The organism is Cytobacillus luteolus (assembly GCF_017873715.1).
Classification (GTDB): Bacteria; Bacillota; Bacilli; order Bacillales; family Bacillaceae_L; genus Bacillus_BV; species Bacillus_BV luteola.
The window spans coordinates 1-43,827 of sequence record NZ_JAGGKM010000012.1; the positions used below are offsets into that span (position 1 = coordinate 1).

44 protein-coding genes are annotated in these 43,827 nt (G+C 37.3%); 40 read left to right on the forward strand and 4 right to left on the reverse strand.

From position 1 onward, the window contains the following. Positions 1 to 283 precede the first annotated feature (283 nt). The 9 genes from hutI (at position 284) to J2Z26_RS21100 (ending at position 9,382) form a co-directional block, all read left to right on the forward strand. Entirely contained in the window at positions 284 to 1,561 is a 1,278-nt protein-coding gene (hutI, locus tag J2Z26_RS21060) for an imidazolonepropionase (RefSeq protein WP_193538723.1), read from the forward strand. Then, the gene (locus J2Z26_RS21065) at positions 1,561 to 2,547 is read left to right on the forward strand and encodes an agmatinase family protein (protein ID WP_193538721.1); all 987 of its coding nucleotides are present in this window, start codon (positions 1,561 to 1,563) and stop codon (positions 2,545 to 2,547) included. Before hutI ends, J2Z26_RS21065 begins: the two co-directional genes overlap by 1 nt. A gap of 79 nt (positions 2,548 to 2,626) precedes the next feature. Continuing rightward, positions 2,627 to 3,958, forward strand: coding sequence for a YjiH family protein (locus J2Z26_RS21070; protein WP_193538719.1), 1,332 nt, complete (start codon positions 2,627 to 2,629; stop codon positions 3,956 to 3,958). A 120-nt stretch (positions 3,959 to 4,078) separates the two neighbouring features. Beyond that, a complete protein-coding gene (gene hutP, locus J2Z26_RS21075; protein WP_193538717.1) occupies positions 4,079 to 4,531 on the forward strand; it encodes a hut operon transcriptional regulator HutP in 453 nt (150 codons plus the stop codon). 124 nt (positions 4,532 to 4,655) lie between these two features. Then, positions 4,656 to 6,188, forward strand: coding sequence for a histidine ammonia-lyase (hutH, locus tag J2Z26_RS21080; RefSeq protein ID WP_193538715.1), 1,533 nt, complete (start codon positions 4,656 to 4,658; stop codon positions 6,186 to 6,188). 357 nt (positions 6,189 to 6,545) lie between these two features. Beyond that, on the forward strand, positions 6,546 to 7,721 hold the full coding sequence (locus J2Z26_RS21085; RefSeq protein WP_193538713.1) for an acyl-CoA dehydrogenase family protein: 1,176 nt from the start codon (positions 6,546 to 6,548) through the stop codon (positions 7,719 to 7,721). Positions 7,722 to 7,748: 27 nt separating this feature from the next. Further along, on the forward strand, positions 7,749 to 8,513 hold the full coding sequence (locus tag J2Z26_RS21090; protein WP_193538711.1) for an SDR family NAD(P)-dependent oxidoreductase: 765 nt from the start codon (positions 7,749 to 7,751) through the stop codon (positions 8,511 to 8,513). 18 nt (positions 8,514 to 8,531) lie between these two features. Continuing rightward, entirely contained in the window at positions 8,532 to 8,981 is a 450-nt protein-coding gene (locus J2Z26_RS21095) for a MaoC family dehydratase N-terminal domain-containing protein (RefSeq protein ID WP_193538709.1), read from the forward strand. After that, positions 8,978 to 9,382 carry a MaoC/PaaZ C-terminal domain-containing protein gene (locus tag J2Z26_RS21100; protein ID WP_193538707.1) on the forward strand — a complete coding sequence of 135 codons (405 nt, stop codon included), beginning with the start codon at positions 8,978 to 8,980 and terminating at the stop codon, positions 9,380 to 9,382. Before J2Z26_RS21095 ends, J2Z26_RS21100 begins: the two co-directional genes overlap by 4 nt. Before the next feature lie 51 nt (positions 9,383 to 9,433). Here the strand turns inward: J2Z26_RS21100 and J2Z26_RS21105 are convergent, their stop codons facing one another. Next, a complete protein-coding gene (locus J2Z26_RS21105) occupies positions 9,434 to 9,646 on the reverse strand; it encodes a methionine aminopeptidase (RefSeq protein WP_193468351.1) in 213 nt (70 codons plus the stop codon). 164 nt (positions 9,647 to 9,810) lie between these two features. On the opposite strand from J2Z26_RS21105, the gene J2Z26_RS21110 reads away from it, so the two are divergent. Together J2Z26_RS21110 and J2Z26_RS21115 are read left to right on the forward strand one after the other, a co-directional pair. Beyond that, positions 9,811 to 11,361, forward strand: coding sequence for an ABC-F family ATP-binding cassette domain-containing protein (locus tag J2Z26_RS21110; protein ID WP_193538705.1), 1,551 nt, complete (start codon positions 9,811 to 9,813; stop codon positions 11,359 to 11,361). 743 nt (positions 11,362 to 12,104) lie between these two features. Further along, positions 12,105 to 12,983 carry a CAP domain-containing protein gene (locus tag J2Z26_RS21115; protein ID WP_406565571.1) on the forward strand — a complete coding sequence of 293 codons (879 nt, stop codon included), beginning with the start codon at positions 12,105 to 12,107 and terminating at the stop codon, positions 12,981 to 12,983. Positions 12,984 to 13,095: 112 nt separating this feature from the next. Here J2Z26_RS21115 and J2Z26_RS21120 read toward each other — a convergent pair whose 3' ends face one another. Next, complete coding sequence (locus J2Z26_RS21120) at positions 13,096 to 14,031, reverse strand: 3'-5' exonuclease (RefSeq protein WP_193538702.1); 936 nt, start codon at positions 14,029 to 14,031, stop codon at positions 13,096 to 13,098. Positions 14,032 to 14,320: 289 nt separating this feature from the next. Here J2Z26_RS21120 and J2Z26_RS21125 point away from each other — a divergent pair, with 289 nt between their 5' ends. From J2Z26_RS21125 to J2Z26_RS21160, 8 genes are all read left to right on the forward strand, one after another. Further along, positions 14,321 to 15,298 carry an alpha/beta hydrolase gene (locus J2Z26_RS21125; RefSeq protein ID WP_193538701.1) on the forward strand — a complete coding sequence of 326 codons (978 nt, stop codon included), beginning with the start codon at positions 14,321 to 14,323 and terminating at the stop codon, positions 15,296 to 15,298. Between the two features lie 146 nt (positions 15,299 to 15,444). Further along, the gene (locus J2Z26_RS21130; protein WP_193538699.1) at positions 15,445 to 18,027 is read left to right on the forward strand and encodes a DEAD/DEAH box helicase; all 2,583 of its coding nucleotides are present in this window, start codon (positions 15,445 to 15,447) and stop codon (positions 18,025 to 18,027) included. Positions 18,028 to 18,088: 61 nt separating this feature from the next. Next, the gene (gene dacB, locus J2Z26_RS21135) at positions 18,089 to 19,507 is read left to right on the forward strand and encodes a D-alanyl-D-alanine carboxypeptidase/D-alanyl-D-alanine endopeptidase (protein WP_319638083.1); all 1,419 of its coding nucleotides are present in this window, start codon (positions 18,089 to 18,091) and stop codon (positions 19,505 to 19,507) included. A gap of 144 nt (positions 19,508 to 19,651) precedes the next feature. Further along, the gene (locus tag J2Z26_RS21140) at positions 19,652 to 20,203 is read left to right on the forward strand and encodes a TVP38/TMEM64 family protein (RefSeq protein ID WP_193538697.1); all 552 of its coding nucleotides are present in this window, start codon (positions 19,652 to 19,654) and stop codon (positions 20,201 to 20,203) included. A gap of 63 nt (positions 20,204 to 20,266) precedes the next feature. Then, positions 20,267 to 20,872, forward strand: coding sequence for a hypothetical protein (locus J2Z26_RS21145; RefSeq protein ID WP_193538695.1), 606 nt, complete (start codon positions 20,267 to 20,269; stop codon positions 20,870 to 20,872). Positions 20,873 to 21,204: 332 nt separating this feature from the next. After that, positions 21,205 to 21,933 carry a nucleotidyltransferase domain-containing protein gene (locus J2Z26_RS21150; RefSeq protein ID WP_193538691.1) on the forward strand — a complete coding sequence of 243 codons (729 nt, stop codon included), beginning with the start codon at positions 21,205 to 21,207 and terminating at the stop codon, positions 21,931 to 21,933. A gap of 114 nt (positions 21,934 to 22,047) precedes the next feature. Continuing rightward, positions 22,048 to 22,389, forward strand: a complete 342-nt coding sequence (locus J2Z26_RS21155) for a DUF952 domain-containing protein (protein ID WP_193538689.1) — start codon at positions 22,048 to 22,050, stop codon at positions 22,387 to 22,389. Positions 22,390 to 22,919: 530 nt separating this feature from the next. Beyond that, the gene (locus J2Z26_RS21160) at positions 22,920 to 23,150 is read left to right on the forward strand and encodes a hypothetical protein (RefSeq protein ID WP_193538685.1); all 231 of its coding nucleotides are present in this window, start codon (positions 22,920 to 22,922) and stop codon (positions 23,148 to 23,150) included. Between the two features lie 49 nt (positions 23,151 to 23,199). Here J2Z26_RS21160 and J2Z26_RS21165 read toward each other — a convergent pair whose 3' ends face one another. Both J2Z26_RS21165 and J2Z26_RS21170 read right to left on the reverse strand, forming a co-directional pair. Further along, positions 23,200 to 23,346 (reverse strand): hypothetical protein, encoded by a 147-nt coding sequence (locus J2Z26_RS21165; protein ID WP_193538683.1) that lies wholly within the window; start codon positions 23,344 to 23,346, stop codon positions 23,200 to 23,202. A 44-nt stretch (positions 23,347 to 23,390) separates the two neighbouring features. Beyond that, complete coding sequence (locus tag J2Z26_RS21170) at positions 23,391 to 23,630, reverse strand: hypothetical protein (protein ID WP_193538681.1); 240 nt, start codon at positions 23,628 to 23,630, stop codon at positions 23,391 to 23,393. 104 nt (positions 23,631 to 23,734) lie between these two features. Between J2Z26_RS21170 and J2Z26_RS21175 the strand changes: the two genes are divergently transcribed. The 21 genes from J2Z26_RS21175 (at position 23,735) to J2Z26_RS21275 (ending at position 43,579) form a co-directional block, all read left to right on the forward strand. Further along, on the forward strand, positions 23,735 to 24,223 hold the full coding sequence (locus tag J2Z26_RS21175; protein WP_193538679.1) for a hypothetical protein: 489 nt from the start codon (positions 23,735 to 23,737) through the stop codon (positions 24,221 to 24,223). A 101-nt stretch (positions 24,224 to 24,324) separates the two neighbouring features. After that, positions 24,325 to 25,812, forward strand: a complete 1,488-nt coding sequence (locus J2Z26_RS21180) for an amidase (RefSeq protein WP_227413815.1) — start codon at positions 24,325 to 24,327, stop codon at positions 25,810 to 25,812. A 213-nt stretch (positions 25,813 to 26,025) separates the two neighbouring features. Beyond that, a complete protein-coding gene (locus J2Z26_RS21185; RefSeq protein ID WP_193538677.1) occupies positions 26,026 to 26,391 on the forward strand; it encodes a Na-translocating system protein MpsC family protein in 366 nt (121 codons plus the stop codon). A gap of 132 nt (positions 26,392 to 26,523) precedes the next feature. After that, positions 26,524 to 27,531, forward strand: a complete 1,008-nt coding sequence (locus tag J2Z26_RS21190) for a sodium-dependent bicarbonate transport family permease (protein WP_193538675.1) — start codon at positions 26,524 to 26,526, stop codon at positions 27,529 to 27,531. A gap of 288 nt (positions 27,532 to 27,819) precedes the next feature. Then, positions 27,820 to 28,656: a polysaccharide deacetylase family protein gene (locus J2Z26_RS21195; RefSeq protein ID WP_193538673.1), complete on the forward strand. Its 837-nt coding sequence runs from the start codon at positions 27,820 to 27,822 to the stop codon at positions 28,654 to 28,656. A gap of 125 nt (positions 28,657 to 28,781) precedes the next feature. Next, positions 28,782 to 29,699 carry a CBASS cGAMP-activated phospholipase gene (locus J2Z26_RS21200; protein WP_193538671.1) on the forward strand — a complete coding sequence of 306 codons (918 nt, stop codon included), beginning with the start codon at positions 28,782 to 28,784 and terminating at the stop codon, positions 29,697 to 29,699. 237 nt (positions 29,700 to 29,936) lie between these two features. Next, positions 29,937 to 30,893 (forward strand): 1,2-phenylacetyl-CoA epoxidase subunit PaaA, encoded by a 957-nt coding sequence (gene paaA / locus J2Z26_RS21205; RefSeq protein ID WP_193538669.1) that lies wholly within the window; start codon positions 29,937 to 29,939, stop codon positions 30,891 to 30,893. Positions 30,894 to 30,915: 22 nt separating this feature from the next. Next, positions 30,916 to 31,263, forward strand: a complete 348-nt coding sequence (gene paaB / locus J2Z26_RS21210) for a 1,2-phenylacetyl-CoA epoxidase subunit PaaB (RefSeq protein ID WP_193468317.1) — start codon at positions 30,916 to 30,918, stop codon at positions 31,261 to 31,263. Further along, positions 31,260 to 32,054 carry a 1,2-phenylacetyl-CoA epoxidase subunit PaaC gene (gene paaC, locus J2Z26_RS21215; protein WP_233459470.1) on the forward strand — a complete coding sequence of 265 codons (795 nt, stop codon included), beginning with the start codon at positions 31,260 to 31,262 and terminating at the stop codon, positions 32,052 to 32,054. The genes paaB and paaC overlap by 4 nt, the downstream gene beginning before the upstream one ends. 27 nt (positions 32,055 to 32,081) lie before the next feature. Then, positions 32,082 to 32,576, forward strand: a complete 495-nt coding sequence (gene paaD / locus J2Z26_RS21220) for a 1,2-phenylacetyl-CoA epoxidase subunit PaaD (RefSeq protein ID WP_193538665.1) — start codon at positions 32,082 to 32,084, stop codon at positions 32,574 to 32,576. Positions 32,577 to 32,655: 79 nt separating this feature from the next. Continuing rightward, positions 32,656 to 32,964 (forward strand): EthD family reductase, encoded by a 309-nt coding sequence (locus tag J2Z26_RS21225; RefSeq protein ID WP_193468312.1) that lies wholly within the window; start codon positions 32,656 to 32,658, stop codon positions 32,962 to 32,964. Continuing rightward, positions 32,957 to 33,736, forward strand: coding sequence for an enoyl-CoA hydratase-related protein (locus J2Z26_RS21230; protein WP_193538663.1), 780 nt, complete (start codon positions 32,957 to 32,959; stop codon positions 33,734 to 33,736). The genes J2Z26_RS21225 and J2Z26_RS21230 overlap by 8 nt, the downstream gene beginning before the upstream one ends. A gap of 15 nt (positions 33,737 to 33,751) precedes the next feature. Continuing rightward, positions 33,752 to 34,525, forward strand: coding sequence for an enoyl-CoA hydratase/isomerase family protein (locus J2Z26_RS21235; protein ID WP_193538661.1), 774 nt, complete (start codon positions 33,752 to 33,754; stop codon positions 34,523 to 34,525). Between the two features lie 21 nt (positions 34,526 to 34,546). Further along, positions 34,547 to 36,064 (forward strand): aldehyde dehydrogenase family protein, encoded by a 1,518-nt coding sequence (locus J2Z26_RS21240; RefSeq protein ID WP_193538659.1) that lies wholly within the window; start codon positions 34,547 to 34,549, stop codon positions 36,062 to 36,064. A 71-nt stretch (positions 36,065 to 36,135) separates the two neighbouring features. Next, positions 36,136 to 37,002 carry a 3-hydroxyacyl-CoA dehydrogenase gene (locus tag J2Z26_RS21245; protein ID WP_193538657.1) on the forward strand — a complete coding sequence of 289 codons (867 nt, stop codon included), beginning with the start codon at positions 36,136 to 36,138 and terminating at the stop codon, positions 37,000 to 37,002. After that, positions 37,003 to 38,211 (forward strand): 3-oxoadipyl-CoA thiolase, encoded by a 1,209-nt coding sequence (locus J2Z26_RS21250; RefSeq protein WP_193538655.1) that lies wholly within the window; start codon positions 37,003 to 37,005, stop codon positions 38,209 to 38,211. Positions 38,212 to 38,400: 189 nt separating this feature from the next. Next, on the forward strand, positions 38,401 to 39,276 hold the full coding sequence (gene paaX, locus J2Z26_RS21255) for a phenylacetic acid degradation operon negative regulatory protein PaaX (RefSeq protein WP_193538653.1): 876 nt from the start codon (positions 38,401 to 38,403) through the stop codon (positions 39,274 to 39,276). Positions 39,277 to 39,359: 83 nt separating this feature from the next. Then, positions 39,360 to 40,307: an NAD(P)H-dependent flavin oxidoreductase gene (locus tag J2Z26_RS21260; protein ID WP_193538651.1), complete on the forward strand. Its 948-nt coding sequence runs from the start codon at positions 39,360 to 39,362 to the stop codon at positions 40,305 to 40,307. Positions 40,308 to 40,776: 469 nt separating this feature from the next. Beyond that, complete coding sequence (locus J2Z26_RS21265) at positions 40,777 to 41,766, forward strand: ABC transporter substrate-binding protein (RefSeq protein ID WP_193538649.1); 990 nt, start codon at positions 40,777 to 40,779, stop codon at positions 41,764 to 41,766. Between the two features lie 15 nt (positions 41,767 to 41,781). Beyond that, a complete protein-coding gene (locus tag J2Z26_RS21270; RefSeq protein ID WP_193538647.1) occupies positions 41,782 to 42,810 on the forward strand; it encodes an ABC transporter permease in 1,029 nt (342 codons plus the stop codon). Continuing rightward, complete coding sequence (locus J2Z26_RS21275; RefSeq protein WP_193538645.1) at positions 42,785 to 43,579, forward strand: ABC transporter ATP-binding protein; 795 nt, start codon at positions 42,785 to 42,787, stop codon at positions 43,577 to 43,579. The genes J2Z26_RS21270 and J2Z26_RS21275 overlap by 26 nt, the downstream gene beginning before the upstream one ends. Positions 43,580 to 43,827 lie beyond the last annotated feature (248 nt).

Genomic DNA, 43,827 nt, shown 5'->3' on the forward strand with positions numbered 1-43,827 from the left:
GGCTCATAAATCCATTTATGTGACCTCACTTGCTGAAAAAACAGAAGTAGAGGGCTCATAAATCCATTTATGTGACCTCACTTGCCGAAAAAACAGAAGTAGAGGGCTCATAAATCCATTTATGTGACCTCACTTGCTGAAAAAACAGAAGTAGAGGGCTCATAAATTCGTTTATGTGACCTCACTTGCCGAAAAAACAGAAGTAGAGGGCTCATAAATTCTTTCATGTGACCTCACTTTGCCGAAATCAGAAAAAGATTAAATTGAAGAAAGGAGTTTCAAGATGACACAAAAACCAATATTTATTAGACATGCAAACCAGCTGATAACGATAAAAGATAGTTCAACTGCACCTTTAAAAAGACAGGACATGAACGAACTACACATTATTGAAGATGGTAGTGTGTGGCTTGAGAATGGCATCATACAAGCGGTTGGGACAGATGTAGAAGTCAGCAAATTATACAAAAATCGCCTTGCTGAAGCAGACATTATCGATGCTACCGGAAAAATTGTTACACCAGGGTTAGTTGATCCGCATACCCATCTTGTCCATGCAGGAAGCCGTGAAAATGAATTTAATATGAGACTTCAAGGCGCATCTTATATGGAAATCATGAATGCGGGTGGAGGTATCCATTCAACAACTAGTGCTACTCGAGAAGCAACTCATGAAGAACTATTTGAACAAAGCTATAAACGCCTAAATCAATTTCTACTTCACGGAGTTACAACTGTAGAAGCGAAAAGTGGCTATGGTCTAGCATGGGAGCATGAATTAAAGCAATTAGAAGTAGCAAATTCTCTAAATGAGAAGCATCCAATTGATATTGTAAGTACTTTCATGGGTGCACATGCAGTTCCGGCAAACTACAAGGAAACTCCCGAAGAATTTGTGGACTTAGTCATAAATGAAATGATTCCTAAAGTGGCAGAGTTAGGCTTAGCAGAGTTCAACGATGTATTTTGTGAGCGAGGTGTGTTTACACCAGAACAATCCAAACGCATTTTAGAGGCGGGTGTTAAACACGGGCTGTTAGCAAAAATTCATGCTGATGAAATTGAACCATATGCCGGAGCGGAATTAGCTGCAGAGGTTGGAGCAGTTTCTGCTGACCATTTATTACGTGTATCCGATGAAGGAATTCAGGTGATGGCTGAAAAGAATGTAATCGGTGTCCTCTTACCTGGTACAGCCTTTTTCCTCATGGCTGATTTTGCAAATGGTCGTAAAATGATTGATGCAGGCGTACCGATTGCATTATCAACAGATAGTAACCCAGGTTCATCACCAACGATTTCCTTGCCATTTATCATGAACTTAGGCTGTCTGAAAATGGGGATGACTCCAGCTGAAGTATTGGTTGCTACAACTATTAATGCGGCTCATGCAATTAAGAGAGGTCATGAGGTAGGAAGTATTGAACAAGGGAAGAAAGCAGATATCACGATTTTCAACGTGCCTAATTTCTATCAATTAATCTATCATTATGGAATGAACCATACAGATACAGTTGTTAAAGCAGGGAAATTAGTTGTTCAGAACGGGAGACTACTATGATGCAATATCCGTATCCATTATTGAATCCACCTAATTTTAAGTGGCGAAAGAGTGATGGAATTACAGAACCTAAGGTCAATGAGTGGATAAAAACACTCAATGAAGGCGAAACTCCGGATTGGTCCCAGTATGATGTAACCCTCCTGGGGGTTCCACTTTCTCGGTCTTCCATTAGTGCATCAGCGGCAAGTGAAAATCCTGATGCAATAAGAAGAGCGTGGAAGTCGTTTTCTACCTATAACCTTGATTATGATGTTGATTTAGTGAAATTAAATGTAGTTGATCTAGGAGATGTAAGACAGCACGTAACAGATATTGCTTTATGTCATCGAAACATTGTTGAGGCAATGGAAGGAATGCGCACGAACCATCCGTCAACCTTTCCACTTGTGATAGGAGGGGACCACTCAATCACAGCCAAGCTGATTAAAGGCTGGAAAAAGTCCCACCCACATGAAGAGATAGGGATTCTGCAATTTGATACTCACTTCGATCTACGTGACATGAAAGAGTTTGGTCCAGCAAATGGCACTCCAATTCGGAACGTAATTGAGAGTGGATATGTTAAAGGCGAGAACATTTACAATATTGGTTTACATGGCTTCTTCAATTCGAAGTCATTAAAACACTATGCTGATGAAGTTAAGCTAAATTATATTACATTAAAGGAAGCTCGAAGAAGGGGCATAGAAGCAACTGTTCAAGCAGCCCTTGATGAACTTTCGGAAAAAGTAGACACAATTTACTTAACAGTTGATATGGATGTTCTTGATATAGGGATTGCTCCGGGGGCACCTGCTTCTTCTCCAGGCGGGATGAGAACAGATGAATTATTCGAAGCAGTTACTATTGCTGGCCAATATTCTAAGGTAAAGGCGATGGACATTGTATGCCTTGACCCGAATAAAGATGTTGGGGAAGCAACGGTAAAAGCTGGGGTACATGTGATGTTGTCGTTTTTGACAGGATTTGCGATGAGGTCTTAAAAGTAGTGTTCATCACTACTTTTCTAAAAAGAGTTTTCAGAAATATCAGAAATAAATAAAAGAAGGTGAGGTAGAGTTTATGGAAAATAAGACAAATTTAAATGTTGGTTACAATCCAGACCTTAACAAAGGGTCAAATTTAGTGAAGTTTTTCTTATTTAGTGCAATTGGGATTTTCATGTTTTTTATTCCTATTACAATTGGAGAAAAATCCTCAATTCCACTAGATCACTTAGTAACATGGATTAACACCACATTTTCAACTGCAGTACCGTATTATGCATTGATTGTCATTTTGCTAGGTGCAATTTATCCGTTTTACACAAGAACATGGAATAAAAATAAGGTGAATACCCTATTTTCAATGTTTAAAGTAGTTGGATTAGTTGTTGCAATCATGCTTGTTTTCAAAGCAGGCCCTGAGTGGTTATTTGCCCCAAGTATGGGACCTTTTCTGTACGAAAAACTAGTTATACCTGTTGGAGTGCTAGTGCCAATTGGTTCTGTCTTTTTGGCTTTACTTGTTGGGTATGGCTTATTAGAGTTTATCGGAGTGTTATTACAACCTGTAATGAGACCAATTTGGAAAACACCAGGAAGATCTGCAATTGACGCTGTCGCTTCATTTGTAGGGAGTTATTCTATTGGTTTACTAATTACAAATCGCGTTTTTAAGGAAGGAAAATATACAATTAAAGAAGCGACAATTATCGCTACTGGGTTTTCAACAGTTTCAGCAACTTTTATGATTGTTGTTGCTAAAACGCTAGGACTAATGGAAATTTGGAATGTGTATTTTTGGTCAACCTTAGTTGTTACATTCTTAGTGACTGCGGTTACAGTTCGAATCTGGCCACTGAAAAGCATTAGTGAGGAATATTATAATGGCAAAGGTAGCCCCGAAGAAGTTATAAAAAAGGACCGTTTAAAAACTGCTTGGAGATATGCAATGAATGCATCTCAAAATTCGCCTAGCCTAGTAAAAAATATCGTTGCTAACTTAAAAGATGGATTTGTTATGACAATGGGCATTTTACCATCTATTTTATCAGTAGGGTTATTGGGTCTAGTCCTTGCGGAGTATACCCCGGTATTTGATATTCTTGGTTATATTTACTACCCGTTCACCTTATTATTACAAATTCCTGAACCATTACTAGCTGCAAAAGCTTCAGCTATTGAGATAGCTGAAATGTTCTTGCCGGCACTTTTAGTAGTTGATGCACCTATGATAACTAAATTTGTCATTGGAATTGTGTCTGTATCAGCAATTCTATTTTTCTCAGCTTTAATACCTTGTATTTTATCAACAGAAATTCCAATAAGTATTCCAAAACTATTAGTCTTATGGGTTGAAAGAACAATTCTTACTTTAATTTTTGCTACACCTATAGCATATATATTCCTGTGAGTTTTTCTAATATTTTTACTACTCACATTGACATTCTAATGGTCCATCTATAAAATTGTAAGTAGACATTAGGTATTAGATTATAAGATTAAAATAAACATAGAATTGTGTGATTAAGGAATGGATGTAAAACCAGATCATCGAATTGGCAAAAATGCCATGCACTTAGCACTTTTCGGTCCAGACGAGGTTAATCAGGAATATATTAAAGATTTAAGAATACAAGGTTTTGTATTCTGCCAGGGTAAAACAGGTTCAATGGAAACCAATAAGATTGTGGCTGCAATTGAAACCGCTGCCAAGAGAAATGGCGTCATTGAAAATGATGTGTATCGTGAAACGCATGCCTTATATCATGCAATTATGGAGGCACTACACGGTGTAACAAGAGGGCAAGTTCTTCTTGGAACAGTCTTGAGATCCGTTGGCTTAAGTTTTTCTGTAGTTAGAGGAAAGCCTTACCAATCAGATGCTGAAGGAGAATGGATTGCAGTTGCACTCTATGGAACCATCGGAGCTCCGGTAAAAGGGGCCGAACACGAGGCAATTGGCCTTGGAATAAATCATATATAAAATTACTAGCCCATAGTAATTAGTCAATAGGGGGCTATACCAAAAATGATTCTTAGAATCATTACTTTGGTATGGCTCCCTTTTTGTTATATTTTAACGAATATGAAGAGGGAGCGGTTTTAAGATGAAACTTACAGGAAATTCATTAACCATTGATAAAGCACAAAAAGTGATCTACGAGTTTGAAATAGTAGAAGTTCCAGAAAATGTATGGGACCAAGTGGAAGCAAGTCGAAAAGCGGTTGATGACATCGTCGAAGACAAAAGAGTAGTTTATGGAATTACTACTGGGTTTGGTAAGTTCAGTGATGTATATATAGACCAGTGTGATGTAGACGAATTACAACTAAATTTAATTCGTAGCCATGCGTGTGGGGTAGGCGAACCATTTCCGGAGCATGTTTCAAGAGCAATGGTAATGCTCCGAGTTAATGCCCTATTAAAAGGTTTCTCAGGGATTCGTAGGGAGGCTGTTGAGTTATTAATTGATTTATTAAATCACAGAATACATCCAGTCGTACCACAGCAAGGTTCATTAGGAGCTAGTGGTGATTTAGCCCCTCTATCACATATTGCCTTATGCTTAGTAGGGGAAGGGGAAGTTGTATATCAAAGCGAGAGAATGACAACGGCTAAAGCGTTTGAGATGGCAGGTTTACAGCCGATCTCATTAAAGGCGAAGGAAGGTTTAGCGTTAATCAATGGTACTCAAGCTATGACAGCGATGGGCTTGATTAATTACATTGAAGCTGCAAACTTAGCTTTACAAGCGGATACGATTGCGGCTTTAACATTAGAAGGTTTACAAGGAATTGTTGATGCCTTTGATGAAGATATCCATACAGCAAGAGGCTATAAGGAACAAATTGAAGTAGCCGAGCGAATTCGTAGTTTTATAGACGGCAGTAAATTAACAACAAGGCAAGGTGAGATTAGAGTTCAGGATGCTTATTCCTTGAGGTGTATACCTCAAGTACATGGGGCGTCACTTCAAGTATTAGGCTATGTTAGAGAAAAGTTAGAAATTGAAATGAATGCTGCAACCGATAATCCACTTATTTTTGATGGTGGTAATAAAGTGCTGTCAGGCGGGAACTTTCATGGACAGCCAATCGCCTTTGCAATGGACTTTCTAAAAATAGGAATGGCTGAGTTAGCAAACATCTCGGAGCGACGAATTGAACGGATGGTTAACCCACAGCTAAATGATTTGCCGCCATTCCTAAGTCCACAGCCTGGATTACAATCTGGAGCTATGATTATGCAATATGCAGCGGCCTCTCTTGTGTCAGAAAATAAAACACTGGCTCATCCGGCAAGTGTTGATTCTATTCCATCCTCAGCCAACCAAGAGGATCATGTGAGTATGGGAACAATCGGTTCGAGACATGCTTATCAAATTATTGCTAATGTCCGAAGGGTATTAGCAATTGAGTTGATGTGTGCTATGCAAGCCGTTGAATATCGCGGAATAGAGAATATGGCACCACTTACGCGTAGTGTTTTTGAAGAGGGGCGTAAAATGGTTCCTTCGATTACCAAGGACCGTGTGTTTTCAGCAGATATTGAAAGATTAACAAAATGGTTATTGAAAACTAACTTTAAAACACTTTTAGATGAAAAAAAAAGCATAAGTAGTGCCCAAATACAGCATTAATTGATTAAAAAGCCCCTAAGTTAGGGGCTTTTTAATGTTACGATAGAAAATTCCCATGAAAAAGTGTGCTAAACCCGGACTGTTTTATCCATTTATTTACAATACTTAATTAAAAAGACCAAATACTTAACAAAGACGATAAAATACTTAACTAATTCTCGAAAATACTTTCCTTTTCACTCAAAATACTTAATCAATCTTTAAAAATACTTAATTAACCAAAATTTTTTTATATCTTTTTCTAAAAAAAAGAATGTTATTTTCTGAAATATCAAATAAAATAGAATTATACATACTAACCGTTTGGTATGGAAGGTATTTTCAAATCTAATATCGAATTAGAATGGGGAGGATGCTATGCACTTACGTTTGACTGAGGAACAGCGAATGGTTCAGAAAACGATCCGTAGGTTTGTTGAGAATGAATTAATGCCTCTGGAAAATGATGTTCTTAGAAATGAGAGAGAAGGAAGACCAAGCCTACCGCCTGGAAAGATTGAAGAGCTTCAGCTTAAAGCAAAGGAATTTGGTTTCTGGGGAATTAATACTCCTGCTGAATATGGAGGGGCAGATCTTGGGCAAATGATGTTAGCTCTCGTAACAATGGAAACGTCAAAAACCTTCGTGCCCTTTAGATTTGGTGGCTCAGCCGACAACATTCTTTATTACGCAAATGATGAACAGAAAGAAAAATACCTACTTCCAACGATTAACGGTGAGAAAAAATCATGTTTTGCGATGACAGAACCGGATGCAGGTTCAGATACGAGAAACATTAAGATGACTGCAGTTAAGGATGGCAATGAATGGGTATTAAATGGTGAAAAAACATTTATAACAGGTGGAAATGAAGCCGACTTTGTAATGGTCATTGCAATCACGGACAAAGAAAGGCACCAAGCGACTGGAAGAGAGGGTGTAACTTGTTTCATAGTTGACCGTGAAATGGGCTGGAAGTCAGAGTTTATCCCGACAATGGGAGAGGGAGGACCAGCTGGTTTAGTGTTCGATAATGTCCGAGTTCCTGAGAGTCACATATTAGGAGAAATTCATGGAGGCTATAAGTTAGGACTAGAGTGGATTGGTTTTGCAAGATGGATTGTCGGGGCACGCGCAGTTGGAGCTGCTGAGAGATTACTTCAAATGGCGATTGATTACTCGAAGGAACGAATCACATTTGGAGAACCAATCGCCGAAAGACAAGCCATTCAATGGATGATTGCGGACTCTGCTACAGAGATTGAAGCGGCAAGATGGCTTACTTTAAATGCGGCTTTCACGCTTGATCAAGGTGAGGATAACCGTCATCTAGCTTCGATAGCAAAACTATATGGATCAAATATGGGAAATAGAGTAGTAGACCGAGTCCTTCAAATCCATGGCGGAATGGGTTACACAAAAGAACTTCCAATTGAGCGTTGGTACCGTGAGGCAAGGTTATGGAGAATTTATGATGGAACAGATGAAATTCAGCGTTTAATTATTGCTCGTAATCTATTAAAAGGAAATGTAAAGGTTGGGCAATTTATTTAATAGAATAATTTAAAGGGGGAAATAAGAATGACAAGTAGATTTACAGGAAGAGTGGCATTTGTAACAGGTGGGAGTAGAGGGATTGGTAAAGCAATTGTTGAACAATTTGCAGGAGAAGGAGCAAAGGTTGCCATTATTGATGTAAATGAAGAAGCTTTAACAGAAACAGCAGCTGAATTAAGGGAAAAAGGTTATGAAGTTTTTGCAAAGGTTGCCAATGTTGTTGATGCCGCACAAGTTGAAGCTGCGATGGAAGAAGTAGTCTCTGAGTTTGGATCTCTTGATATACTCGTAAATAATGCAGGTGTTATTCGTGACAATCTTTTATTTAAAATGACTGAATCAGACTGGGATACCGTAATGGATGTTCATTTAAAAGGCTCGTTTAATGCAACGAAAGCAGCTCAGAAATACATGGTAGAACAAAAGTACGGTAGAATTATTAACATATCTTCTACATCTGCCCTCGGAAACCGCGGTCAGGCAAATTATGCTACGGCAAAAGCAGGACTTCAAGGTTTAACGAAAACATTGGCCATTGAATTAGGTAAGTATGGAATTACAGCAAACTCTGTTGCACCGGGTTTTATTGAAACAGAAATGACAAAGGAAACAGCAGCGAGAATTGGTATTCCTTTTGAGGAGTTAATTAAATATAGTGTAGCCCAAATACCAGTAGGGCGCAGTGGCAAACCAACTGATATCGCTAATGCAGTAGCCTTTTTTGCTGATGAAAGATCATCTTTTGTGAGTGGTCAAGTGATGTATGTTGCTGGTGGGCCTAAAAACTAAATTGAGAGGTGAATAAGTATGTTAAAAGAGGCAGTTGGGAAACGCTCAAATCCAGTAAAAAATATTATTGAACGTGGTGCTGTAAAGAAATTTGCAGAGTCAATCGGAGACCTTCACCCCTTATTCATTGATGAGGATACAGGTAAAAATTCAAGATATCAGCAAAATATAGCACCTCCAACTTTTCCAAGGGTTTTAGATTATGGGACAATCGAGGGATTTAACCTCCCTAATAAGGGATTGATTCATGGTGAACAGGTCTACCATTATAATCGACCACTATTAGTTGGCGAGGAAGTTCAGTGCTATACAGAGGTTGAAAGTGTATACGAAAGGTCGGGTAGCCAAGGTTCTATGATATTTTTAGTTTTAAAAAATTACGGTGATGACATAGAGGGTAATAACATTTTTAGTGAGAAAATGGTTATTATCATCAATGAGGCTGTAAGAAAGGCGATGGGATTATGAAAACGATAGAAGTGTTTCAAGTCGGCGAATCCTTAGAAGAAGTTCAATTATCACCTGTAACTAGAATTGACTTAATAAAATATGCTGGTGCTTCAGGTGATTATAATCCTATTCATACGATTGATGAGGAAGCAACCAAGGTAGGGTTACCTGGAATCATTGCACATGGAATGTGGACAATGGGGAATCTATCAAAGTTATTTACTCCATATCTTGAGGAAGGTTTTATTGAAAATTACACAATCCGATTTAGGGGTATGGTTTTTCTAAAAGATGTGATTACATTGAAAGCGAAAGTTGTTGAGACTGCTGAAAATAAAGTTCATTTTGATGTAGCGGCTGTAAATCAAGATGGTGCCCCAGTGATAAAAGGTAAGGTTGTATTTTCTAAATATTTGTAAGCGATTACGAAAAAGGTCTGATGCCTAGTGTTAGGAATCAGACCTTTAAATTTATTGTTCGTTCCCATCATACCAATCCGTGTAATTACCACTTCCGTAACATCCTGCGCATTCCACTGGCTCAGCATAATAATATTCATACATTGAAAATGAATTAAAGCCTTTTCCATTACACATCGGGCAACGCCCTAATGATTCCATCTCAAGTACTCTTCGTTCATGCCTTGCCGCAAACCAATCAGATACAGAGTTTAAAATACCCATTGTGACACACACCTCTTTACTCTTATGTAATATATATTATGATGTGGAAAATAAAGGGTTTTTATTCTATTAAATTTTTCATAAAATAGCCTATTTACTTTTTAGCCTATATCATGTTCAATTAAGCATAATAAATTGGTTTTAGTAACAAGGAGTATGTAACGATGAGTATAGTAAATGTTGAGAACTTAACACACTATTTTGGTGATAAATTAATTTTTAAAGATATAGAATTCAGACTGCTAAATTTAGAAAGAGTAGGATTAGTTGGACCAAATGGTGCTGGCAAGTCAACACTTCTACAGATTTTAACTGGATCTATCCAACCTGATAAAGGAAAGATTGACTATCATCCAAATGTACGGATTGGGTACTTAGAGCAGCATATAGACTTAACTGAAGGTATGACTATCAAAGAGTATTTGCAAAGTGCTTTTAAATACTTATATGAAGCTGAGCAAGAAATGTTGGAACTCTCTAGTAAAATGGGAGGACTTGAGGGGGAAGAACTAGAACAGCTTTTAAAGAGATTTGCAGAAGTGCAACAGTTACTTGAAAGTCATGACTTTTATATGCTTGATCCTAGGATTGAAGAAGTTGCCAGTGGGTTAGGGATCACTGCGTTAGGAATGGACACAGATGTCAGTCATCTCAGCGGTGGTCAACGGACAAAGCTGTTGCTTGCTAAACTACTACTTGAGGAACCTGGAATTTTAATGCTCGATGAACCTACGAACTACCTTGATTTTGAGCATATAGAATGGTTGAAGGATTATTTGAAAAATTACCCTAGATCATTTATTTTAATATCCCATGATACCTCCTTTTTGAATGAAGTGGTGAATGTGATTTATCATTTAGAACATAAGCAATTAACACGATATATTGGAAATTATAATAAATTTGAAGAGGCTTATGAATTAAGAAAGCACCAAATTTTCACTGCTTATGATCGACAACAGGCAGAGATTAAGAAATTAGAAACATATATTCAAAAAAATAAGGTGAGGGCTTCAACGTCTAGGCAGGCAAAAGATCGTGAAAGGAAACTCATGAAAATAGACCGAATTGAAAAACCTTCACTTAGTCCTAGGCCTAGATTCTCATTTAATGTGAGTGAGCGACCAGGTAATGTCGTCCTGGAGGTAAAAAGTTTAGAGATAGGCTATGTAAAACCACTATTACCGCCATTTTCCTTCAAGTTGCAGCGGGGGGAGAAGGTTGCGATTACTGGTTATAACGGTATTGGTAAATCAACAACATTAAAAACATTTATTGGTGAAGTGACACCACTAAAAGGAACTGTTTCTTTTGGATCAAATGTCAATCCTTCCTATTTTGCACAGGAGTGGAATACGACTAGTGAACAAACGCCACTTGAATTTATTTGGTCACTTCATGAAAAAATGACTCAAAAAGAAGTACGGCGAGTTTTAGCAAAAAGTGGTTTAAAGACTGACCATATTTATCAACCACTTCAGTCCTTAAGTGGTGGTGAGCAAACAAGGGTTAGACTTTGTCAGCTAATGTTAGAACGCAGTAATTGGCTTATTTTGGATGAACCAACAAACCATCTAGATTTTCAAGCTAAAGAAGCATTAGCAATTGCATTAGAAAAATATGAAGGAACAATCATAGTTGTATCCCACGAACCAGAATTCTATAAAAGTTGGGTGACACAAGTATGGGATTTAGAACAATGGCAACTGAAATAAGGATTTGACCAGATCTGTAAAAAGATTTGGTCTTTTTTATTCTCTTCTTTTTCCATTAATACTTTTTGAGAAAGTAAAGAAAAATATACGTGTAAGACCATTTTTTTAGAAAAGAGGAGGCGTAACAAATGATAAGAAATAAGATACTTAGTGTTGTTACATGTTCTTTATTAGTTGGCTTAGTAGCATGTAATAACGCCGACAACAATGCATTAGATGATAGAGTAAATAACGGCTATGGTGCATTGGAGAATAGGTATAACGATGACATTCTAAACACGAGAGATAATAATCGTGTAGGAGTGTTAGACACTAGAAATAACAATAATAACAGAACAAATGTAAATGACCATGATCGTTTATTCGGTACAAGAGATACGAATCGTGATAATGGTATGTATGGGGTAAGAGGAAACAATCCGGATCGAACTCGAAATGATAATGGTAGTCGAGGATTGTATGGAACTAGAAATGCTGATGATAATGCTATTTATGGTAATAGAAACAATAATGGGAATAACACCACTTTTGGGAACGGAAATACTTATGATAATGAGGTCTTAACTAATAATGACCGTTACAATAGACATACAGGTATTTTTGGAACAGACCGTGGCATGGGTGGTAATGACTATAACAATGCAGCTGAAGACCGTAACAATAATGACCGTCCATATTATGGAGGAAGCAGATGGGATTATGCTAACAGTCCGTTAGGTCTTAGAGGTTCAGAAGCCTATGATATGGGTCGTGAAAATAATGTTGTGATTGAAGAGGAAATGGGTACAACTTCAATTTCAAATGATAAAACAAATATCCCGAGCTCAAAGTTTCCACATACAAAAGCAGTATTAATTCAAGAAGCAAAGTTTAAGTTTGTGAAGTCAGGTGAAGGTCAAGGTCAAGGCAAAGCACAAGGCCAAGGTAACCGTAACTTTAAATTTTTAACTGGTGCACAAGGGAAACATGGTGCAACAGGTCAACAGCAGCAACCAGCGCAAAAACAAGAGCAACAACAACCAGCACAGCAACAAGAGCAACAACAACCAGCACAGCAACAAGAGCAACAACAACCAGCACAGCAACAAGAGCAACAACAACCAGCACAACAACAAGAGCAACAACAGCCAGCGCAGCAACAGGAGCAACAACAGCCAGCACAGCAACAAGAGCAGCAGCAACCAGCTCAACAAGAACAACCGGCACAAGAGCAAGAAACAGCAAAACAAGCTCCTGCACAGGGCATTAGCCAGGCAGAGCAAAAAGTAATTGATTTAACGAATGCAGAAAGAAGAAAAGCGGGCTTACCTGACTTAAAAGCAGATACATCATTAAGCAATGTTGCTAGAGAAAAGTCGAATGATATGCAAAAGAATAACTACTTCTCACATACAAGTCCAACGTATGGATCACCATTTGATATGATGAGGGATTTCGGTGTTAGCTATAAAACTGCTGGGGAGAACATTGCGCAAGGCCAACAAACTCCAGAGCAAGTTGTACAAGCGTGGATGAACAGTGAAGGACACCGTAAAAACATTATGAGCAAAGACTTTACACATATCGGTGTTGGGTACCAACAAAGTGGGCACCATTGGACACAAATGTTTATCGGAAAATAATAAATGTCTAGAATCGGTAGAAATACCGGTTCTTTTAAGTGGGTTTTAGTAGGAGGTTTAGGTAGCTACTTCATTTTTTTAATTAAAGCAATATGTATGAAGCAAGCAGGTATTATCCTTGCTTCAGGAGTTGGTCTTTGTGTGACTTCATCATATAATCATCTAAGATCATAATTTTTGAAGCATACGCAGCATGTTCTTCATAGGAAAGAAGAAGATCATGATAAAACCGTATAAAAATAGTGATTTTGATACTCAATTGTTCTGAAAAAATGTTTGCTCGGTTTACAACAATATTTTCATATTTATCAACTAGCTTCTTTGTCCTCTTAATAACCTTATATGCATCCTTCATTCGATACATATCACGAAGTTCTGAAAAATAGATAGCACAGTCCTCATTAAACTGGTTTTTTATTTCTCTGTGGATTTGCTCGTATTTATACTCTTTCCCTTCAAATACATAATGATGAAGCATTATAAGATCAGATTTGAAAGGATTATTAAGAAACTCCAAATAGATCCGAAGGGTGTTAAAAGCATCATACATAGGATTATGTGCATCACCAAAAAATGAAAGGTCGTAAAGTTTAAGGGCATTCTCTACTGAATAGTTTGTTTTGGTTACTCGCTTTGTGAAAATGTCTTGAAAATCAACATATCTTTTTTCAATTTTAGAAATAGTCGTCTCAGGTAATTTATGTAACATTGCATCAAGTCTCAAGCGCATCAAATCACTCTTGGACCATGAAAAGAAACGAGACTTCTTTATTCCGCCTACCCAGGTTAAAAATTCCTCAAACACAACTGAAAAACAGTTAGCACCTACCAAATCCGTATCTGATATCCCTGTTAACTTCCTACAAAAAACTGAAAGAGGTTCATTACTTAAAGGTTTTATAAAACGGTCGAAAAATGCCGTTTCCTTTGTTTCTATGTTATAGATTACTGCTCCAAGACGAATTGCCTCCATCTTCTCAAAAGGCATTCCTCGATTGGAACAAAGCATTTCAAAGTCAAAAAAGACAAATTGCTTTGTATCTGCCAAAAGTATCACCTCCTATGATTCAACAGGTAATTATACGTTATATACATATGTATAAATAGGCCCAATTATATCCAAGGTGAAAAGGGAGTATTTATTACAAATATTTCAGGAAATTATTCTGGAATAAAAAGGCAATTAATTAGAATATTTTAAAAATTTGTGAATTTATTGTGAATTAGCCTACCCAAAAAAGCATTATTAGAATATAATAATAATAAGAAGTAGTTTAGTCCTATGTGGAAAGTTGGGTTTACTTGTTTCTCAAGGGAATTTGATAGGAGGGATAGTGATGAATTTAGTATTCCGGAAAAGTTTTAACTTTAAAAGAATTGTAACATTTACAGCACTTTCTATTTTACTAATAATTTCATTATTTATTTCTTCTGCCATTTTAATTGGGTATAAAGTTACAAATCCAATGATAAAGGATATTGACCAAGTTCCAACAGATTATGGGTTAGAGTATGAAGAAATAAAAATCTACAATGTCATGGACAATATAACACTTAGTGGATGGTGGATCCCAACAAAAAATACACCTATTTTACAAAATGAAAAAGCGGTTATCTTTGCTCATGGTTATGGATATAACCGAACTAAGATGCCTTTTGATAGCTTAGAATTGGCGAAGCGTTTATCAAATGAGGGGTACCATGTTCTGATGTTTGACTTCAGAAACTCAGGGCTTTCTGAAAAAAGTCCTACTACCATCGGCTACAAGGAAAAAACCGATTTATTAAGTGCTATTAACTTTTCGAGTTATGAAAAAGGGGTTAAAAATATTGCTTTAATGGGTTGGTCAATGGGTGCTGCAACTTCTATTTTAGCAGGGATCGAATCAGAAGAAGTGAAGGCTGTTATCGCGGATAGTGCCTTTGCTGACCTTGCAACTTATACAAGAGAGAGCTTCTCTTACTGGACTGGATTACCTGAGTTTTTAGCAGTTGGATTTACAACAATTGCTGAATACTTGTTCCCAGAATTTAAAATAAGTGAGGTTAAGCCAATTGCAGTAGCGGACGATTATCCGCCTGGTAAAGGTCTCTTCTTTATTCATAGTAAAAAAGATGGAGCAATCCCTTATAGTCAGTCTCAATTATTACATGAAAGTTCACAGAATAGTGAATTATGGATGCCTCCGAAGGGTGGGCATATCCGAAGCTATAAGCATTTTAAAGAAGAATACGAGGAAAAAGTTTTGCTGTTCTTAGATAACTATTTCTTACGTGAAAACATCGTAGACCGTCCATTTTATTTAATTTCGTAGCAAAGCTCTCTGTGGTTTGTCCCACTTAGAGCTTTTTTGTTTATCTTGGTACAAATATTTAGTATCTTAATACAAATACTAAAGAATAATTTATACCGAATTTCAAGGTAGAATTGGGTAAATGTTGTAATAAAAGGAGTAACTTAATGGAACAGTTAAATGCAATTCATCAAAATGCAGTAGAACATACGAAACGAAAAGTACTTGAAGATCTTGATCGGTTTTTCGAGTTGAGGCCGGAATTACCTTCATATGAGGAATATATAGAAGAGCGGAACCATTACATAGATCAAATTTGGCTAAATGTGTGGCTGAATAAAAGCACAAATGCTGTATCAAAACATCTTAAAAAAGTACACCTTCAGGAAGTAGGCTATGATGTCGAGGGTCTTGATAGAAGATTAATTATCAAATTATTTCGAACTGAGATGAGAAAATATCGACCATTTGATGTAAATGAATGGTTTACATCAACCTATAAGTCAAATTCAGATCTCTGGGTAGAATCTTATTCAAAAGCGAGAATTCAATTTATTAAACGGCAAAAAGAAACAGAGGAACAGGAAAAACAAGAAGCTATTAAAGAGCGAGTAACAAGAACGTCTTTAAAATTAATTCGCAAAAAGCAAGAAGAACTTTATCTCTATCTACGTTACTTTGTTGCGTGTAAGTTAAAAAGTGATATTAAGAGCAAGCCGATGTACGAAACAATTGACCCAGTCAAAATTGAGGAATCTTTAACTGAGATCGAAGCCTTTGAGATTATCTATAATACAAGAGTTTCTGATTTTTTGGAAACGTTAACAGGGAGTGTTCATAAGGTTTCTCTTGAATGGGAGAAAAGACATTACGAATATGAAACGTATTTTTATGTTTATCAAAGACTGATTACGAATTACTTGTCAGAATTTATACCTAAATGGTTGGTTTCCCAGCTATCACCTAACATTTTAAGTCAATATCAGGATAGCTTTAATGAAGCTCTAACCGAAAAAGTAATGGGTTCTTTGATACTTGAGCAAATGTATGACTATATTGAATCTTTCTTTTATCGAATAAATGATGAATACCTTTCAGATCTTCTTAATGTTGCGGATTTACCATTCGATGTAGAAATTCATAGAGAGAAACTTGAGCAAGACCTTGCAGAAAGAGAAAGAAAAATTGCTGAAGAAAAAGCCGAACTTGAACGTAAGAAGCAAGAAGAAAAACGCATGCTTGAGGACATTTTTGGAAGAGAATACAGTCCACCAGCTGGCAGGAATATAAGGTATGTCCTACATGTAGGTGAAACAAATACCGGAAAGACCTTTCAGGCATTAAAAAGAATGAAGGAAGCGGATAGTGGATTGTACTTAGCTCCATTACGCCTTCTAGCATTAGAAGTATATGATAAATTAAATGCAGACGGAATTCCATGTTCTTTAAAGACTGGTGAAGAAGAGAAACTCACTAAAGGAGCCAATCATATCTCTAGTACGGTTGAGATGTTCCATGAAAAGGAATCCTATGACATTGTTGTCATTGATGAAGCACAGATGATTTCCGATAAGGACCGAGGCTTTTCTTGGTATAAGGCAATTACAAAAGCGAATGCAAATGAGGTTCATATTATCGGAAGTAGAAACATGAAACAAATGATTCTGCAGCTTTTAGGTGATTCAGATATTGAAATTAAGGAATATGAACGTGAAATTCCATTAGAGGTTGAACAAAAGACCTTTAACATTAAAGATACAAAAAAAGGAGATGCACTCGTCTGCTTTTCGCGAAAGCGTGTATTGGAAATTGCCTCTCATCTTCAAAACACTAAACGATCTGTTAGTATGATCTATGGAAGTATGCCGCCTGAAACACGAAAAAAGCAGATGCAACGTTTTATAAATGGTGAAACCAATGTAATTGTATCAACGGATGCCATTGGAATGGGATTGAATTTACCGATTCGCAGGATTGTTTTTTTAGAAAATGAGAAGTTTGACGGAACAAGAAGAAGAAGATTGACTTCCCAAGAAGTGAAGCAAATTGCAGGTAGAGCTGGGAGAAAAGGCATATATGACATTGGGAAGGTTGCTTTTACCTCGGATATAAAAGCAATGACAAAGCTTCTTGAGAAGGAGGATATCTCTATTTCATCTTTTGCAATTGCACCAACTTCAAGTGTATTTGAACGTTTTCAGCGTTATTCACGAAAACTAGGTGCATTCTTTGAACTATGGGAAAAGTTTGAAAGCCCAAAGGGAACAAAAAAGGCATCGCTCGCTGAAGAACGTGAACTATACGAGATGGTTAGAGATACTGATATAGAAGCAAGACTTTCGGTGCAAGAGCTGTATGGTTTTCTGCATTTACCTTTTTCACCACATGACCCTGGGTTGGCAGATCAATGGAAGGAAACCATGTATGCAATTATTAATCGAGAGGAATTACCTGAACCACGAATTAAGACAGGTTCACTTGAAGAACTTGAGCTTTCCTATAAAGCTGTCGGATTACATCTTCTCTTTTTGTATCGGTTAGAAAGGCGTACAGAGGCGCTCTATTGGGAACGAGTGCGAGAAGAAATTAGTGATGGGGTGCATGATAGCCTAATTACCGAAGTGAAAAAAATCAAGAAGAAATGCAGGAAATGTAATAAGCAGCTTCCATGGGACTTTTCATTTCAGATATGTAATGAATGTCATGCAGACCGTTCACAATCTCGATATAAGAACTATTACCATAGATGATTGAAAGGTGGTATAAGTCATCAGAAAGATAATTCGTAAAAAGATAATCCTTCTATTGTTAGTGGGTTTTATCTATAGTGTACCAATTCAAACAGTGCAAGCAGCAGAAATAGGCTCGTTAACCTCCGAGCTCAACCTCTTTTTGGAAAATGAGCCAGATTTAAAAGGAACCATTGTAGGAGTTAGTATTCGATCGGCAACAACAGGGGAGCTAATTTATCAGCATAATGGCAATACAAGGCTGCGGCCCGCTTCTAACATGAAGTTGTTAACAGCTGCCGCTGCCCTGTCAGCGCTTGGAGAGAATTACACATTTAAGACAGAGATCCTAACAGATGGAAAAGTTCGAAATGACACATTAAAAGGGAATCTTTTTTTAAAAGGAAAAGGGGACCCAACCCTATTAACAGAAGACTTTGATCAGATGGCTTCTGAGCTTTCGAAAAAGGGAATTAGATATATTCGTGGTGATCTGATAGCTGATGACAGTTGGTATGATGATGTTAGATATTCGGTAGATTTACCATGGAGTGATGAAACTGCTTATTACGGTGGACAAGTTTCTGCTCTAACAGCTGCTCCGGATAAGGATTATGATACAGGAGCAGTACGAATTAGCGTCCGACCTGGTGATAAAGCGGGAAAAAAAGCTATCATTAAAGTAACACCTAAAACGAACTATGTGGTTATCAAAAACCGGGTTATAACAGTAGAGAATGAAGAAAAGAAGCAGCTCGAAATTACCCGTAAGCATGGATCGAACGAAATATTAATACAAGGAAGGATACCGATTGACTCGAAGCCTTACAAAGAATGGGTCGCCGTTTGGGAGCCGACTGGCCTAGCTTTAGACCTTTTTAAACAAGCCTTGAATAAAGAAGAAATTAAAGTAGTAGGTAAATCAAGATTTGATAAGACCCCGAATGAGGCAACACCAATCACTGATCACCATTCAATGCCGTTAAAGGACTTATTCATTCCTTTTATGAAGCTTAGTAATAATGTCCATGCTGAAACGCTGGTTAAGGAAATGGGTCGGGTAATAAAAGGTTCTGGTACCTGGGAAAGTGGACTCGATGTCATGAATTCAGAGATGTCAAAACTTGGACTGAATACAGCTTCGTGTGTTATTCGAGATGGGTCGGGTATATCTCATATCAATTTAATATCGACGAATGAGGTCTCAAAGCTACTTTTCAATAGCCAATCGCAACCCTGGTTTCCTGTTTATCTTCAATCACTACCTGTTGCTGGTAATATGGATAGGATGACTGGAGGAACTTTACGACATCGTCTAAGTACTGTTGGGAATGTCTATGCTAAAACAGGTACTTTGACAACTGTAAGTTCAATATCAGGTTATATTGATACGAAAAGTGGAAATAAGCTGATCTTCTCAATTATTCTGAATAATTTATTAGAGGACACAAAGGGAAAAGCGATTGAAGATAAGATGATTGAGTTGATTTCAAACTATTAAGGTAGACTCTTGTTAATGGTTGAGGTGTCACATATACAGTTGACAGGTGCGAAATTTTTGAAAAATTGTATAATTAGTTAAAGGACAACTCAAGTTGGGTTGTTCTTTTTTTACAATATAAATTTAGTATAGAATGGTGATTTCATGGAAGAAAGACTATTAGATTTGTTTTTTCAATATAGGGAGATGGCAATACTAATTAGTTTGCTAGCAAGTGTGCTTGTTGCAGTTTTAGGAATTGTTCCCAGTGTCTTTGTTACAGCTGCAAATATTTTGTTCTTTGGTTTTGTTCAAGGAACTTTAATTTCTTTTGCTGGTGAAGCAATTGGTGCACTAGTTGCATTCTTATTATATAGAAAGGGTTTTAAGAATATTTCTAAGAAACATTTAGAAAAATATCCTAAGCTAGGTAAGTTAATTCAATCTGAAGGTAAAGATGCATTTTTGCTTATTCTCTCACTAAGGTTGCTACCATTTGTTCCATCTGGACTCGTAACGTTTGCAGGAGCAATTGGAAAGGTATCTATTGGATTATTTACCGTTGCTAGTACCGTTGGCAAAGTTCCAGCATTGTTAATAGAGGCTTATTCTGTTAATTTTGTATTTCAAATGGAATGGCAACAAAAATTAGTTTTTTCAATTATATCACTTGGAATCTTGGCTTTTGTACTTTTCAAAAACAAGCGAAAACTGTAAAAATTTCTATTTTCTCTCTTGTCCACATATACTGAACTATCTACAACAAGGGGGAAACGAACTATGTCTGCCGGTTTGCTATCGATGATTTTGGTCGTATGCTTTATTTTAAGTACTCTTTTTTACATAAGCTTTCAAAATAAAAGCAAGGTTTCTTTGATGTCAGGTATGGTTGTCGCAATGGGGATTGGTATGATTATCGGTCTCTTATGTGGAGTCATTTTCGGAATTGCATTTAAGGGTAACTTGTTTATATCAACTGTTTATAGTGTCAGTTTTGGCGTCATAATTGGTGGTGCATTAGGCTCGCTTTATGGTATTATTGCTTTTCTAGATGGTATTTTATCAGGATTAATGGGTGGAATGATGGGTGCGATGTTGGGTGAAATGGTATTGCCACAGTATCATGAACTATCCACTCGATTACTCTTTGTTTTCTTCCTAGTATTGTCATTTATCTTACTTTATTTAATTGTAAGAGAATCTAATAATAATGGCTTGATTGCCCGTTTTTGTCAAAACCCTCTGAACATTACTATTATGTTTGTCTTGATTTTACTACTATCAAACTTGTTTGGCCCTGTATGGAGTGACATTGATGAAACTAAACATAATCATCATTCGTCTTCCTATAATGAACCCTTTTACAGTATTAGAACGTATGTATAGAGACATACTTGAGGAAAAGGAGTGTTCATATGCAGGTTAATTATAAGCCTAATGTGAAGACAAATAGTCAAACAAAAAAAACTTAAACTTACGTGCAGTTTTAAATTATATAGGTGTATTACTAACTATAAGTTTGTTGCTTACCATTTTCACTGTCCCTTTATCACTTAATGATGAGTTAGAATTCTACTATAATACTGAATTACTATTAAAAGAGTATAAGCTTATTAATTTCATTGCTTTTAGTATTGGATCTGCAGTTATCTACTTTTTAGCAGTGAATATCTATTGTTTATGGTCAAAGCAAAATCGATAATAGAGGAGAGTTTAATGTGGGTGAGGAGAAGATCATTAATCCATTTCAAGCAGCAGAAATGTTTGTAAACATGTATTATCCTGATTGTAATGGAGCCTTGCTAGCGGGGAGTGTTGTAAGAGGGGAAGCTACGGATACATCAGATCTTGATATTATTGTGTTTGATAGCAAAATGGATTCTTCCTACAGGGAATCTAGCATTAAGTTTGGGTGGCATATCGAACTATTTGTACATAATTTAGACTCGTACAAATCCTTTTTTATAAGTGATTGTGAAAGAGCTAGACCTTCATTACCCAGGATGGTTTCAGAAGGTTTTGTTTTAAAGGATGATGGCATAATTAGCTCTATAAAGAATGAAGCATGCCTACTGTTAGAGAACGGTCCCGAAGAGTGGTCGTCAGACATCATAAGGATCAAACGCTATTTTATAACTGATACGTTGGATGACTTTATAGGAAGTGAACAACGAGCTGAAGAGATTTTTATAGCTGGAACACTCGCTGAAATGGTAAGTGAATTTGTATTAAGAACGAATAAGAACTGGATCGGTACATCTAAATGGATTTACCGGTCATTAAAGGAATATGATAAAGAGTTTGCAAAACGTTTTGTAGACGCTTTTGACTGTTATTATCAAACGGGTGAAAAACATAAAGTAATTCAAATCGTAGATAGTGTACTTGAACCCCATGGCGGAAGATTGTTTGAAGGGTTTTTACTAGGGAAGAAAAACAATAAGTAGTAAGCGACCTATGTAGGGTCGCTTTTTTGTGACTAAAATAGATTACTTATATGGTATAATTTACAAATATATTTTGTTGAAGCATTTAAATATCAATAGAAACGAGGTAAATAGATGATTTTACATATTTTAGAGGTAGATACATGGTTAAAGGCAAAAAATGAAGGGATGTACACCCCTTCAAGTCTTGAAGATGAAGGCTTTATCCATTGTTCTACAAAAGATCAGGTGTTAGAAGTAGCAAATTTTTTATATAAGGGACAGGAAAACTTAGTTTTACTATGCATTGACTCTATTAAAGTTAGAGCAGAAATTGTGTATGAGGATTTATATGAAACTGGAAAACTCTACCCACATATTTATGGTGGTATGAACGTTGACGCAGTTGCAAATGTCGTTCCATTCTTACCTAATAGTGATGGAACATTTAGACTACCTAAAGAATTAAAGGAATAAAACACATAATAATTTTTATTACAGGTGGAAGGAGTATTTATGCTTTTTATATAAATTATTCTTTTAGTATTCATCAGTATTGCCTGTTTTGTTGAAGGGACCAATGAACGTAAAGGGCTCAAATTAACAATAAGTATTCCCGTTGCATTCTTTCTTTCTTTTATTATGGAAGTTACAACAAGTTTATTGTTTGTAGATAATATTTCAGGCTTACCTCTTGTTTTGATATACTATTTTCTGCCTTTATTATCGTTTTCAGCTTTTCAACTTCTTTTATATGATATTAGATTGTTTGATAAATAATTGTTTGGGACGGAGGAGAGATCATTGTCAATAGAGTTGATTATTATCCTATGCTTGGTGTTTTTTGCTGCTCTCTATTTTACTATTAAAAGCAATCTCAAATGGTATTGATCAATCAAATGAAGTTAAGCTATTAAGAAGAGAGTTAGCTGAACTAAAAAAAGTAAAAGCGGAGGAACAAGGGAAACATTTTGTAAACACTAAGGCTTAATAAACGGGGGTTAAGTATGTATTTACTTTTGTCGATGGTGCTTAGCGCACTATTAGGTTTTGTTTTATTTATGATGGGACCGTTAGTAGGAGGTATAATTGCTTTTGGAATTGTAGTTGGCTGTATATTTAGAGGGCTATATCTTCTAACAGAGATACATAAGAAATTGTCTACGATCTCGCCTTCTAAAACTAGAGTTGATAAAGCGTATGAAGATTATCTAGAAAAACGAAATACCCAAAGTTAGAGGAAAAGATAGGCTGTTGTGATGACAGCCTGAACTCTCTATTTCATCCTTATCCTTTTTTACTTTTTGATTGATTAATTGAAACATTCTTTGGTCTTTTAGGGTAAGATGGTTTGTCGCCATCCTCGGGTCCTGTTAGATTATTTCTTTGATCAAGAACTTTTCCTGTAAATTCAACTGGGTTTTGCTCGGTCACCAACAATCACCTCCATTCACTAAGGTGGAACAAATCTTTGTCTTTCATTTATACCTTTTTTTAGCAATTTTATAGAAGAGTAATGAAAATAGTCCCGTAATAGTTATTGCTATATAAGTTAATGTATTATTATGTGAAATTCTTTGGGAAACAACATCTCCTCTATTCAGTAATCTCCAAAAAATTGCATTATCATTATTTTTAACAACCTTTACAGCAGTAAAAAAACCAAATATATAACCAGGGAACAGAAAAATAAAAACGAGAATATCCATTGTATTCATTGAAAGCCTCCTAGTTATTTTTTAGTATCCTATTTTTGAAAAATAAAATACATCTTCGAAACTTTTTAGAGCAAACTATTGCTTAAAAGGTGGTGAGCGGTTTTATGAATACAAATAGATGGTTATTGCTCGGGGCATTGATATTACCATGGCTCTCTATACCTATTCTAGGAAAGAAATATATTAAACGATTTTTACCTGCAACAATTTTTATTACTACATTTGTACATTTTGAAGGTCTTTTTGCCGAGAAACGTAAATGGTGGTGGTTTTTTGAGAGACTACATCCGAAAATGAACGGAATGACTCCTTTCCTTTTGGGACCTTTTACGGTGGGAACTTTGTGGATAATGCGCTTCACCTTTGGCAATTTTTTTCTATATATAGTAACGAACTTCCTTGTTCACTTAGCTTTTGTGTTTCCACTTATGAATTGGCTTACGAAAATTGGGATTGGTTCACTTATTAGATTTAACCGAATGCAGCTTTTAGCCTTATTTACGTTTAAAGCTGCAATGTTATATGGATTCCAGATGCTTGTGGAGAAAATAAAGAATATTGGTCAAGATACTAACCAGTCAATCAACAACTGAATAGTTACTTAAACCCAGGGCCTGTTACAGGTCCATTTTTATTGATTTCAGAATATTCTTTTAAGTATACTGTAGATAATATGAAAACGGAGATGATAAAAATGGGGATTCCCTATAATGATTATGATGCACTCGGGTTGGCCGAGCTTGTTAAAAACAAAGAAGTTAAGCCAGTTGAACTAGTGGAAGAATCAATTAGAATAATTGAACTCCATAATCCAGATCTTAATGCAGTTATTAATAAGATGTATGAGCAAGCTAGACAAACAGCGGCAGCAACTAATCTAAACGGACCATTTGCAGGAGTTCCGATGTTATTAAAGGACATAACCCAAGAGATGAAAGGTGAAAAAATTACTGCAGGTTCTAAAGCTTTACAAGGGTACATAGCGAAACAGGATACTGAATATATCAATAGATTAAGAAAAGCGGGTCTCCTTTTTGTAGGACAAACAAATGTACCTGAATTTGCGTTAATGGGTATTACAGAGCCTAAACAGTATGGACCAACAAGGAATCCCTGGAATACAGATTATACACCTGGTGGTTCAAGTGGTGGGTCGGCTGCAGCGGTGGCATCAGGTATGGTACCCTTAGCAGGAGCAAATGATGGTGGAGGCTCTATACGAATTCCAGGTGCATACTGTGGATTGTTTGGTCTAAAGCCTACAAGAGGAAGAACACCAGTTGGTCCAAATACTGGTAGAAACTGGCAAGGTGCTTCTGTTGACCATGTTCTAACAAAGTCGGTTCGAGATAGTGCTGCAATCCTTGATGTACTAAAAATTCATGAAAAAGGAGCAGCATATCATGCACCTTCTTTTGATGGGAGTTACCTAGATGTAGTAACTACACCTATGTCCAAAGGCTTAACCTTTGCTTTTTCTCTAAAATCTCCATTAGAAGCCAATGTACATCCAGAATGTAAAGAAGCTGTTCTTAAGACAGTAAAATTACTTGAGTCTTTAGGTCATAATGTCGAAGAAAAGGAAGCACCAGTTGATGGCTATAAAATAATAAAAAGTTATTTGACCTTATATTTTGGAGAGGTAGCGGCTTCAATAGCTTCACTTGAGGATGTTTTAGGTCGAAAAGCCAAGCAGTTAGATGTTGAACCTTCTACTTGGCTACTTGGTTTACTTGGCAAAGCAACGAGTGCTGAAGAATTTGTCCTTGGATTAAGAGAATGGGATATTGCAGCGTTCCAGATGGAGGAATTTCATTCTAAATATGATTTCTATATAACCCCGACAACAGCTTTTCCTCCAGCAAAAATTGGTGAGCTCGAGCCTAAGTCATTGGAAAAATTATTGATAAATGTTGTTGGTAAAATAGGTTCTGGAAATCTTTTGAAAAAAGCAGGAATCGTAGATCAAATTGCTAAAACCAGTCTCATGAGAACACCGTTTACCCAGCTTGCGAATTTAACAGGTCAACCAGCAATGAGTGTTCCTATGCATGTAACGAAGGATGGACTTCCATGTGGCGTCCAATTCATTGCTGCCCGTGGTAAAGAAGATATATTATTTCAATTAGCAAGTGAATTGGAACAAACGGAACATTGGTCAACATCAAAAGAGAGGCAATAAGCAAGCGTGGGGGAAGAAATTATTGACGTTTTTAACTAAGCACGATAAAGTATAATTAGATGTTTATTACCTTGGCAAAACTGTTTTGTGAAATGACTTTAGCATTCGGTTAATAACATATATTGGCTTGAATGAAAAAGTAATCAAGTGATAAATTAGAAAGTTTGGTATATTTATAAACTCGTAGGAAATACATTACTTTTGAGGAGAATTATGAATAAATCCAAGGGGTATATCGAATCAGAAATTAGCAAAGCGATAACACAGTGGGAAAAAGACTTTCTTGGTCGTGGATCGGTTTCCGTAAAGTCTGATATTTTACGTGACATGATTATCATATGCTTAAAAGGAATTCTAACTCCGGCTGAATATTCTGTATGTGAAACCAAAGAGGGAATATTAACCATTAAGAAAACTCGCTCAGAATTAGTTGAATCTGGCATTGATGATTTAAAACAAATTATTCTATCATGTACTGGAAAAGAAGTAACTAGTTTCCATACAGATATTAGCACTCATTCGGGTGAACGAATCATGGTATTTAAATTATGTAGCGATTTAGAGAAAGATTTTACATAAGGGAGATCCTCAAAAAACCGATTAGGTTAGTTGAGAATAAACCGACGATATTTGAGATTGGTAGATTTTTGCCGTCCGAATATTGTCGGTTTTTATTTTTTATTGCAAGAAAATAGTGTTTAGGAGGTAAAAATGACTGAAATCATTGTTGATAATTTACTCTCACCTGTTGTTTTATTTTTTGTTTTAGGGTTAGTAGCAGCAATCTTTAAATCTGACCTTAAATTTCCAAGTGCTCTAAGTGAGGCTTTAAGTATTTACCTATTAATTGCAATTGGTATAAAAGGAGGAATTGAACTTTCACATTATTCCATTGATACGGTTTTAGCACCAATTGGTGGTGCGTTAATTCTTGGAGTTGCAATCCCTTTAATCACACTCTTTATTATGAGAATTATCAAGGTAGATCTAGAAAATTCAATAGGATTAGCAGCTACCTATGGATCAATAAGTATAGTCACCTATGGTGCTGCTCTCTCTTTTCTTGAGAAAAATGGAACAATGTATGAAGGGTTTATGAACGCGATTGTTGTTTTAATGGAGAGTCCTGCCATCTTAGTATCATTACTAATTTTAAACATAGTTAAAAATAAGAGTGAGGTAACTTCGCTTTCTTCTCGTAGTGTTGGTTTTATGCCTGAGTCTTTCAATTTAATTGATAAAGAGGTACTAAGAGAAAGTATTTTTGGTAAAAGCATCGTACTGTTAGTCGGTAGTTTATTAATAGGTGTCATCCTTGGAGAACGTGCAGTACCGATGGTGAAGCCATTATTTATGGATTTGTACAATAGTGTATTGATTCTGTTTCTATTGAATATGGGACTAGTCGCAGGACAACGACTACCTGAAGTGAAAAAATATGGTGTTAAGTTAGTGTTATTCGGGTTGCTTTCACCACTATTATTCGGGAGCTTAGGTGTCATCGTGGGTAGTTTTGTTGGATTATCAATCGGGGGAATTACTTTAATGGGTGTCTTGGCTGGTAGTGCATCCTATATTGCGGCACCTGCTGCACTTAAAACATCTGTTCCAGAAGCAAACCCGTCGATTTATTTAGGTCTAGCTTTAGGTGTTACATTCCCATTCAATCTTATTATTGGGATCCCTATCTATTTTGAATTAGCTAAATGGATTCAATGAAGAGGGATAACAACTAGTATCAGTATACTTGTATTACTTTAGCTTTGTATTCGGACTAGAATAGGCAAGGTTTTGTGGAACTAGTCCGAATAACAGATGTATTCGGACTAGTATACGGAAACCTCCGTTCAACTTGTCCGAAAAAACCTATGTCCCCCTATATAACCGTTAATCGCCCATTAATCAGAATTACCACAACCTTACACCGAAAATATTTTTTCTACCATAAGGATAAAATTGGCTCCACTTTCAGAAAATAATAGATATAACTTGGAAGGGGATTCGGACATGATTAAGAAATTCGCTTTTCTTGCTTTTATTGGACTTTGCTTAAATGGTTTTTTCACAATTGATGCAAATGCTACAAATGTTGATGAGTTTGAAAGTATTCCAGTTCAACAGATACCAGAAGATTTTCCGCAATTAGAGGGTGGCCCTGAAACGACTGAAAGAGTAAGGTATCCAGTTTCGAACATCGTGCTCCAGCAAAGGTATCCTGAGACGATTGTGTTAAGTGGTCCGTCTACAGAAAAGAGAGTAGCCTTAACTTTTGATGATGGGCCAGATCCACGATTTACAGGACAAGTGTTAGATGTGCTAAATCAGTATAACGTAGATGCTACATTTTTTGTAATGGGTGCTAGAGCTGAGACTTATCCGGACCTAGTGAAAAGAATGATTAATGAAGAACATATCGTTGGAAACCATACATATTGGCACCCAAATCTCGTTGACCAGGCAAGCGTTGCTGCTCTTGAAAGAGAAGTGAATCAAACAGAGGAAATCCTTGAAAACTTGATTGGGTATCGCACAAAACTTTTTCGGGCACCTTATGGATTTTTATACAACGAGTTGGTGGAAAAGTTAAGGGATATGAACTATACCGTTGTCGGATGGTCAGTCGATTCTTTAGACTGGCAGGAAGAACCACCTACGGTAATTGCCAACACAGTGACGAGTCAGGTTCAACCGGGTTCGATTATTTTAATGCATGATGGTGGGGAATGGGATGCAAATCGAACTCCAACAATACAAGCTTTACAACAAATTATCCCAACTCTAAAGGAACAAGGGTATGAATTTGTTACAGTACCAGAGCTTTTAGATATTCCCTATAAAAAGTAAGATCACAAAAAGACCAAGTCCACTAGTGATTTGGTTTTTTAGCTTTATAAAAGATAAGGCTTTATGTCTTAAAACAATCAGATTGGCTAGACTAAATATAAAGATAGAAAATATGGGTGAAGTAAATGAAAATGTTATGTATAGATGGTGGAGGAATTAGAGGGGTATTTGCAATCACTATCCTAAAAGCTTTGGAAGAAAAGTATAACAAGCCGGTGGCCGATTTATTCGATGTTATCGCTGGCACGAGTACTGGTTCAATTATTGCTGCTTCTGTCTCGATGAAAATTCCAATGGACGAAGTTTTGGAAAACTACAAAAAATTTGGTCGTAAGATATTCATCCGTCAGGCTAAAGTGGGACTATTTAAAAGTGTATATAGTGATAGGTTTTTAAGAAGATACTTAAAGAAGTCGTTTAAAGACATAAAGCTTTCTGAAGTCGAAACACCAATTCTTATTCCGGCCGTTGATGTCACACATGGTCGGCCATATGTCCATAGAACCATGAAAAACGCTGAAGAGAAAGATGATTTGTCAATCGAGCTTTGGGATGCAGTGTTGTCATCCTGTTCAGCCCCAGTTTATTTTCCGCCGAATAATGTTGATAATCGTTTTTTATCAATAGATGGAGGATTATGGGCAAACAACCCTTCATTGGTTTGTATAACGGAGGCATTAAAACATTATAAGAAGTCAATGGAGGATATTAGGATCCTTTCTGTCGGTACAGGCAAACAAACCATTGATTTTACAATCCAAGAAGAAAAAAATTGGGGTGTGAAACAGTGGCTTCCATTTGACTTTCCATCAATGAAGGTTACACCTAAGTTGCTAGATCTCGCCCTTCATCTATCATCCGAGTCAATCAGTTATCAATGTAAGCACTTACTTGGTTCTAATTATCTTCGTATTAACAAAGAGCTTGGTGAAGAAATTCCTTTTGATGAGATTTCATCAATGGATGAACTTATCAATTTAGGATCAGACGTATTTATAGAGCAAGAGAATGAAATAACGGGTTTTTTAGACAGAGTACAATGAAAAACGTTGTGCTCTTTTTATAATTTTCAGAAAAATGGTTTGACTTTTTACCATTAACACGTTATCTTTGTGTTAAACGTATAACAAAAATATTAAATGACGATAAATAAACGTTATATAAATATAATCCTAAATATTTTTTATAAAAATAACTACTGTTTACGATTATATTGCATAATCTGTAACAAACTTAACATTATCGTGTTGTTTTCGTCATAAATAATGGAGGTGGAGTTTATGTCAGAAGTGATGTCTTTTGATCAGTTAACTGAGAAAGAGAAGATGCAGAGATTCATGGAGCGAATTGAAGCTGGAGAAAAGATTGAAGCTGAAGATTGGATGCCTGATGAATATCGACTTACATTAATAAAATTAATTTCAATGCACGGAATCAGCGAAATTATGGGAGCGCTTCCAGAAAAGGAATGGGTACCTAAAGCACCTAGCTTAAAAAGGAAGCTAGGGATTATGGCAAAAGTTCAGGATGAAATGGGTCATGGTCAACTTTTACTTCGAGTCACTGAAGATCTTATGAAACCACTTGGTAAAACGAGAGAAGATATTATGAATGATCTTTTTTCAGGAGATTTAAAGTTTCATAATGTGTTTCATATGGAAGCGCCATCCTGGGCAGATGCAGGAATCATTGGCTGGCTAGTAGATGGAGCTGCAATTATTACGCAAACAAATATGCTTGATGCGTCTTATGGACCTTATGCTAGAGCGCTTAAGCGAATTTGTGCAGAGGAAGTTTTCCACGCACAACACGGTGAGTCTATCATTCTAGCATTGGCTGAAGGAACAGAGGAACAAAAACAAATGCTTCAAGTTGCACTAGACCGTTGGTGGGAAGCGTTATTAATGTTCTTTGGGCCTGGAGATTCTTCAACAACAGGCACATCTAAACAGGATATAACGATTAAATATCAAATCCGTACAAAAACAAATGAAGAGCTGAGACAGGATTTCTTCTCTAAGTATATTCCGAGAGTTCTTTCACTTGGGTTAACGTTACCAGATGACACAATGCACTATGATGAAAAACAGGAATTGTGGATTTATAAACAACCTGATTGGAACCGTTTTAAGCAAATTATAAAAAACAATGGTCCAAAATCAAAGGACCGCTTAGAGCTTCGTAAGGTTACGTACCACACAAATAAATGGGTTCATGAGGCACTAAGCAATAGTTAAATAAATGTAAGGAGGTATGACCATGGGTAGTGAAGGCTTCTTCCAGGAGTTCGAGGTCTTTAGTAAAAGAACAGATACATCACCGCTTCAATACCAATTTTCACTATTAGCTCCTAATCAAGAAATTGCCCTTGTTTTGGCACAAGAAAATTTCATGCGTAGGGAGCCTGTTTCAGATATTTGGGTAGTGAAACGTTCTGATATTCGAAAAATGACGTTGGATGAGCGGATGACACTTAGCCGTCTAGATAATAAAGATTATCGAACAACAAAAGGATATGGATATCTAAAGAAAAAGTGGCGTCACTATGAGCAAGGAATGCTAGATGAACAAGAAATCTTTTCATGGGGAGGGAAGCAAAAGAAATGACAGCGAACAACGACTTACAATTCTTATCTGAATTACTCTTTCAGTTAGCCGATGATGACTTTATTATCTCATACCGTGGATCAGAGTGGCTAGGACTTGCTCCCCATATAGAGGAGGATGTTGCATTTTCTTCGATTAGCCAAGATACGATGGGTCATGCTGCAATGTTCTATCAACTACTAGAAGATATCGGGGTAGGAAAAGTAGATGACCTGGCACATTCCCGTACCTCAACAGAAAGAAAAAATGCAGTGCTCTTAGAACTGGTTAACGGTCCAGGAAATTACCTAAGACAACCTCAATATGATTGGGCATTTGCGGTTGTACGTAACTATTTTTATACCCAAGCAAAAAAAATTCGAGTTGAATCACTAAAGACATCTTCATACCAGCCATTAGCAGATGTTGCTGTAAAGGTGAATATGGAGCTTTACTATCATCTATTACATTGGAAAACATGGTTTACACAATTAATGATGGCAGGGGGAGACGCAAGAACTCGAATGGAAAAAGCAGTACAGACTGTTGTAGCGGACTTTGAGGGTATGCTAACACTCGGTCCTAAAGGAAAAGAAATGGCAGAGCTCGGTTTTATTGATACTGAAGAGGTACTAAAAACTCGTACGATAAACGCAATGAAGCCAATCTTTGAATCTATTAATCTAGATTTCCCTAGTACCTTTGAAATGAAGAATGGCAATGGAAGAATCGGTCAGCATACGGCTGACTTAGACGATGCCTTATCAACATTAAGTGAGGTTTACAATATCAATCCTGTTGCAACTTGGTAAGGAAATCACTTTAAAAGGATGGATGCTATGGTGACAGACATTAATAAGCAAGTAATCGTGGAAGCACTACATAGTGTTAAGGATCCTGAAATTGATTCTATTTCCATCATTGACCTTGGAATGGTAGAAGGAATAGAACAAGATGGTCATACAGTAACCATTCAACTACTTCCGACTTTCATGGGTTGCCCTGCACTGGACATTATAAAGAAAAATGTGATCACAGCACTGAAAGCATTAGATAAGAATTTGAGTATAAATGTCCAATTCATTTATTCACCACCATGGACCTCTGATCGAGTTACCGAAGAGGGACGTGAACGTTTGAAAGAATTTGGCATCGCACCTCCTCCACGTCAATTGGACGAAAACGGAGGCTGGGCCGTGAATTGCCCATACTGTGACTCCGTCTACACAACAATGGAAAACCTATTTGGCCCTACAGCATGTCGCAGCATTCTATACTGCAAAGGCTGTAAAAACCCATTCGAAGCAATGAAACCTGTTTCAACAATGATGTAATAAATTAGGAAAAGAAGCTATATTCCTTTAACGTATAGCTTTTTATAATACAAACCAAACACTAAGGAGATGGATTTAAATGGTAAAATTGATCGCATTATATAAGCACCCTGAAAACAAAGAGGCATTCAACGAGCACTACTTTAACGTACACGCTCCACTAACAGCAAAAATTCCAGGACTACGCAAAATGGAAGTAACAAAAGTGGTTGGAAGCCCAATGGGTGGAGAAGGCAAATACTACCTAATGTGTGAAATGTACTATGACAGCCACGAAGCACTACAAACAGCAATGAGAACAGACGAAGGAAAAGCTTCTGGTAAAGATGCAATGAAATTTGCTGGCGACCTAATCACATTAATGATTGGTGAGGAACTAGATGCTTAAAACTTTCGAACATATCGTTACATCTACTAATGGACGTCTCGGTATGATTGCATTGAATCGCCCAAAGGTGCTAAATGCAATAAATCGAAAAATGGTATCAGAAATTTTAGAAGCTATGGAAGGCTTTGATCGTGATAACGAGATAAGAGTCATTGTGTTATCAGGTAATGGTCGTGCTTTTGCTGCTGGTGCAGATATTGATGAGATGATGGATGACTCTTCCATTGATTTGGAGCTATTGAATCAATTTACAGATTGGGATAGATTAGCTCAAATCAAAAAGCCGATTGTTGGTGCAGTTCAAGGGTTTGCCCTAGGTGGCGGGTTTGAGCTTGCACTATGCTGTGATCTATTATTTGCTTCAAATGATGCAGAGTTCGGATTTCCTGAGGTGAATTTAGGTGTGATGCCAGGAGCTGGCGGAACTGTTCGATTAACAAAGCTTGTGGGAAAAACGAAAGCGATGGAATGGCTTTTCACAGGGAAACGAGTTTCTGCTGAAGAAGCACTCCATTATGGAATCATAAATCGAATCGTAGCTCCCGAATTACTTGAAGAGGAAACCGTTAAGTTCGCAAACACAATTGCGAATCAAGCACCTCTTTCTATTCGACTAATGAAAGAATCAGTTCTAAAAGCAATTGATTATTCACTTTATGAGGGAATGCAGTTTGAAAGAAAGAACTTTTCTCTCTTATTCTCTTCAAATGATCAACGTGAAGGTATGAATGCCTTCAAAGAAAAAAGAAGACCAAATTTTTCAGGGAACTAAAGGGAGGTACATAGGATGTTTGAAACAATTAAGTATGAGGTCAAAAACAGCATTGCCTGGCTAACCCTTTCTAGACCTGATAAATTAAATGCATTTACAGAGCAACTGAATAAAGAGGTACAAAAAGCACTAAAGTTAGCTTCGAATGACCAAGAAGTTCGTACGATTGTGATAACGGGAGAAGGTCGTGCATTTTGTTCAGGTGAGGATTTGGCTGGAGTAAATGACGATATGGACCATGGTGAGGTATTACGTAAGAGATATAACCCGATGTTACTTGAACTGGATAAATGTGAAAAACCAATTGTTGCCGCATTAAATGGAGTAGCAGCGGGGGCAGGTATGAGTCTAGCACTCGCTTGTGATTTTAGAATTGCTTCTGATAAAGCGAGTCTTGTTCAAGCCTTTATCCATGTTGGGCTAATTCCTGACGCAGGGAACCTCTACTATTTACCTCGTATAATCGGTCATGCGAAAGCATTAGAGCTTGCTGTCTTTGGTGAAAGTATCAAAGCTGAGGATGCTCTGAAATTAGGCCTTGTTACAAAGGTCATTCCATCAGATGAGTGGGAAACTGGAGTAGAAGAGTTTGCAAGTCGACTTGCTGCTATGCCTACAAAAGCAATTGGGTTAATTAAACGAAACTTAAAAGCTAGCTGGCACTTAGATCTTCCTGGATTTTTAGAAAAAGATGCAGAAGGTCAGCGAATCGCTGGTTTAAGTAATGACCATAAAGAGGGAATCCAAGCTTTTATGGAAAAAAGAAAGCCTGTCTTTAACGGAAACTAATAAAAGAAGGAGTTGGATGCTTTGTCTACAGTAAAAGAACAAAAACTAGAGCTATTAGAAATGAAACGATCGCATTATTCATTAATCATTAATGGTGAACGTGCAGAAAGTGCTTCTGGTGAAACGTTTACAACCTATAACCCTGCAACAGGTGAAGCAGTTGCTACTGTTTCCAAAGCTTCTATTGAAGATGCACAGCGTGCTGTTGAGGCTGCAAGAAATGCTTTTGATCATGGTAAATGGAGACATTTCCCTGTTAATAAACGTCAACGTACGTTAAATAAAATTGCTGGGATTATGAGATCTCGTTTTAATGAATTAGTAGAATTAGAGATTTTAGATACTGGTAAATCTTTAGCTGCAGCGCAAGGTCAAGTAATGCAAGCGATCGAAGACTTTGAATTTTATGCCGGTGCAATCGTTGCTCATCGCGGGGCAGTTAATACAATGCCTGGAGCATTCCAAAACATTACAGAAAAAGAGCCAGTAGGTGTATGTGCGCAAATCATTCCTTGGAATTATCCATTAATGATGGCTGCATGGAAAGTAGCACCAGCGATTGCAGCAGGATGTTCAATCGTAGTTAAGCCTGCTAGCTTAACTCCACTGACAGCTATTGTGCTTGGGGAAATTTGCATTGAGGCAGGTGTACCTGCTGGAGTCGTTAACGTGATTCCAGGAGCTGGTGCAGAGGTAGGTAACTATTTAGTAGAACATGAGAATGTAGATAAAGTTGCATTTACAGGGTCAACTGAAATTGGAAAAGACATCATGGCAAAAGCTTCACAAACATTAAAACGTGTGACACTTGAGCTAGGTGGTAAATCACCGAGTATCGTGTTTGACGATGCTGACATTGATGCTGCAGTAGACGGCTCATTATTCGGTATTTTCTATAATACGGGACAGTCTTGTGAAGCACGCTCAAGATTATATATTCATGAGAATGTATACGATGAGTTCATGGAAAAGTTTGTTGAGAAAACAAAGAAATTAAAGCTTGGCAATCCTTTTGAAAAAGAAACACATGTTGGTGCAATCATCAATCGTGGTCAGCTTGAAGTAATTGATGGCTATGTTAAATCAGCCATTGCAGATGGTGCAACGGTTGTAGCTGGTGGAAAAGAAGCGCAAGTAGAAGGCTTTGAAAATGGCTTCTGGTATGAGCCTACCATTATTACAAATGTGAATCATGAGATGAAATCCGTTCAAGAGGAAATCTTTGGTCCAGTTGTAGTCGTTATGAAGTTCTCTGATGAAAAAGAAGCTGTTAAGTTAGCAAATGATAGCAAATACGGTTTAGGTTCTGCGATTTGGACGAAAGATTATGGTCGTGCAACAAGAGTTGGAAAACAGATTGAAGCAGGTATCGTCATGATTAACTGCCCATTCTCTGCATTCCCAGGTACACCATTTGGAGGCTATAAGCAGTCAGGTTTTGGACGTGAGTTATGTATTGAAACACTTGATTTATATACAGAAACCAAGAGTCTCATTTCCTACTATGGTAGCCGACCATTAAATCCATTTGGTATCTAGTTAAAAAAAGCGAGGTTGACAAAGCAGTAACTAGTCAACCTCGTTTTACTTCAATAAAGGAGGTTAATAGAATGGTTAAAACAATCGTAGTTATTGGCTCTGGTGTTATGGGCCGTGGCATTGCTTATGTTAGTGCTGTCGGTGGTTTTGATACAGTTTTAATTGATATCGAAGAAAAACAGCTAAAAGCAGCAGAGAATGAGATTACTAGTATTTTTAATAAAGGTCTAGCCCGTGGAAAGATCACTGCCCAACAAATGGAAGCTGCCAAAGGACGCTTATCTTACTCAAACTTCCTTGCTCAACACGTATCTTATGCAGACCTTGTCATTGAGGCAGTTCCTGAAAAAATTGAAATCAAAAAGACCATTTTTGAAGTCATAGATCAGCATGCTCCGGACCATTGCTATTTCGCGACAAATACATCGACAATGAGTCCAACTGAAATTGGATCTTTTACTAAGCGACCGGAAAAAGTGATTGCTATGCACTTTTTTAATCCAGTACATAAAATGCCTCTCGTTGAAATCGTTCGCGGCCTTGAAACAAATGATGACACGGCCAACGTGATAAGGCAGGTTGCAGAAACAATGGGTAAGGAAACTGTTGTTGTAAATGAGTTTCCTGGCTTTGTTACAAGTCGTATCAGTGCTTTAGTAGGAAATGAAGCTTTTTATATGCTTCAAGAAGGTGTAGGGACAGCAGAAGAAATCGATAAAGCGATCAAACTAGGCTTGAATTATCCTATGGGGCCATTTGAGCTTGGAGATCTTGTGGGCCTAGATACTAGATTAAACAACTTGAAATACCTTCATGAAAAGCTTGGGGAAAAGTACCGACCTGCACCGCTCTTAGAGCAATATGTTAAAGCAGGCAGACTTGGCAGAAAAACAGGTCGAGGGGTCTTTGACTATACAAGCAAGGAAGTGAATATATAAATGAAGGAAGTCGTTATTGTTGATGCCGTTCGTACGCCAATAGGGCGCTATAATGGGTCCTTAAAAAATATCCGACCAGACGATCTAGGTGCAGTTGTTATAAAGGCAATAGTGGAACGTAATCCACAAGTGGACCCAAGAGAAATTGAGGAAGTTGTGTTTGGAAATGCAAACCAAGCTGGTGAAGATAACCGAAATGTGGCGCGAATGTCGGCTTTACTCGCGGGCTTACCAGTAGAGGTAGCGGCAACGACCATTAACCGATTATGTGGTTCCGGTCTTGATTCAGTCAATTACGCTGCAAGAGCGATTGCTGTGGGTGAGGGTGATATTTTTATTGCTGGTGGAACCGAAAGTATGACTCGTGCTCCATTTGTCATGGCAAAGCCGACGAAAGATTTTCCAAGAGGAAATATGGAAATGTTTGATACAACGATTGGCTGGCGATTTATCAACAACCAATTGGCTGAAATGTATGGAACAGATAGCATGCCCCAAACCGCTGAAAATGTCGCAAAACAATATAATCTCTCTAGAGAAGAACAAGATTATTTTGCTTACCAAAGTCAGCTTAAAGCTCGAGATGCAATGGAATCTGGTCGATTAAATGATGAAATTGTTCCAGTCTCTTATAAAGATCGTAAAGGGAATGAAGTTGTTGTTGAGATGGATGAACATCCACGTCCTGAAACTACTGTTGAAACTCTGGCCAAACTAAAGCCTTTATTTAAGGATGGTACAGTCACCGCAGGGAATGCCTCTGGTGTAAATGACGGTGCATCAGCTCTTCTATTAATGAGTGCTGACAAAGCAAAGGAACTAGGTATTAAGCCACTTGCTTCCTACGTTGTTTCTGCCACGGCTGGGCTAGAACCATCCATTATGGGAATTGGTCCAATTTTTGCAACTCGAAAGGCTCTAGAGCGAGCAGGCTTATCGACAAGTGATCTTGATTTGATTGAGCTTAACGAGGCTTTTGCTTCGCAGTCACTTGCTTGTATGAGAGATCTAGAATTAGATGCAGTAAAGGTGAATGTGAACGGTGGCGCGATAGCCTTTGGACATCCATTAGGGGCTAGTGGAGCTCGTATTCTAACAACCTTGATTTATGAGATGAAGAGAAGGTCAAGTACCTATGGACTTGCGACAATGTGTGTTGGTGTAGGTCAAGGTATTGCAACGATTGTTAAAAACATAGATTCTAAGTAGTAGAGAGCTGTGATTTGAATCTTTGGGGAGTTTATAATTTTATTTTAATCCATAGAGATTCTACCTCTCTATGGACTTTTTTCATTATTTCAAAAAAATAATTTTGCATGTAAAGCATAATCTAGTAAAATATACGAATAACGTTATTTTTGCGTAATACGTGTAGATTGAAGTGAGGATGAAGCCAAAGTGAATACTAGATCAATGATTTTTACATTATATGGAGATTATATTTCGCATTATGGTAGTAAAATTTGGATTGGAAGTTTGATTAGGCTCTTAAATGAATTTGGTCACAATGATCAATCTGTAAGAGCAGCCATTTCCAGAATGAATAAACAGGGCTGGGTCCAAGCCGATAAGATTGGCAATAAGAGTTACTACTCATTAACACCACGTGGTCAAAAGAGGATTGAAGAAGCTGCCAAAAGGATTTTTAAATTGAAGCCAGAGCAGTGGGATGGAAAATGGAGAATGCTCATGTATACCATTCCAGAGGAAATACGCAATGTGAGAGACGAACTTAGAAAAGAACTAGTTTGGAGCGGCTTTGGAACAATGTCAAACAGCTGCTGGATTTCAGCAAATAATCTTGAAAAACAAGTGTATGATTTAATCGATAAATATGAAATCTCTTCATACGTTGATTTCTTTATTGCTGAATATAGTGGTCCTCATGAAAACCTACGACTCGTCGAGAAAAGCTGGGATCTTCAGGATATCAATGCTAAATATCAAGAATTTATCACTGAGTATAGCCAAAAGTATATCATTGATAAAAATAAGATCGCTAAAGGGAATATGACAGATGCAGAATGCTTTGTAGAACGAACGAAGCTAGTGCATGAGTATCGCAAATTCCTTTTCGTTGATCCAGGGTTACCGGAAGAGCTATTGCCTAGTCAGTGGTTAGGTAACCATGCTGCTTCATTATTTGGAGAGTATTACAAGGAGCTCGCCAAGCCTGCGTCAAGATTTTTTGAAAGTGTTTTTAAAGATGGAAACGAGATAACAGATAAAGACCATGATTATAATGCAATGGATCACCCATATATCATAGAGTAAAAAGATAGTCATCAGTCTGATGACTTTTTCTTTACATAAGTATTGAAATTACTATAACATTAATTTTACGAGGGGTGAAAAGAGTGAATAGGTTAACGAATTTATTAGAGATAGATTACCCAATTCTCCAAGGTGGTATGGGAAATATCAGCAATGCAATATTAACGTCTGCTGTATCTAATGCTGGTGGTTTAGGTACAATTGGGGCAGGAACTATGAGCCCAGAAGAAGTTGAACAAATCATCATAGACACAAAAGACAGAACAGGTAAACCTTTTGCAGTTAATGTGGCCATAAGTGTATCCCCTAATGTGCGTGAAGTTCTTAAGTTAGTGATCAAGCATAATGTAAAAATCGTTTCACTATCTGCTGGTAACCCTGCTCCGTTTATTCAAAAGCTAAAGGAGCATGGTGTTAAAGTCATTACGGTGGTAGCTTCTGTTAAGCAAGCTAGAAAAGCAGAAGAGGCTGGTGCCGATGTTCTTGTAGCTGAAGGATATGAGGCTGCAGGAATTAATTCAAATCTCGAAACTACCACTCTTACGCTGATCCCACAAATCGTAAGCCAAGTGGACATTCCAGTTGTCGCCGCAGGTGGAATCGGAGATGGTAAAGGATTGGCTGCCATGCTCGCACTAGGAGCATGTGGTATCCAAATGGGTACTAGATTCATAGCTACTGCTGAAGCACCATTTCATGAAGAATACAAGAAACAGTTACTTCTTGCACAGGACGATGGAACAGTGATTGTTGGAAGATCCGTCGGTAGAATACGCAGAGTTCTCAAAACCGGCTATGCACAAACACTACTAGACCATGAAACTAAAGGAATAACATTAGACGAATTTAATCAACTCACAACAGAAGACTACCACAAAATCGGTGCCCTACAAGGAAAAGGCGACCAAGGCTTCATGAACGGAGGACAAATATCAGGCCTCTTATCAGACATCCCAACCGTCCAAGAACTACTAGACCGCATGATGAGAGAAGCCAAGGAACAAATTAAAAAAGTTAATAGTTATTTATAATATAAATTGCACACTGTTAAAATTAGTTAACGGTGTGTTTTTATTTTTTTAACTATGGTTGGCAAAAAGGTGATGTCAAAAAACTTTAGTATAAATGGGAGTAAAAACTACGAGACTCCTGCGGGATGAAAGCGTCATCGGGAGACCCCGCAGGCGCAGAGCACCTAGGAGGCTCCCGGACCGCCCGCGGAAAGAGAGTAGTTTTTACTCCCATTTATTTTTTATACTAATGTTATTTTTATGATGAGGTTGTCATAAAAAACAGAATCTAGCATATATTTATCGAAATTTATTAAATTTTTGGAATATTATTGACTATTAATCAAGTAAAATGATAATATAACGTTATATTTACGGTGCTTATAGTAAATATCATATATTGTAACCGGTTACAAAGGTTTCCCAACTTACTAATTTAACTATATTAGTAAGTTTTTTAAAAAATAATAAATAAACGAGGGGGATTTACATGAAAAAACCTATGAAAGTAGCTTCATCACTTTTACTAGCAGGAATGCTAGCATTGACTGGCTGTAGTAGCCAATCATCAGGTGATGGCGAGTATGTAATTGGTCTTACCCAATTTGCTGAACATCCATCATTAGACGCCGCAACAGAAGGATTCAAGAAAGCACTTGAAGACCAAGGCTTTAAAGAAGGGGAAAATGTTACATACGATTTCCAAAATGCACAGGCTGACATGAACAATACAGCTACAATTGCCAACAACTTTGTAGGTGATAAAGTAGACTTAATTTTTGCAAATGCTACACCAAGTGCGACAGCTGCATTAAATGCTACAAGAGAGATTCCAATTATTTTCACTTCAGTTACAGACCCTGTAGGAGCTGGCCTAGTTGAGGCTTTTGACAAGCCTGGAGAAAATATTACTGGTACAACAGATAATCACCCTGATGCTACAGCAAATACAATCAATTTCATTACAAATGAAGTTGGCGCTAAATCAATTGGTGTTATTTATAACTCTGGTGAGCAAAATTCAGTTGTTCAAGTTGATCAAGTAGAAAAGTTAGCCGGTAATAATGGTGCTTCCATCGTTAAGGTTTCTGTTTCTACTTCTGCTGAAGTTAAACAAGCGGCAGAATCTTTGATTGGACGCGTTGATGCCATTTATATTCCTACCGACAATACAGTTGTTTCTGCATTAGATGTTGTTATTTCAGTTGCGAATGAAAAGAAACTTCCTTTATTCGTTGGTGAATTAGATTCTATGAAAAAAGGTGCAGTAGCAGCAAGTGGTTTCAGTTACTTTGACCTTGGCTACCAATCTGGTTTAATGGCTGCGAAAATTTTAAAAGGTGAGAAGAAACCTTCAGAAATTAATGTTGAATTACCAGATAGCATGAAGCTTATGATTAATACTAAAGCTGCAGAGGCACAGGGATTAGAAGTGGATTCTGAGTGGGAAAAACTAGGGGAGTTCTTTGACGGAGAATAGAGAGGATGGTTCTTAGTGTTTACAGCGATATTCGGAGCATTTGAATCAGGAATCATCTATGCGATTATGGCGATAGGTGTTTACTTATCCTTTCGTGTGCTTGACTTTCCAGATTTAACAGTTGACGGAAGCTTTGTAACAGGTGCAGCTGTTGCAGCAACGTTAATTGTAAGTGGGGTTAATCCATTTACAGCTACAATGCTCGCATTAGTTGTAGGCTTTATTGCCGGCTGTATTACTGGAATTATTCATACAGTAGGAAAAATCAATGCTCTTCTTTCCGGTATTTTGATGATGATTGCACTTTATTCTATTAATCTTAGAATAATGGGTAAGTCAAATGTATCTCTATTAAATACCGATACGATGTTTACGCAGGTTAGAGAAGCATGGGAAAAAACAGGAATTGATGCATTTTTTAATCAGATTTTAACCTTAGTAGGATTGGGTGATAGTTTACCAAGAACATGGGGAATTTTGATCTTTATGATTGTGGTAACCTTATTACTGAAATTCCTAATTGACCGTTTTTTAAAAACAGAGATTGGCTTAGCCATCCGTGCAACGGGTGATAATCAGCGTATGATTCGAAGTCTTTCAGCTAATACCAATATGATGGTAATCGTAGGGCTTGGACTCTCCAATGCCATGGTTGCTTTTTCAGGAGCTTTAATTGCACAGCAAGGCGGCTTCGCAGATGTTGGTATGGGGATAGGTATGATTATCATTGGTCTAGCGTCTGTTATTATTGGGGAAGCATTGTTTGGGACAAAAACAATTGCTAGAACTACATTAGCTGTTATTGGTGGAGCGATTATTTATCGAATTGTGGTTACACTAGCGCTTAGGGTTGATTTCCTTGAGCCGGGTGACATGAAACTAATCACTGCAACCATCGTAATTTTAGCACTTGTTATGCCTAAATTCCTTGCACATTCCCGTGATAAAAAACGAAAAGCTAAGAAACAATCAGAAGCCTTGAAATTTGCGGCTGCTACTTCCGAAAGGGGGGAATCAAATGCTGCATTTAAATCAGATTCATAAAGTGTTTAATGAGGGCACACCTGATGAGAAGATAGCACTTGATTGGACGAATTTAACTCTTAAACGAGGGGATTTTGTCACGATAATTGGAAGTAATGGTGCTGGCAAGTCGACGTTAATGAATGTGATATCAGGAGTATTAACGCCGGATGTTGGTAATGTCGTAATTGACGGTAAAGATGTAACCTCAATGTCGGAATACAAACGAGCTAAACTAATAGGCAGGGTCTTCCAGGATCCGATGGCTGGGACAGCTCCAAATATGACGATTGAAGAGAATTTGGCCATGGCTTACTCCCGAAATAAACAAAGGACACTAAGAATAGGTGTTACCAAAAAAAGAAAAGAATATTTCAAGGAAGTATTAGAATCTCTACATCTAGGTCTAGAAAACCGTTTGTATGCAAAAGTTGGCTTATTATCTGGTGGTGAAAGGCAGGCACTTTCCTTATTAATGGCGACATTTACCGAGCCTGCCATTCTATTATTAGATGAACATACTGCTGCACTGGATCCATCAAGGGCAGAGTTAATCACCAATCTAACAAAAGAGATTGTTGAAAAATATGGACTCACAACCCTAATGGTTACCCATAACATGCAACAAGCCCTAGACCTAGGCAATCGCCTAATCATGATGGACAAAGGCCAAATCATTCTAGAAGTAGAAGAAAACAAGAAAAAAGACCTAACCATCGAAAAGCTACTAAACGAATTCCAGCGAATTCGTGGAACAAAAATGACAAACGACCGTGCACTACTGTCATAGTATGATTTGAAAAGGGATTAATTAGGGAACTAGTTAATCCCTTTTTATTATTGTTAAATTAAACTGGTTTATTAGACCTGAAAGGATAAAAACAGCCTAGTAGAGGTCGCATAAATGATTTAATGTGACCTCATCAGAGCTATTTAAGTAAGTTGAGGTCACATAAACGAATTTATGAGCCCTCAATATGAGGTTTCGGGCGAAATGAGGTCACATAAACGGATTTATGAGCCCTCAATATGAGGTTT

Bases quoted from the DNA above. Each gene is read 5' to 3' on its own strand.
- J2Z26_RS21115 (WP_406565571.1), top strand. From the start codon at position 12,105: ATGGGTCGTGAAAATAATGTTGTGATTGAAGAGGAAATGGGTACAACT.
- J2Z26_RS21070 (WP_193538719.1), top strand. From the start codon at position 2,627: ATGGAAAATAAGACAAATTTAAATGTTGGTTACAATCCAGACCTTAAC.
- J2Z26_RS21155 (WP_193538689.1), top strand. From the start codon at position 22,048: ATGATTTTACATATTTTAGAGGTAGATACATGGTTAAAGGCAAAAAAT.
- J2Z26_RS21170 (WP_193538681.1), bottom strand. From the start codon at position 23,630: ATGAATACAATGGATATTCTCGTTTTTATTTTTCTGTTCCCTGGTTAT.
- J2Z26_RS21250 (WP_193538655.1), top strand. From the start codon at position 37,003: ATGAAGGAAGTCGTTATTGTTGATGCCGTTCGTACGCCAATAGGGCGC.
- paaD (WP_193538665.1), top strand. From the start codon at position 32,082: ATGGTGACAGACATTAATAAGCAAGTAATCGTGGAAGCACTACATAGT.
- J2Z26_RS21105 (WP_193468351.1), bottom strand. From the start codon at position 9,646: ATGGGTATTTTAAACTCTGTATCTGATTGGTTTGCGGCAAGGCATGAA.
- J2Z26_RS21085 (WP_193538713.1), top strand. From the start codon at position 6,546: ATGCACTTACGTTTGACTGAGGAACAGCGAATGGTTCAGAAAACGATC.
- J2Z26_RS21245 (WP_193538657.1), top strand. From the start codon at position 36,136: ATGGTTAAAACAATCGTAGTTATTGGCTCTGGTGTTATGGGCCGTGGC.
- J2Z26_RS21090 (WP_193538711.1), top strand. From the start codon at position 7,749: ATGACAAGTAGATTTACAGGAAGAGTGGCATTTGTAACAGGTGGGAGT.
- J2Z26_RS21235 (WP_193538661.1), top strand. From the start codon at position 33,752: ATGTTTGAAACAATTAAGTATGAGGTCAAAAACAGCATTGCCTGGCTA.
- J2Z26_RS21095 (WP_193538709.1), top strand. From the start codon at position 8,532: ATGTTAAAAGAGGCAGTTGGGAAACGCTCAAATCCAGTAAAAAATATT.
- J2Z26_RS21275 (WP_193538645.1), top strand. From the start codon at position 42,785: ATGCTGCATTTAAATCAGATTCATAAAGTGTTTAATGAGGGCACACCT.
- J2Z26_RS21130 (WP_193538699.1), top strand. From the start codon at position 15,445: ATGGAACAGTTAAATGCAATTCATCAAAATGCAGTAGAACATACGAAA.
- J2Z26_RS21190 (WP_193538675.1), top strand. From the start codon at position 26,524: ATGACTGAAATCATTGTTGATAATTTACTCTCACCTGTTGTTTTATTT.
- J2Z26_RS21110 (WP_193538705.1), top strand. From the start codon at position 9,811: ATGAGTATAGTAAATGTTGAGAACTTAACACACTATTTTGGTGATAAA.
- J2Z26_RS21175 (WP_193538679.1), top strand. From the start codon at position 23,735: ATGAATACAAATAGATGGTTATTGCTCGGGGCATTGATATTACCATGG.
- J2Z26_RS21180 (WP_227413815.1), top strand. From the start codon at position 24,325: ATGGGGATTCCCTATAATGATTATGATGCACTCGGGTTGGCCGAGCTT.
- J2Z26_RS21195 (WP_193538673.1), top strand. From the start codon at position 27,820: ATGATTAAGAAATTCGCTTTTCTTGCTTTTATTGGACTTTGCTTAAAT.
- hutI (WP_193538723.1), top strand. From the start codon at position 284: ATGACACAAAAACCAATATTTATTAGACATGCAAACCAGCTGATAACG.
- J2Z26_RS21200 (WP_193538671.1), top strand. From the start codon at position 28,782: ATGAAAATGTTATGTATAGATGGTGGAGGAATTAGAGGGGTATTTGCA.
- J2Z26_RS21100 (WP_193538707.1), top strand. From the start codon at position 8,978: ATGAAAACGATAGAAGTGTTTCAAGTCGGCGAATCCTTAGAAGAAGTT.
- paaA (WP_193538669.1), top strand. From the start codon at position 29,937: ATGTCAGAAGTGATGTCTTTTGATCAGTTAACTGAGAAAGAGAAGATG.
- J2Z26_RS21065 (WP_193538721.1), top strand. From the start codon at position 1,561: ATGCAATATCCGTATCCATTATTGAATCCACCTAATTTTAAGTGGCGA.
- J2Z26_RS21160 (WP_193538685.1), top strand. From the start codon at position 22,920: ATGTATTTACTTTTGTCGATGGTGCTTAGCGCACTATTAGGTTTTGTT.
- paaB (WP_193468317.1), top strand. From the start codon at position 30,916: ATGGGTAGTGAAGGCTTCTTCCAGGAGTTCGAGGTCTTTAGTAAAAGA.
- J2Z26_RS21265 (WP_193538649.1), top strand. From the start codon at position 40,777: ATGAAAAAACCTATGAAAGTAGCTTCATCACTTTTACTAGCAGGAATG.
- J2Z26_RS21145 (WP_193538695.1), top strand. From the start codon at position 20,267: ATGTCTGCCGGTTTGCTATCGATGATTTTGGTCGTATGCTTTATTTTA.
- J2Z26_RS21230 (WP_193538663.1), top strand. From the start codon at position 32,957: ATGCTTAAAACTTTCGAACATATCGTTACATCTACTAATGGACGTCTC.
- J2Z26_RS21125 (WP_193538701.1), top strand. From the start codon at position 14,321: ATGAATTTAGTATTCCGGAAAAGTTTTAACTTTAAAAGAATTGTAACA.
- J2Z26_RS21225 (WP_193468312.1), top strand. From the start codon at position 32,656: ATGGTAAAATTGATCGCATTATATAAGCACCCTGAAAACAAAGAGGCA.
- hutP (WP_193538717.1), top strand. From the start codon at position 4,079: ATGGATGTAAAACCAGATCATCGAATTGGCAAAAATGCCATGCACTTA.
- paaC (WP_233459470.1), top strand. From the start codon at position 31,260: ATGACAGCGAACAACGACTTACAATTCTTATCTGAATTACTCTTTCAG.
- J2Z26_RS21185 (WP_193538677.1), top strand. From the start codon at position 26,026: ATGAATAAATCCAAGGGGTATATCGAATCAGAAATTAGCAAAGCGATA.
- hutH (WP_193538715.1), top strand. From the start codon at position 4,656: ATGAAACTTACAGGAAATTCATTAACCATTGATAAAGCACAAAAAGTG.
- J2Z26_RS21140 (WP_193538697.1), top strand. From the start codon at position 19,652: ATGGAAGAAAGACTATTAGATTTGTTTTTTCAATATAGGGAGATGGCA.